Annotated in this window: 52 protein-coding genes, 2 tRNA genes, 2 pseudogenes and 1 riboswitch (2 of these 57 cut by a window edge); of the genes and pseudogenes, 19 read left to right on the top strand and 37 right to left on the bottom strand. The window is 67.5% G+C overall.

The window, feature by feature from the left end:
- The 4 genes in view from CDO81_RS12525 to CDO81_RS12510 are tightly spaced (each overlapping or abutting the next) and all read left to right on the top strand, a layout consistent with a single transcriptional unit that may run on beyond the window.
- Positions 1-131: the 3' portion of a branched-chain amino acid ABC transporter permease gene (locus tag CDO81_RS12525; RefSeq protein WP_241516982.1), read on the top strand. 829 nt of this gene lie to the left of the window's left edge; the window shows 131 of its 960 coding nt (coding positions 830-960); its start codon lies off the left edge, out of view; the stop codon is at positions 129-131.
- Positions 131-1,426 (top strand): branched-chain amino acid ABC transporter permease, encoded by a 1,296-nt coding sequence (locus tag CDO81_RS12520; RefSeq protein ID WP_088483551.1) that lies wholly within the window; start codon positions 131-133, stop codon positions 1,424-1,426. The genes CDO81_RS12525 and CDO81_RS12520 overlap by 1 nt, the downstream gene beginning before the upstream one ends.
- Complete coding sequence (locus tag CDO81_RS12515; RefSeq protein ID WP_088483550.1) at positions 1,423-2,199, top strand: ABC transporter ATP-binding protein; 777 nt, start codon at positions 1,423-1,425, stop codon at positions 2,197-2,199. The genes CDO81_RS12520 and CDO81_RS12515 overlap by 4 nt, the downstream gene beginning before the upstream one ends.
- On the top strand, positions 2,196-2,906 hold the full coding sequence (locus CDO81_RS12510; protein ID WP_088483549.1) for an ABC transporter ATP-binding protein: 711 nt from the start codon (positions 2,196-2,198) through the stop codon (positions 2,904-2,906). The genes CDO81_RS12515 and CDO81_RS12510 overlap by 4 nt, the downstream gene beginning before the upstream one ends.
- 7 nt (positions 2,907-2,913) lie before the next feature.
- On the opposite strand, the gene CDO81_RS12505 is transcribed toward CDO81_RS12510, so the two are convergent.
- Positions 2,914-3,426: a diguanylate cyclase domain-containing protein gene (locus CDO81_RS12505; protein ID WP_088483548.1), complete on the bottom strand. Its 513-nt coding sequence runs from the start codon at positions 3,424-3,426 to the stop codon at positions 2,914-2,916.
- 155 nt (positions 3,427-3,581) lie between these two features.
- Between CDO81_RS12505 and CDO81_RS12500 the strand changes: the two genes are divergently transcribed.
- The 3 genes from CDO81_RS12500 (at position 3,582) to CDO81_RS12490 (ending at position 7,249) form a co-directional block, all read left to right on the top strand.
- Positions 3,582-4,136, top strand: coding sequence for an ECF-type sigma factor (locus CDO81_RS12500; protein ID WP_088483547.1), 555 nt, complete (start codon positions 3,582-3,584; stop codon positions 4,134-4,136).
- Positions 4,133-6,805, top strand: coding sequence for a serine/threonine-protein kinase (locus CDO81_RS12495; RefSeq protein WP_088483546.1), 2,673 nt, complete (start codon positions 4,133-4,135; stop codon positions 6,803-6,805). The genes CDO81_RS12500 and CDO81_RS12495 overlap by 4 nt, the downstream gene beginning before the upstream one ends.
- 66 nt (positions 6,806-6,871) lie before the next feature.
- Positions 6,872-7,249, top strand: coding sequence for a hypothetical protein (locus CDO81_RS12490; RefSeq protein WP_088483545.1), 378 nt, complete (start codon positions 6,872-6,874; stop codon positions 7,247-7,249).
- A 15-nt stretch (positions 7,250-7,264) separates the two neighbouring features.
- Here the strand turns inward: CDO81_RS12490 and CDO81_RS12485 are convergent, their stop codons facing one another.
- Both CDO81_RS12485 and CDO81_RS12480 read right to left on the bottom strand, forming a co-directional pair.
- Positions 7,265-8,092, bottom strand: a complete 828-nt coding sequence (locus CDO81_RS12485; protein WP_158218260.1) for a J domain-containing protein — start codon at positions 8,090-8,092, stop codon at positions 7,265-7,267.
- A 109-nt stretch (positions 8,093-8,201) separates the two neighbouring features.
- Entirely contained in the window at positions 8,202-10,376 is a 2,175-nt protein-coding gene (locus CDO81_RS12480; RefSeq protein ID WP_088483543.1) for a sodium-translocating pyrophosphatase, read from the bottom strand.
- Between the two features lie 150 nt (positions 10,377-10,526).
- Between CDO81_RS12480 and ppa the strand changes: the two genes are divergently transcribed.
- Entirely contained in the window at positions 10,527-11,054 is a 528-nt protein-coding gene (gene ppa, locus CDO81_RS12475; RefSeq protein ID WP_088483542.1) for an inorganic diphosphatase, read from the top strand.
- A gap of 70 nt (positions 11,055-11,124) precedes the next feature.
- Here ppa and CDO81_RS12470 read toward each other — a convergent pair whose 3' ends face one another.
- The gene (locus CDO81_RS12470) at positions 11,125-12,249 is read right to left on the bottom strand and encodes a GNAT family N-acetyltransferase (protein ID WP_088483574.1); all 1,125 of its coding nucleotides are present in this window, start codon (positions 12,247-12,249) and stop codon (positions 11,125-11,127) included.
- A 64-nt stretch (positions 12,250-12,313) separates the two neighbouring features.
- Here CDO81_RS12470 and CDO81_RS12465 point away from each other — a divergent pair, with 64 nt between their 5' ends.
- Entirely contained in the window at positions 12,314-13,978 is a 1,665-nt protein-coding gene (locus CDO81_RS12465) for an NAD+ synthase (RefSeq protein ID WP_088483541.1), read from the top strand.
- 35 nt (positions 13,979-14,013) lie between these two features.
- Positions 14,014-14,352 (top strand): P-II family nitrogen regulator, encoded by a 339-nt coding sequence (locus CDO81_RS12460; RefSeq protein ID WP_088483540.1) that lies wholly within the window; start codon positions 14,014-14,016, stop codon positions 14,350-14,352.
- A gap of 19 nt (positions 14,353-14,371) precedes the next feature.
- Here the strand turns inward: CDO81_RS12460 and CDO81_RS12455 are convergent, their stop codons facing one another.
- The 5 genes from CDO81_RS12455 to CDO81_RS12435 are packed head-to-tail and all read right to left on the bottom strand — an operon-like array spanning position 14,372 to position 17,156.
- Positions 14,372-14,749 (bottom strand): diacylglycerol kinase, encoded by a 378-nt coding sequence (locus CDO81_RS12455; RefSeq protein ID WP_088483539.1) that lies wholly within the window; start codon positions 14,747-14,749, stop codon positions 14,372-14,374.
- Positions 14,746-15,258 (bottom strand): RDD family protein, encoded by a 513-nt coding sequence (locus CDO81_RS12450; protein WP_088483538.1) that lies wholly within the window; start codon positions 15,256-15,258, stop codon positions 14,746-14,748. Before CDO81_RS12450 ends, CDO81_RS12455 begins: the two co-directional genes overlap by 4 nt.
- Entirely contained in the window at positions 15,255-16,097 is an 843-nt protein-coding gene (locus CDO81_RS12445; RefSeq protein ID WP_088483537.1) for a DUF3106 domain-containing protein, read from the bottom strand. Before CDO81_RS12445 ends, CDO81_RS12450 begins: the two co-directional genes overlap by 4 nt.
- A gap of 10 nt (positions 16,098-16,107) precedes the next feature.
- A complete protein-coding gene (locus CDO81_RS12440; protein WP_088483536.1) occupies positions 16,108-16,593 on the bottom strand; it encodes a DUF3619 family protein in 486 nt (161 codons plus the stop codon).
- A complete protein-coding gene (locus tag CDO81_RS12435; protein ID WP_088483535.1) occupies positions 16,590-17,156 on the bottom strand; it encodes an RNA polymerase sigma factor in 567 nt (188 codons plus the stop codon). The genes CDO81_RS12440 and CDO81_RS12435 overlap by 4 nt, the downstream gene beginning before the upstream one ends.
- A gap of 227 nt (positions 17,157-17,383) precedes the next feature.
- On the opposite strand from CDO81_RS12435, the gene CDO81_RS12430 reads away from it, so the two are divergent.
- From CDO81_RS12430 to ilvC, 3 genes are all read left to right on the top strand, one after another.
- A complete protein-coding gene (locus CDO81_RS12430) occupies positions 17,384-19,168 on the top strand; it encodes an acetolactate synthase 3 catalytic subunit (protein WP_088483534.1) in 1,785 nt (594 codons plus the stop codon).
- 165 nt (positions 19,169-19,333) lie between these two features.
- Positions 19,334-19,825 (top strand): acetolactate synthase small subunit, encoded by a 492-nt coding sequence (ilvN, locus tag CDO81_RS12425; protein ID WP_088483533.1) that lies wholly within the window; start codon positions 19,334-19,336, stop codon positions 19,823-19,825.
- A 49-nt stretch (positions 19,826-19,874) separates the two neighbouring features.
- Positions 19,875-20,891, top strand: coding sequence for a ketol-acid reductoisomerase (gene ilvC / locus CDO81_RS12420; RefSeq protein WP_088483532.1), 1,017 nt, complete (start codon positions 19,875-19,877; stop codon positions 20,889-20,891).
- A gap of 104 nt (positions 20,892-20,995) precedes the next feature.
- Here the strand turns inward: ilvC and CDO81_RS12415 are convergent, their stop codons facing one another.
- From CDO81_RS12415 to CDO81_RS12325, 18 genes and pseudogenes are all read right to left on the bottom strand, one after another.
- Positions 20,996-21,337 (bottom strand): zinc ribbon domain-containing protein YjdM, encoded by a 342-nt coding sequence (locus CDO81_RS12415; protein WP_088483531.1) that lies wholly within the window; start codon positions 21,335-21,337, stop codon positions 20,996-20,998.
- Positions 21,338-21,683: 346 nt separating this feature from the next.
- Positions 21,684-23,570, bottom strand: a pseudogene (locus tag CDO81_RS12410) (UvrD-helicase domain-containing protein); the annotation flags it as partial.
- Positions 23,564-25,186: a hypothetical protein gene (locus tag CDO81_RS12405; RefSeq protein WP_088483529.1), complete on the bottom strand. Its 1,623-nt coding sequence runs from the start codon at positions 25,184-25,186 to the stop codon at positions 23,564-23,566. The pseudogene CDO81_RS12410 and the gene CDO81_RS12405, both read right to left, overlap by 7 nt.
- Positions 25,187-25,764: 578 nt before the next feature.
- The gene (locus CDO81_RS12400; RefSeq protein WP_088483528.1) at positions 25,765-26,418 is read right to left on the bottom strand and encodes a hypothetical protein; all 654 of its coding nucleotides are present in this window, start codon (positions 26,416-26,418) and stop codon (positions 25,765-25,767) included.
- Positions 26,419-27,359: 941 nt separating this feature from the next.
- A tRNA-Asn gene (locus CDO81_RS12390) sits at positions 27,360-27,435 on the bottom strand.
- A gap of 68 nt (positions 27,436-27,503) precedes the next feature.
- Positions 27,504-27,579 (bottom strand) — tRNA-Asn (locus tag CDO81_RS12385).
- Between the two features lie 36 nt (positions 27,580-27,615).
- Complete coding sequence (locus CDO81_RS12380) at positions 27,616-29,736, bottom strand: TonB-dependent siderophore receptor (protein WP_088483526.1); 2,121 nt, start codon at positions 29,734-29,736, stop codon at positions 27,616-27,618.
- 69 nt (positions 29,737-29,805) lie between these two features.
- Positions 29,806-29,910: riboswitch (TPP riboswitch) on the bottom strand.
- A gap of 86 nt (positions 29,911-29,996) precedes the next feature.
- Positions 29,997-31,067 (bottom strand): NAD(P)/FAD-dependent oxidoreductase, encoded by a 1,071-nt coding sequence (locus tag CDO81_RS12375; protein WP_088483525.1) that lies wholly within the window; start codon positions 31,065-31,067, stop codon positions 29,997-29,999.
- Positions 31,068-31,107: 40 nt separating this feature from the next.
- On the bottom strand, positions 31,108-31,431 hold the full coding sequence (gene fdxA / locus CDO81_RS12370) for a ferredoxin FdxA (protein ID WP_088483524.1): 324 nt from the start codon (positions 31,429-31,431) through the stop codon (positions 31,108-31,110).
- The gene (gene cobA, locus CDO81_RS12365; RefSeq protein WP_088483523.1) at positions 31,428-32,228 is read right to left on the bottom strand and encodes a uroporphyrinogen-III C-methyltransferase; all 801 of its coding nucleotides are present in this window, start codon (positions 32,226-32,228) and stop codon (positions 31,428-31,430) included. Before cobA ends, fdxA begins: the two co-directional genes overlap by 4 nt.
- Positions 32,228-33,514, bottom strand: a complete 1,287-nt coding sequence (locus CDO81_RS12360; RefSeq protein WP_088483522.1) for a sulfate adenylyltransferase subunit 1 — start codon at positions 33,512-33,514, stop codon at positions 32,228-32,230. Before CDO81_RS12360 ends, cobA begins: the two co-directional genes overlap by 1 nt.
- A complete protein-coding gene (gene cysD, locus CDO81_RS12355; protein ID WP_088483521.1) occupies positions 33,514-34,479 on the bottom strand; it encodes a sulfate adenylyltransferase subunit CysD in 966 nt (321 codons plus the stop codon). The genes CDO81_RS12360 and cysD overlap by 1 nt, the downstream gene beginning before the upstream one ends.
- Positions 34,480-34,568: 89 nt before the next feature.
- Positions 34,569-35,324, bottom strand: a complete 756-nt coding sequence (locus tag CDO81_RS12350) for a phosphoadenylyl-sulfate reductase (RefSeq protein ID WP_241516976.1) — start codon at positions 35,322-35,324, stop codon at positions 34,569-34,571.
- A complete protein-coding gene (locus tag CDO81_RS12345) occupies positions 35,321-35,815 on the bottom strand; it encodes a DUF934 domain-containing protein (RefSeq protein ID WP_088483520.1) in 495 nt (164 codons plus the stop codon). Before CDO81_RS12345 ends, CDO81_RS12350 begins: the two co-directional genes overlap by 4 nt.
- Positions 35,816-35,822: 7 nt before the next feature.
- The gene (locus tag CDO81_RS12340; protein ID WP_088483519.1) at positions 35,823-37,541 is read right to left on the bottom strand and encodes a nitrite/sulfite reductase; all 1,719 of its coding nucleotides are present in this window, start codon (positions 37,539-37,541) and stop codon (positions 35,823-35,825) included.
- A gap of 2 nt (positions 37,542-37,543) precedes the next feature.
- Positions 37,544-38,311, bottom strand: a complete 768-nt coding sequence (locus CDO81_RS12335; protein ID WP_241516981.1) for a sulfite exporter TauE/SafE family protein — start codon at positions 38,309-38,311, stop codon at positions 37,544-37,546.
- A gap of 118 nt (positions 38,312-38,429) precedes the next feature.
- Positions 38,430-39,356 carry a DNA-binding protein YbiB gene (ybiB, locus tag CDO81_RS12330; protein WP_088483518.1) on the bottom strand — a complete coding sequence of 309 codons (927 nt, stop codon included), beginning with the start codon at positions 39,354-39,356 and terminating at the stop codon, positions 38,430-38,432.
- Between the two features lie 63 nt (positions 39,357-39,419).
- Positions 39,420-39,977, bottom strand: coding sequence for an outer membrane beta-barrel protein (locus tag CDO81_RS12325; protein ID WP_088483517.1), 558 nt, complete (start codon positions 39,975-39,977; stop codon positions 39,420-39,422).
- Between the two features lie 264 nt (positions 39,978-40,241).
- Here CDO81_RS12325 and CDO81_RS12320 point away from each other — a divergent pair, with 264 nt between their 5' ends.
- Positions 40,242-43,166 (top strand): HD domain-containing phosphohydrolase, encoded by a 2,925-nt coding sequence (locus CDO81_RS12320; RefSeq protein WP_144397223.1) that lies wholly within the window; start codon positions 40,242-40,244, stop codon positions 43,164-43,166.
- Between the two features lie 19 nt (positions 43,167-43,185).
- Here CDO81_RS12320 and CDO81_RS12315 read toward each other — a convergent pair whose 3' ends face one another.
- The gene (locus CDO81_RS12315) at positions 43,186-44,223 is read right to left on the bottom strand and encodes an ornithine cyclodeaminase (protein WP_088483515.1); all 1,038 of its coding nucleotides are present in this window, start codon (positions 44,221-44,223) and stop codon (positions 43,186-43,188) included.
- Between the two features lie 136 nt (positions 44,224-44,359).
- On the opposite strand from CDO81_RS12315, the gene CDO81_RS12310 reads away from it, so the two are divergent.
- From CDO81_RS12310 to CDO81_RS12300, 3 genes are all read left to right on the top strand, one after another.
- Entirely contained in the window at positions 44,360-44,785 is a 426-nt protein-coding gene (locus CDO81_RS12310; RefSeq protein ID WP_088483514.1) for an Lrp/AsnC family transcriptional regulator, read from the top strand.
- Positions 44,786-44,946: 161 nt separating this feature from the next.
- Positions 44,947-45,807 carry a patatin-like phospholipase family protein gene (locus tag CDO81_RS12305; RefSeq protein WP_088483513.1) on the top strand — a complete coding sequence of 287 codons (861 nt, stop codon included), beginning with the start codon at positions 44,947-44,949 and terminating at the stop codon, positions 45,805-45,807.
- 4 nt (positions 45,808-45,811) lie between these two features.
- Positions 45,812-46,462 (top strand): LON peptidase substrate-binding domain-containing protein, encoded by a 651-nt coding sequence (locus CDO81_RS12300; RefSeq protein WP_088483512.1) that lies wholly within the window; start codon positions 45,812-45,814, stop codon positions 46,460-46,462.
- Here the strand turns inward: CDO81_RS12300 and CDO81_RS12295 are convergent.
- From CDO81_RS12295 to CDO81_RS12265, 7 genes are all read right to left on the bottom strand, one after another.
- Complete coding sequence (locus CDO81_RS12295; protein WP_088483511.1) at positions 46,431-47,264, bottom strand: alpha/beta hydrolase; 834 nt, start codon at positions 47,262-47,264, stop codon at positions 46,431-46,433. The two genes, CDO81_RS12300 and CDO81_RS12295, sit on opposite strands and share 32 nt — an antisense overlap.
- Positions 47,261-48,154 carry a YihY/virulence factor BrkB family protein gene (locus CDO81_RS12290; protein WP_088483510.1) on the bottom strand — a complete coding sequence of 298 codons (894 nt, stop codon included), beginning with the start codon at positions 48,152-48,154 and terminating at the stop codon, positions 47,261-47,263. The genes CDO81_RS12295 and CDO81_RS12290 overlap by 4 nt, the downstream gene beginning before the upstream one ends.
- 64 nt (positions 48,155-48,218) lie before the next feature.
- Positions 48,219-48,953: a LytR/AlgR family response regulator transcription factor gene (locus CDO81_RS12285; RefSeq protein ID WP_338139992.1), complete on the bottom strand. Its 735-nt coding sequence runs from the start codon at positions 48,951-48,953 to the stop codon at positions 48,219-48,221.
- Positions 48,950-50,026, bottom strand: coding sequence for a sensor histidine kinase (locus tag CDO81_RS12280; RefSeq protein ID WP_088483509.1), 1,077 nt, complete (start codon positions 50,024-50,026; stop codon positions 48,950-48,952). Before CDO81_RS12280 ends, CDO81_RS12285 begins: the two co-directional genes overlap by 4 nt.
- A 6-nt stretch (positions 50,027-50,032) precedes the next feature.
- Complete coding sequence (locus CDO81_RS12275) at positions 50,033-50,767, bottom strand: LiaI-LiaF-like domain-containing protein (protein WP_088483508.1); 735 nt, start codon at positions 50,765-50,767, stop codon at positions 50,033-50,035.
- Positions 50,768-51,598: 831 nt separating this feature from the next.
- Complete coding sequence (locus CDO81_RS12270) at positions 51,599-52,972, bottom strand: ISL3 family transposase (RefSeq protein ID WP_241516975.1); 1,374 nt, start codon at positions 52,970-52,972, stop codon at positions 51,599-51,601.
- Between the two features lie 71 nt (positions 52,973-53,043).
- Positions 53,044-53,400 (bottom strand): GIN domain-containing protein, encoded by a 357-nt coding sequence (locus tag CDO81_RS12265; RefSeq protein WP_088483506.1) that lies wholly within the window; start codon positions 53,398-53,400, stop codon positions 53,044-53,046.
- Here CDO81_RS12265 and CDO81_RS29280 point away from each other — a divergent pair.
- Positions 53,386-53,643, top strand: a pseudogene (locus CDO81_RS29280) (transposase); the annotation flags it as partial. The gene CDO81_RS12265 and the pseudogene CDO81_RS29280 sit on opposite strands and share 15 nt — an antisense overlap.
- 99 nt (positions 53,644-53,742) lie before the next feature.
- On the opposite strand, the gene CDO81_RS12255 reads toward CDO81_RS29280, so the two are convergent.
- Both CDO81_RS12255 and CDO81_RS12250 read right to left on the bottom strand, forming a co-directional pair.
- Entirely contained in the window at positions 53,743-54,306 is a 564-nt protein-coding gene (locus CDO81_RS12255) for a hypothetical protein (protein WP_144397222.1), read from the bottom strand.
- Between the two features lie 117 nt (positions 54,307-54,423).
- Entirely contained in the window at positions 54,424-54,978 is a 555-nt protein-coding gene (locus CDO81_RS12250; RefSeq protein ID WP_088483503.1) for a phasin family protein, read from the bottom strand.
- Between the two features lie 152 nt (positions 54,979-55,130).
- Between CDO81_RS12250 and CDO81_RS12245 the strand changes: the two genes are divergently transcribed.
- Positions 55,131-55,372 carry the 5' portion of a histone deacetylase family protein gene (locus CDO81_RS12245; RefSeq protein ID WP_088483502.1) on the top strand. It continues 697 nt past the right edge of the window, so 242 of the gene's 939 nt are visible here — the first part of the coding sequence; it begins with the start codon at positions 55,131-55,133; the stop codon falls past the right edge of the window.

Here is a 55,372-nt window from a genome sequence, read left to right as displayed (position 1 = left end):
CGCCCCAGACCCCCGGCTACCCGGTGCTGCGTCTGGCCCTTAAAGACGTCGCCCAGATCCTGCCGTACCTGCTCATGGTGCTCATCCTCATCTTCCGGCCCAAGGGCCTCCTCGGCACGCGGGAGGACTGATGGCTCAACGTCAAGAATTCCATTTCAAGCCGCTCAACGTCGGGCGGTGGATCATCTGGGGCCTGTTCGCGCTGGTGCTGTTCGTCGCGCCGCGCATCTGGACGAGTGGCCTGGCGCAGACCATGCTCACCCAGATGGGCATCGGCGTGATCGCCTGCCTGGCCTACAACATCCTGCTGGGGCAGGGCGGCATGTTGAGCTTCGGGCATGCGGTGTACAGCGGCGTCGGCGCCTTCCTGGCCATCCATGCGCTGAACATGGCCGGCGCCGGCACGCTGGGCATCCCGGTCAGCCTCATCCCGCTGGTGGGCGGCCTGGCGGGCCTGGTCGTGTCGGCCTTGCTGGGCTATGTGTCCACCAAGAAGGCCGGCACGCCGTTCGCGATGATCACGCTGGGCATCGGCGAGCTGGTGTTTGCGCTGGCGCTGATGCTGCCCGAGTTTTCGGGTGGCGAGGGCGGCATCTCCAGCAACCGGGTCATCGGCAAGCCGGTGCTGGGCATCAGCTTCGGGCCGCAGATCCAGGTGTACTACCTGGCGGCGGTCTACTGCTTCATCTGCACGGCCGCCATGTTCGCGCTGACCCGCACGCCGCTGGGCCGCATGCTCAACGCCGTGCGTGACAACCCCGAGCGCGTCGAGTTCGTCGGCTACGACACCCACTGGGTGCGCTTCCTGGCCTTCATGATCTCCGGCTTCTTCGCCGGCATCGCGGGCGGCCTGGGCGCGATCAACACCGAGATCGTCAACGGCGAGGTGCTGCACGCGACGCGCTCCGGGGCCTACCTGCTGTTCACCTTCCTGGGCGGCGCGACCTTCTTCTTCGGGCCCATCATCGGCGCGGTGCTGATGGTCATCTGCGGCGTGCTGCTGTCGGAGCTCACCAAGGCCTGGCTGCTCTACCTCGGCCTGATCTTCCTGTTCATGGTGATGTATGCGCCCGGGGGCTTCGCCAGCCTCATCCTGATGAACCTGCGCGTGGCGGCCTTCGGCAAGCTCAAGCAGGTCTGGGCGTCTTACCTGGCGCTGTTCGGCACCGCACTGGCGGCGCTTGTCGGTGCCGCGACCATGATCGAGATGCTCTACCACCGCCAGCTCAACGAGGCCCTCGGGCCTGAGCTGAAGTTCATGGGCGCCACCTTGAACAGCGCTGGCCTGGACGCCTGGTTTGGCGCGGGCTTCCTGATCGTGGTGGGCGCCGCACTCTTCGAGCTGGTGCGCCGCCAGTACGTTCGCGAGTGGGGCGAGATCCAGGAAGACATCGAGAAAGAAATCAAGCGGAGGGAAGCGCTATGACGTTTGCGCTTGAACTGCGCGACGTGCGCAAGAGCTTCGGCAAGAGCGAAATCATCCGCGGTGCCCATCTCGCAGTGCAGCCGGGCGAGCGGGTGGCCATCATCGGCCCCAACGGTGCGGGCAAGAGCACGCTGTTCAACCTGATCAGCGGCCGCTTTGCGCCCACGTCGGGCAGCATCCACCTGCACGGCCAGCGCATCGACGGCAAGAAGCCCTACGAGATCAACCGCCAGGGGCTGTCGCGCAGCTTCCAGGTCTCGAACCTGTTCACGCGGCTGTCGGTGTTCGAGAACATCCGCTGCGCGGTGCTGTGGAGCCTGGGGCATCGCTACGCCTTCTGGAAGTTCCTGGCCGACCTGGAAGACGCCAATGACCGCACCGAGCAGATCCTCGAAATGATCAAGCTCGACAAGCGCCGCGACGTGCTGGCCATGAACCTCACCTACGCCGAGGCGCGGGCGCTGGAGATCGGCATCACCATCGCGGGCGGGTCCAGCGTCATCCTGCTGGACGAGCCCACCGCCGGCATGAGCAAGAGCGAAACCAAGCGCTTCATCCAGCTCATCCGCGAGGTGACCGAGGGCAAGACCCTGCTGACCGTGGAGCACGACATGGGTGTGGTGTTCGGCCTGGCCGACAAGATTGCGGTGCTGGTGTATGGCGAGGTCATCGCCTTCGACACGCCCGACGCCGTGCGCGCGAATGCCCGCGTGCAGGAGGCCTACCTCGGGTCGGTGCTGGCCGAAGCGCAAGCGGCAGGAGCCGCCGCATGAGCGCCGGGCGCACGCTCAGGCTGGACAACGTCCACGCCTTCTACGGCAAGAGCCATGTGCTGCATGGCGTGAGCATGGAGGTCCGCCCCGGCGAGATTGTCAGCCTGCTCGGCCGCAACGGCGCCGGCCGCTCCACCACGGTCAAGACCATCATGGGCCAGGTGGATGCCAAAGGCTCCGTGCGCTGGGGCGACACCGAACTCGTCGGTCGCAAGGCCTACGAGATCGCCCACCTGGGCCTCGGCTATGTGCCCGAGAACCGCGACATCTTCCCCAAGCTCACGGTGCACCAGAACCTGATGCTGGGGGAGAAGTCCGGCAGCAAGAAGCCGCGCTGGGGCTTCGACGACATGTACCGCATGTTCCCGCGCCTGAAGGAGCGCCAGCACACCGAGGCCGGCGTGCTCTCGGGCGGTGAGCAGCAGATGCTCACCCTGTGCCGCACGCTGATGGGCGACCCCGACCTCATCATGATCGACGAACCGACCGAGGGCCTGGCGCCCAAGATCGTCGAGCTGGTGGCCGAGTACCTGAAGGAACTCAAGAACCGCGGCATCGCGGTGCTGCTGGTCGAGCAAAAGCTCGCCATCGCGATGGAGATCTCCGAGCGTTGCTACGTGATGGGCCACGGCCGCATCGTGTTCGAGGGCAGCCCAGCGGATTTGCGCGCCAATGCCTACATCCGCAAGGAGTGGCTGGAGGTCTGAGGTGTTCTCAGCTGCCCTGGCGCAGGGCCAGGCTGTGCTGGGCAGCGCGGGCCAGTTCGGTGCCCGAGCTGCCGCTGTCAGGGTAGATGGCCTCGCCCATGGCCACGCCCAGGTAGGCGAGCCGGCCTTCCAGTTCGTAGGCGCCGGTCAGCGTGTGGCGCAGGCGGTTGGCCACCAGTGCCGCTTCTGGAGCGCCTGCGCCCAGCAGCAGCACCGCCAGGCCTTGTTCGCCCACCTGCACGACTTCATCCGTGCCGCGCACCCGATTGCGCACTCGCAGGCTGGCGGTGCGCAGCAGGTCCTGCCGCGGGGCCGGCGCCGGCTCTGCGCGTGGCGCAGGCAGGGGCTCCAGCTCGATCCACAGCAGCGCCAGCCGCTCGCCCGCCCGGCGGCAGCGCGACAGCCGGCTCGACAGATGCGGCGCCAGCTCCGGCAGGGAGCCGACGTGCGGCATGGTGGGCATGTAGCCGCCCCGGCCGGTGGGGGCGCTGGATGCGAGAACGAGCTGGGTGACATTCATGGGCGACTCCTGGTACGGGGCGCGGCGCAAGGCGCGGCGCACAAAGGTCTTCCCTTTCCAGAACGGGGGGCTTTTGTGGAACCCGACATCGACTTGCAAAAAAATCGCGTCATCGCGGTCCAAGCCCGCCGTAACGCGCCGTTACAGTCCGCCCCGTGCAAGAAATCACCCAACTGCTGAAGGCGGCCCAGGACGGTGACCGGGGCGCTGCCGACCAGGTCGTCGCCCGGCTGTACGCCGACCTGCAGCGCCTGGCCCGCAGCAACCTGCGCCGGGCGGGTGATCTCACGCTGCTGGACACCCAGGCCCTGGTGCACGAGGCCTGGATGCGTCTGGACGCCGCCTCGGGCGCCGCCTTTCCCGACCGACGGCATTTCCTGGCCTACGCGGCCCGCGCCATGCGCAGCGTCGTCATCGACCTGGTGCGGGCTCGCCAGGCGGAGCGCCGCGGCGGCGGCGTGCAAGCCCTGACCCTGAACACCGCCATCGCCGACCTCACGCCGCAGGACGAAACCCAGGTGCTGCGGGTGCACGAGGCGCTGGATGAGCTGGCGCAGCTCGAACCCCGCCTGGCCCAGGTCGTGGAGATGCGCTACTTCGGCGGCCTGCTGGAGCACGAGATCGCCCAGGCCCTGGGCGTGACCGAACGCACGGTGCAGCGCGACTGGCAAAAGGCCAAGCTCTTTCTTGCCATGAGCCTCAGCGAATGAGCGGCCCCGCGCAGAAACGCTGGCAGGTGCTCAGCCCCCTGCTCGATGAACTGCTGGACCTGGATGCCCCTGGGCGCGATGCCCGGCTGCAGGCCCTGGCCAGCCAGGATGCCGATCTCGCCGACGAGCTTCGCGCGCTGCTCGCCAAGGACGAAGCCCTGAGCGACCAGGGCTTCCTGGAGCGCCCCGTGGCCGACACCCTGGCCCTGGACACCCAGGAGGCCATCGGCGAGGGCATGACCCTGGGACCCTACCGGCTGGAGAAGGTGCTCGGCCAGGGCGGCATGGGCAGCGTCTGGACGGCCGTGCGCGCCGACGGGCGCTTTGATGGCCGCGTGGCGGTCAAGTTCCTGCGCAGCGGCCTGCTGTCGGCCGGCGGCGCCGGGCGCTTTGCCCGCGAAGGCCAGATCCTGGCCCGCCTGGCCCACCCGCACATTGCCCGACTGCTCGACGCCGGCGTGGCCGAAGGCCAGCCCTACCTGGTGCTGGAGTTTGTCGACGGCCAGCCCATCGACGTCTACTGCCGCGAGAAGGGCCTGGGCATCGAGGCCCGGGTGCGCCTCTTTCTGGACGTGCTCGCCGCCGTGGGCCATGCGCATGCGCGGCTGATCCTGCACCGCGACCTCAAGCCCAGCAACATCCTCGTCACGCCCGAGGGCGAGGTGAAGCTGCTGGACTTCGGCATCGCCAAGCTGCTGGACGACGCGGGCGAGGCCGCGGCCAGCACCGAGCTGACCCAGCTCGCCGGCCACGCCTACACGCCGCAGTACGCGGCGCCCGAGCAGGTGCAGCAGACCGAAGTGACCACGGCCACCGACGTCTATGCCCTGGGCGTGCTGCTCTACCAGCTGCTCGGCGGTGGCCACCCGACGGCGGCGGACACGCAGACACGTCTGGACCTGCTCAAGGCCGTGGTGGAGCAGGTGCCGCGACGGCTGTCCGAGGCGGCGACGCAGAGCAGCGATGCAGCCATTGCCCGTGAAGCGCGTGCGCTGCGGGGCGATCTGGACACCATCGTCGCCAAGGCGCTCAAGAAGCTGCCGGCGGAGCGCTACGCCAATGCGCAGGCGATGGCGGATGACCTGCAGTGCTGGTTGGCGCAAGAGCCCATCAGTGCGAGGCCGGACAGCCGCTGGTATGTGCTCGGCCTCTTCGTGCGGCGCCATCGGCTGGCGGTGGCGGCGTCGAGCCTGGCGGTCGTGACGCTGCTGGTGCTGACCGGGGTGAGCGTGGTGCAGGCGCGGCGCGCCGAAGCGGCCGAGGCGCGGGCTGAGCAGCGGCGCCTGCAGTCCGATGAATTGCTTTCCTACATGCTGGGCGACTTCTCCGACAAGCTGCGCCCCATCGGCAAGCTGGATTTGCTCGACAGCATTGGCGGCCGGGCCTTGGAACACCTGGCGGCACAGGCACCGACTCAGCCCGTCGAGCGACTCAACCGAGCGAAGGCCTTGACTGTGATTGGCGAGGTGCGCGTGAACCGTCGCGAGTTGGAGTCCGCGCTGCAGCCGCTGACGGCCGCGCGCACGCTGCTGGCGGGGGATCCCCCGGGTGCCGACCTGACGGCTGCTTGGCGCAAGGCGCAAGGAGCTGCCGCGTTCTGGGTCGGACAGGTCTACCAATTGCAACGCAACCGGCCGGCAGCCAAAGCGGCGTGGGAGGACTATCGAGCCGTGAGCCGAGCCTGGCTGAGTGCGGCGCCGGAAGATAGAGAAGCCCTCCTGGAGTTGTCCTATGCGCAAACCAACCTTGGGGCCTTGGCGCTGGAGGCGGGCAGCCTGAGCGACGCTGCTCAGGCCTTCGAGGAATCTGTCCGGCTCAAGCGACGCGGCATGGAGCAATTGGCCGACGACAAGCGAGATCGGGCGCTCTCCGATCTGGCAGGCAGCCTGAGCTGGCTAGGGCAGGTCCAGCTGTGGCGCGGCGAGCTACCCGCTGCGCTGCGGACCTTCCAGGAGGCACTTGAGGTGTTGGCGCCGCTGCGACGTGCCCAGCCTGGAGATGCGCCCTCGGCCAACCGCGAAGCGATCTTGAACCGGTGGCTCGGCGAGACGCTGACCATGCTGGGGCGGTCCGCGGAGGCCGTGCGGGCGATGCAAGTGGCGCAGGCCCGTTTCTCTGAGCTGGTGGCCCGGGATGCTTCCAACCGCGCCTGGGCCAGCGAGGCGCTCATCACCCGATTGATGGCGCTGGAGGCAGCTCCTGTGGATCCTGCGGCCTGGCGAGAGGAACTGGCGGCATTGGGCCGGCAGCTCAGCGAGTTGGAAGGTGCCGGTGGCTCCGCGGCGCTGGTGCGGCGCCTGCCTGACCGCGCTCGTTGGGCGAGATTGAGCCTTGTGGCGGCAACGCATCAAGGGCGACCTGCAGCTGCCTTGCAATTGCAGCAGGTGCGGGAGCGCTTGCGTGAGGCGGTGGGGCAGCGCCCCGAGGAGCTTCGCCTCGTGCGCGCTCTGGCCCGGATCGATGAACTGGTGCTGCGCGGCGCGGCCCGCGGCACGTCGATTGATGGGCAGCGGTGCGAGTGGGCTCGAGCGGACCTGGCGCTGATGGTCCCCCTTGTCCAAGTGGACCCGTTGGTGGTCGAGATGCGACAGGCCGCAGGGGCCTGCGGTGACCTTCCTGATCAGAAGGCTGTGCCGAATTCCCGCGAAGCGGCTGCTTCCGGTGTCTAACGGTGCGATTCAGCTGGTTTCAGCTGTTAGCTTTCGTTTCGTCCTCACTCGCACCGTTTCGACCCCATGACCACGACCTACTATGTCAAGGCGCAAGCCGCCGGCCAATTTGCCAGCTGCAGCTACTTTACGGACCCGGAATGCACGCAGCCCTATGACAGCAAGTTGCTTGTGGTGCCGCCCGGCACGACAGCCTGCGACATTGCTGAAGGTGCGGGCTCCGAGTTGGCACTCTTGGGCGCGACCTACAAGACGATCGGCCATGCGCCGGTGATGACGGATCACAACTTTTGCGCCGCCACGAACGGTGTCGTCAGTGTGGGTCTTCCCAGTGACAACACGGTCAAGAAGGGCGTCGTGCTGATCTTCTCGGACCGTGGCGAGGTGTGCTGCCTGTACCCGAGCAGTGATCCGGAAGTCACGAATGGCGAGCAGTCGTGCTGAAGGCGTGAGCCGGCATCAAGCCAGGCGCTGATACCGCTTGCGCAAGAAATCCGCCGCCAGCCTCGCATCGCCGCCCACGCGCTCGCCGATGTAGAGCTCCTGGCGGCGTTCTGCAATCTGGGCGCGCAGCCGGGCGGCCATGATGTCCAGCGGGCGCATGCCGCCGGCTTCGGCGCGTTCGACGGCGATGCGCAGTTCGTGCATCTGCAGGGACTGCAGCAGCAGCATCTGCGCCTGCACGATGCGGATGCGGCCTTGCACCATGTGCTCGCACAGGCCGAGCCAGGCGCGCACCGCGTCGGCCGGGCCGCCGATGACCTTTTCGGGCAGTTCGCCCGCGGCCAGCAGCAGCTTTTCCAGTTGGCTGCGGTCGCCGTTGGCGTAGGCCTCGTTCACCACCATCATCCGTTGCTCGCAGACCTCGCGTTCGGGGCCGGAGGGGGCCAGGTCGGGGTGAAAGCGCATGGCGGCGCGCCGGTACAGCGTCTTGAGGCTGGGCGGCGGCAGGTCGGCCGTCGGCCCGGTCGGCTCGGGCGGCAGCGGGGTGGCCTCGGGCAGGGGCGGCACCTCGGGCCAGGCCTTGCAACGCGGGGCGCTGGGCACCGGCACTTCCACCCCCTGGCGCTTCAGGGTGTCGGACAGCACGGCCGTGGCCTGGTGCAATTGAGCTTCGAGCTCGTCGAGCTCACGCATCAGCGGGCCCAGAGCCTCCAGGTAGCGCTGACGAAAACCCAGCAGTTTGGCGCGGGCGCCGTCATGGTCGGCCTCCAGCACGGCGAGATAGCGCTGCAGGTCCTGCAGCTGCTCGCGTCGCCGTGTGAGGTCGTGCCTCGTGATTGCCATGCTCGCCATGAGCCGCGATTCTGCCTGCGCCAGACGCAGAAACGGCCCGGGAATTGACCGCTCCCGGGCCGTTTTGAGCGCGGATTTACCCGCGTTTACTGAGGCGCACTTACTGAGAGGCGCCGGATGCCGGCAGTTCGGCCATGCTGGCCGCGGGCGCCGGTTCGGCCGTGGTGCTGGCTTGGGTGGGCGAGGGCGCCGGCGCGTGGCTGCCCGCCGGCAACGGCAGCAGCGGCACGATCAGCAGGGCCACGATGTTGATGATCTTGATCAGCGGGTTCACGGCCGGGCCCGCGGTGTCCTTGTAGGGGTCGCCCACGGTGTCGCCGGTGACGGCGGCCTTGTGCGCCTCGCTGCCCTTCTTGTGCAGCACGCCCTTGTCGTCCTTGAAGCCTTCTTCGATGAGCTTCTTGGCGTTGTCCCAGGCGCCGCCGCCGGTGCACATGCTGATGCCGACGAACAAGCCGGTCACGATGGTGCCCATCAGCAGGCCGCCCAGCGCCGCCGGGCCGAGCACCAGGCCCACGATGATGGGCGCGGCCACCGGCAGCAGCGAGGGCACGATCATTTCCTTGATGGCGGCCGTCGTGAGCATGTCCACCGCCGCGCTGTAGTCGGGCTTGCGTTGGCCGGCCATGATGGCGCCGTCGGCGAACTGCTTGCGCACCTCCACCACCACCGCGCCGGCCGCGCGGCCCACCGCCTCCATCGCCATGGCACCGAACAGGTAGGGAATCAGGCCGCCGATGAAGAGGCCGAGGATCACCTTGTGGTCGGACAGGTCGAAGTTGATGTGCGCGCCACGGGCTTCCAGCGCATGGGTGTAGTCGGCAAACAGCACCAGGGCCGCCAGGCCCGCCGAGCCGATGGCATAGCCCTTGGTGACAGCCTTGGTGGTGTTGCCCACGGCGTCCAGCGGGTCGGTCACGTCGCGCACGGCAGCAGGCAGTTCGGCCATCTCGGCAATGCCGCCGGCGTTGTCGGTGATGGGGCCGTAGGCGTCCAGCGCGACGATGATGCCGGCCATGCTGAGCATGGACGTGGCCGCAATCGCGATGCCGTACAGGCCGGCGAGCATGTAGGCCGCATAGATGGCCGCGCAGACGAAGAGCACCGGCCAGGCGGTGGACTTCATCGATACCCCCAGGCCCGCGATCACGTTGGTGCCGTGGCCGGTGGTGGAGGCCTGGGCCACGTGCTGCACCGGGTGGTACTGAGTACCCGTGTAGTACTCGGTGATCCAGACCATGGCGGCCGTCAGCACCAGGCCCACGACGCAGGCGCCGAAGAGCGCCATCGCGGTGGTCTTGGCGCCACCGGCCAGTTCCACCTCGCCGGGGAACATCGCCTTGGTAACGAAGAAGAAGGCGATCAGGCTCAGCACGCCGGCCACGATGAGGCCCTTGTAGAGCGCGGGCATCACGTTCTTCATGCCGTCGCTGGCCTTCACGAAGAAGCAGCCGATGATGGACGCGATGATGGACACGCCGCCGAGCGCCAGCGGGTACACCACGCCGGCCTGGGCCGAGTTGCCCAGCACCATCAGCGCGCCCAGCGCCATGGCGGCGATCAGCGTGACGGCATAGGTCTCGAACAGGTCGGCCGCCATGCCGGCGCAGTCGCCGACGTTGTCGCCCACGTTGTCGGCGATGACGGCCGGGTTGCGCGGGTCGTCTTCCGGGATGCCGGCCTCGACCTTGCCCACCAGGTCGGCGCCCACGTCGGCGCCCTTGGTGAAGATGCCGCCGCCCAGGCGGGCGAAGATGGAGATGAGCGAGGAGCCGAAGGCCAGCCCGAGCATGGGCTTGAGCGCCGCGCTGTCATGCCCGCCGCCGATGGCCAGATAAAAGCCGCCCACGCCCAGCAGCCCCAGGCCCACCACCAGCATGCCGGTGATGGCGCCGCCCTTGAAGGCGACGTCCAGCGCCGGGCCGATGCCCTTGGAGGCGGCCTGCGCGGTGCGCACATTGGCGCGCACCGAGATGTTCATGCCGATGAAGCCGCAGATGCCCGAGAGCACCGCGCCGATGACGAAACCCACCGCGGTCGTCGTGCCCAGGCCCGACACCGCGATCGCGATGGCCAGCACGACGCCGACCATGCCGATGGTGCGGTACTGCCGGCCCAGGTAGGCCGCCGCGCCTTGTTGAATCGCCGTGGCGATTTCCTGCATGCGGGCATTGCCCGCGTCCTGACTCAGGATCCAGCTTCGTTGAATGAAACCATAAAGAACGGCCGCGAGGCCGCAGGCCAGCGCGAAATACAGCGCCATCTCCGTCGACATGAATAAGTCTCCTCAGGTGCTTGTGGTGTTCGGCCCCAAGCGGGCTGCCGGGGCCTGCGCGGCCGAGCTTAGTGCCGACTTCTGCGTGTAAGGGGAGCGTTTACCAGCAAACCTAGAATCGGGGTTTTCCTTAGCCCTAGAACTACGACCATGAGCCTGCACAACGTGACCCCTGGCGCCAAGGCGCCGGATGAATTCAACGTCATCATCGAGATCCCGATGAATGCCGACCCGATCAAGTACGAGGTTGACAAGGACACCGGCGCCCTGTTCGTCGACCGCTTCCTGACGACGCCGATGTACTACCCGTGCAACTACGGCTACATCCCGCGCACGCTCGCTGACGACGGGGACCCGGTGGACGTGCTGGTCATCACGCCGTTCGCGCTGCAGCCGGGCGTGGTCGTGACCTGCCGGCCCCTGGGCGTGCTGATGATGGATGACGAAGCCGGCGGCGACGCCAAGCTGCTGGCCGTGCCCACCAGCAAGATCCTGCCGATGTACGACCACTGGCAAAAGATCGAAGACGTGAACCCCGCCCGCCGCGCGGCCATCCAGCACTTCTTCGAGCACTACAAGGACCTGGAGAAGGGCAAGTGGGTCAAGGTCAAGGGCTGGGAAGGCGTGGACGCCGCCAAGCGCGAGATCACCGAAGGCATGGCCAACTACAAGGCCTGACCGCAGGCCCGGGCCGCGTGAGCGGCCTGCCGCACCTCAAGGCGCCGCAGATGTGGCGCCTTTTGCTTTTCTAGGGGGCCGGGTCCGCTGCGCCGCTGGCCTTGAAGGGCGCGTGCTCGTGCAGTTCGTCCAGATAGCCGGCCATGGCCTCGCCCTCGCGCGCCAGGAAGTCGTTGACCGCATCGGCGAACGATGGATGCGCCAGCCAGTGGCTCGAAGCGGTGGGCGTGGGCATCAGGCCGCGGGCCATCTTGTGCTCGCCCTGCGCGCCGCCCTCGAAGCGCTGGTAGCCGTGCTCGATGCACCAGGCCAGCGGCTGGTAGTAGCAGGCGTCGAAGTGCAGATTGGGGATGTGCTCCACCGCTCCCCAGTAGCGCCCGAAGGCCGCGCGGCGCTGCGGGTCCAGCGCGATGAGTGACGCCGCCACGCGCTCGTCACCCCGCGAGGCGTTGAACAGCAGCCAGTGCTCGGGCATGTCGCGGGCCATGCGGGTGAAGAAGTCCCGGGTCAGATAGGGCTTGCTGTGATGAGCGCGGTAGGTGAGCTGGTAGCAGCGGTAGAAAAAGTTCCAGTCGTCGTCGGTCAGTTCGGCACCCGTACGGGCCTCGAAACGGATGCCGGCCTCGCGCACCCGGCGCTGTTCCTGCTGGATCTTCTTGCGCTTCTCGCGCTGCAGCCGCGCCAGGAAACCCGCAAAGTCGGTATCGCCCTCGGCCGTCCAGTGGAACTGCACCCCGGTGCGTGCTGAGCAGCCAGCCGCGGCAAGCGCGGATTGATCGGCGTCGTCGCCGAACAGCACATGCAGCGACGATGCCCCGGTCTCGCGTGCCAGCGCGCGCAGGGCCTGGGCCAGCAGGGCGCGCGCGTCATCGTCCACCGCCAGCAGGCGGCTGCCCGGCACTGGCGTGAAGGGCACGGCGACCAGCAGCTTGGGGTAGTAGCGCAGGCCGTGGCGGTGGTAGGCCTCGGCCCAGGCCCAGTCGAAGACGTATTCGCCGTAGCTGTGCGACTTCAGGTAGGCCGGGCAGGCCGCCAGCAGTTCGTTGCCGCGCCACAGCGACACGAACTGCGGCTGCCAGCCCGTGGCGCCGGTGGCCGAGCCGCTGGCATGCAGCGCGCGCAGGTAGGCCAGGCGCATGAAGGGGGTCGGGCGCGCCTGGCGCGCCAGCAGCGCGTCCCAGGCCTCGTCCGGCATCGCGGAAGGGTCATCGTCGACCCGAATGACAATGCTGGTTTCCGGTTCTGATTTGCTCTCGCCCATGCCCTCGCCCTTGAAGATTGCCCTGGCCCAGATCAACGTCGTCGTCGGTGATCTGGGTGGCAACGCAGACCGCATCATTGCCCAAGCGCGCGCCGCGCATGTGGCTGGGGTTGATCTGCTCGTCACGCCCGAGCTGGCGCTGTGCGGCTACCCGCCGGAAGACCTGCTGCTGCGGCCGGCCTTCCTCGCCGCCTGTGAGGAGCAACTCGCTCGCATCGCCGCCGCCCTGGCGGCGCTGCCGGGCTTGCATGTGGTGGTGGGCCATCCGCGCGAGCGCGCGGGCGGCGTGGCGCGGGAGCGCAGCTGGTCGCTGCCGCCCTGCCTGAACATGGCCTCGGTGCTGGCCGATGGCCAAGTGAAGGCCAGCTACGCCAAGCGCGAGCTGCCCAACTACCAGGTGTTCGACGAGCGCCGCTACTTCTACTCAGGGCGCGACGCGGGCCTGGGCGCCGTGGTGGTGGACGTGAAGGGCACGCGCGTGGGCCTGCTGATCTGCGAGGACGCCTGGTTCGACGAACCCGCCGCGGCCGCTCAGGCGGCGGGTGCCGAGCTGCTGTGCGTGATCAACGCCTCGCCGTTTCACATCGGCAAGGTCGAGGAGCGCGAGGCCCGCATGGCCGAACGAGCCCGCGCGGCGGGCTTGCCGCTGGTCTACGCCCATCTAGTCGGCGGGCAGGACGAGATGGTCTTCGACGGTGCCTCGTTCGCGGTGCAGGCTGATGGCAGCCTGGCAGCGCGTGCGCCGATGTTCGAGGAGGCACTCGCCCTGTTGACGCTGGACGCCGGCCGCCTGCAGGGCGAGATTGCGCCCGTGCCGGAGATGGAAGCGCAGGTCTGGCAGGCGCTGGTCTGCGGTGTGCGCGACTATCTCGGCAAGAACGGCTTCCCCGGTGCGCTGATCGGCCTGAGCGGCGGCATCGACTCCGCCCTGGTGCTGGCCGTGGCCGTGGACGCGCTGGGTGTCGACAAGGTGCGCGCCGTGATGATGCCGTCGCCTTACACGGCCGACATCTCGTGGATCGACGCCCGCGACATGGCCGAGCGCCTCTCCGTGCGTTACGACGAAATGAGCATCGTGCCGATGTTCGACGCTTTCAATGCCACGCTGGCGGGCGAATTCAAAGGCCTGCCGCTGGACGCGACCGAAGAGAACATCCAGGCGCGCATCCGTGGCACGCTGCTGATGGCCCTGTCCAACAAGTTCGGCAGCATCGTGCTGACCACCGGCAACAAGAGCGAGATGGCCACCGGCTACTGCACGCTCTACGGCGACATGGCCGGCGGCTTTGCGGTCATCAAGGACGTGGCCAAGACGCTCGTGTTCCGCCTCGCACGCTGGCGCAATGCCCAGGGCGCGGAGATCATTCCCGAGCGCATCATCACCCGCCCGCCTTCGGCTGAACTGCGCCCCGACCAGAAGGACGAGGACAGCCTGCCGCCGTACCCGGTGCTGGACGCCATCCTGGCCCGCTACATGGAGCAGGACGAATCCATCGCCGAGATCATCGCGGCCGGCTTCAAGCCCGAGGACGTGGAGCGGGTGACGCGGCTCATCAAGATCAACGAGTACAAGCGCCGCCAGGCGCCGGTGGGCATCCGCATCACCCACCGCGGCTTCGGGCGTGATTGGCGTTATCCGATCACGTCGAAGTTCCGTGCGTAAACTCAGGCCCAACCAGCCAACCCGGAGTGCCCGTCATGAAGCAGATCACCGCCATCATCAAACCCTTCAAGCTGGACGAAGTGCGTGAAGCCCTGGCGGAAGTCGGTGCTTCCGGGCTGACCGTCACCGAGGTCAAGGGTTTCGGCCGCCAGAAGGGCCACACCGAGCTTTACCGCGGCGCGGAGTACGTGGTCGACTTCCTGCCCAAGGTCAAGGTGGAAGTGGTGGTGAAGGACGACGACGTGGAACGTTGCATCGACGCCATCCTGAAGGCCGCCAAGACCGGCAAGATCGGCGACGGCAAGATCTTTGTGCTGCCGGTGGAGCAGGTGGTGCGCATCCGCACCGGCGAGACGGACGAAGCGGCCGTCTGAGCCCAGGCCCGCCGCGCGTTCAGCGCAGGTGCTGCCAGGCGGCAGCACCCCAAATGCCGCCGGCCAGCAGCAGCGACATCAACACGGCGGCGCTGGCGATGTCCTTGGCGCGCTTGGAGAGTTCGTGCCGCTCGAACGACACCCGGTCGACGACGGCCTCCACGGCTGAGTTGAGCAGCTCCACGATCAGCACCAGCACCAGCGAGCCGAGCAGCAGCGCAGCCTGCTCCCAGCTCTTGGCCAGCCAGTAGCTCAACGGCGCGGCGATGACGCACAGCCAGGTTTCCTGGCGGAAGGCGCTTTCACCGGTGTAGGCCGCCTTGAGGCCAGCCCAGGAGTAGCCGGCGGCGTGGATGATGCGGTCCAGGCCAGTGCGGCCCTTGTGGGGGTTGCTCATGAAGGCTGCGGGAGCTGGGTGATGACACGCGAGCCGCAGATCGCGTCGTGCAGGAATTGTCGCTGAGGGTGCAGGCGTGCCACGAGCAGATAGGCCAGCACGCCTGCGATCAGGCAGCCCACGATCGCGCCGCCGCTGTGCAGCCCGAGCAGCCGCGCGCTCAGCAGGGCGGGCAGGAACCACAGCCAGCTCAGCAGGTAGCGCATGACGCCGCGCACCAGGCCCAGCGGGCGGCCCTGGCTGTCGACCACCCGCAAGTGCCAGGTCTTCATGGCGAGCGTCTGGCCGGTACGCGTCCAGAAGCCGACGAAGTACAGACCAACCACCAGGAAAATGACCACGCCCATGCCGGTGCGACCCTGCAGCGCGTGCTGCTGGCGGGTCAGGATCGAGTAGAGCAGCCCGGCAAAGAACACCACGCCGAACAGCAGCACGCCTTCGTACAGGAAGGCTGCGAAGCGCCGCCCCAGGCCTGGCGGCGGGGCAGCCGGATCTGCCGCCGTCGTCATGAACGCGGGGTGGACGCGGCGGGCGCCTTGAGCGATTTGGGCAGCAGCGTCTTGGGGTCGACCAGGGACGGATCGGCCACGACCTTGGATTCGCCCGCCGCATGGTGACTGGGCTGCGCCAGGCCGCGTGTGATGAGCACGGTGGTGGCGCCCGGTTTGGCCTGCACGAGGCTGCCGGTGACCGGAATGGGTGCGACGAGCTTGGGTGCCGCCGGCACGATGTTGGACTTTGGCGTGGCGCCGAGCGGCTTGGGATTGGGGCCGGTCGCCTTGGTCTGGGCCTTGCGGCGGGCTTCGGCCTTCTCGGCCAGCTCCTGGCGCTTCTCGGGCGGCAGGGCCTGGTAGGCCTCCCACTTGGCCTGGCGCTGTTCGGCGTCCACCTGCTTGGCGACCTGGAAGCTGACCCGCGCATTGGCGCGCTCGCTGGGCGTCAGGTGGGCCCAATCACGCATGCGCTCGTGCAGGCGGGCGAGTTCGGCCGGCGGCAGTGTGGCCAGACGCGGCGTGGCATTGAGCCATTTGCTGCGCTGGGTCGGGCCGAGCTTGTCCCAGTCGTTGGCCAGCGGAGCCAGCAGGTCGCGCTGGGCGGGCGTGAGGCCCTGCCAGTTGGGCGCGGCGGCGAGCGCCGACACGGGCGGCAGCACCGGCGCGGGCGGTCGCACCACGGGCGCGGGCGGCGGGGCTGCAGGTGCAGTCACCGGCGTGGCGCCGGTATCGGGAGCGGAGGCTGCGGTGGCTTCGGGCGCCTGCGCAAAAGCAGAAAACCCCGCGGCGCCGAGCAGCAGGGTCGTCAGGAGACGGGTGAGGGAGACGGCTGGCGCCAGCGCGGCTCGGGTCATGCGTGTCCGTTCATTCTTGGCTGTCCCGCAGGTACTCGGCAAAGCCGGGGTCGCTGAAGGCGGCGGGAGGCAGGTTGTCGCTGAGCAGGGCGGTATCGACCTCGGCGGCGGCCACGATCTGCTCGTGGAGCTGACCCTGGTGCATCAGCAGCAGGCCGGCCAGCAAGGCCAGCAGCGGCAGCATGGAGATCAGCTTGGCCCACAAACCGTTGCCACCCTGGCCGCCAACGCCGGGTAGACCCGGGCCGCCCGACGTGGCCAACACGGCGCCCATCTGCACCACGCTGGGGCTGGCCGTGGCCGCCACCGTGCGGGCGGCGCGGGCTTCAGCCGCTCGGGCAAGGGCCTGCTCTCGCGCGAAGCGCAGGCGCTCGGTCACGTCGTGGGGCAGGTCGGCGCTGCGCTCATTGAGGCTGGCGGCCACGCGTTGCCCGAACCGCGCCAGGCGGGCGTCCAGGTCAGAGGAGGGGGCGGAAACGTTCGACGGCGACTTCATAGCGTGATCCCTTTGGCCTTGAGCGACTTGGCCAGCGCATGCACGGCCCGCGAGCAATGTGTTTTCACACTGCCTTCGGAGCAGCCCATGACGGCGGCGGTCTCTGCAACATCCAGTTCCTCCCAGTAACGCAGGAGGAAGGCCTCTCGTTGACGCGCCGGCAGCTGTTCGACTTCCGATTCGATCCTTTGCAAGATTTGCGCCCGGCTGACCTCGTCGGCCGCGCTTGACGCGCCCAAGGCGCCTTCGTGGCTCTCGAGGATTTCCAGCAGGTCGAAGTCACCGTCCGGGTCGCCGCCCTCGAAGTCAGACATGTTCGTCATGACGGCATTACGCGTCTTCTGGCGACGGAAATAGTCCATCGTCGCGTTCGACAGGATGCGCTGGAACAGCAACGGCAGTTCGGCCGCCGGGCGGTCGAAGTAGTTTTCGGCCAGCTTGATCATGGCGTCCTGCACGATGTCCAGGGCGGCATCGTCGTCGCGAACGAGGTAGGCCGTGCGTTTGAACGCGCGGCGGTCCACGGTGCGCAGGAAATCGTTGAGTTCTTTGTCGGTGGCCAAGGCGGAGAGCGGGTCCGGACAGCAGCGCAGATTATGGCATTCGTCTGATACGAAGGCTCAACCATTTTTGATCGGCATAATGCTGCTTCGCACAAAGAGTCATTGCTCTCTCCATGGTCGCCCGACACGGGCCCACTGGCTGACTGCGCAGGTTCCGAATCCGCCTCACGAGGGCGCGAAGAGGAGCACCAATGGTTTTTCGTTAGAGAAATTCACAGAGGTTCGAAATGGACATGTCTGCCGCTGAAATGAAGCGCGCCGCCCAGGCGTCATCTGCTTCCCCCTCCCATTCCTCCACCGCGGAGCTCAACGGCTCCGAGATCCTCGTTCGCTGCCTGCAGGCCGAAGGGGTGCGCCATCTCTGGGGTTACCCCGGCGGCGCGGTGCTCTACATCTACGACGCGCTCTACAAGCAGGACAGCATCCAGCACGTGCTGGTGCGCCATGAGCAAGCCGCCGTGCACGCGGCTGACGGCTTCGCCCGCGCCAGCGGCGAGGTTGGCGTGGCACTGGTCACCTCGGGCCCCGGGGTCACGAATGCCATCACCGGCATTGCCACCGCCTACATGGACTCGATCCCGATGGTCATCATCACGGGTCAGGTCCCGACGCCCGCCATCGGCCTGGATGCCTTCCAGGAGTGCGATACCGTCGGCATCACGCGCCCCATCGTCAAGCACAACTTCCTGGTCAAGGACGTGCGCGATCTGGCGCTGACGATGAAGAAGGCGTTCCACATCGCCCGCACCGGCCGCCCCGGCCCGGTCGTCGTGGACATCCCGAAGGATGTGTCGCTGGCCAAGGCCACGTTCAGCTACCCGGACCGCATCGAGATGCGCTCCTACAACCCGGTGAAGAAGGGCCACAGCGGCCAGATCCGCAAGGCCGTGCAGCTGCTGCTGCAGGCCAAGCGACCCTATATCTATACCGGCGGCGGCGTCATCCTGGGTGAAGCCACGGCGGAGTTGCGCCAGCTGGTCGACCTGCTCGGCTTCCCCTGCACCAACACGCTGATGGGCCTGGGCGCCATGCCCGGCACCGACCCGCGCTTCCTGGGCATGCTCGGCATGCACGGCACCTACGAAGCCAACATGACCATGCAGCACTGTGACGTGCTGCTGGCCGTGGGCGCGCGCTTCGACGACCGCGTGATCGGCAACCCCAAGCACTTCGCGCAGGTGGAGCGCAAGATCATCCACGTCGACATCGACCCCTCGTCGATCTCCAAGCGCGTGCGCGTGGACATCCCCATCGTGGGCGACGTGAAGGACGTGCTGCAGGAACTGATCGCGCAGATCAAGGAAGCCCAGGCCAAGCCTGACGCCAACGCCGTCAACGCCTGGTGGAACCAGATCAACGAATGGCGCCGCAAGGACTGCCTCGTCTACAAGAACTCCGACGAGGTCATCAAGCCGCAGATGGTGGTGGACACCCTCTGGCGCCTGACCCGCGATCGTGACACCTACATCACGTCCGACGTCGGCCAGCACCAGATGTGGGCCGCGCAGTACTACAAGTTCGACGAGCCGCGCCGCTGGATCAACTCCGGCGGCCTGGGCACCATGGGCGTGGGCCTGCCCTACGCGATGGGCATCAAGCTGGCCAAGCCGGAGGCGGATGTGTTCTGCATCACCGGCGAGGGCAGCATCCAGATGTGCATCCAGGAGCTGTCGACCTGCTTCCAGTACAAGACGCCGGTGAAGATCGTCTCGCTGAACAACCGCTACCTCGGCATGGTGCGCCAGTGGCAGCAGCTCGATTACGAGGGTCGCTACTCGCACAGCTACATGGACGCGCTGCCCAACTTCGTGAAGCTTGCCGAGGCCTATGGCCACGTGGGCATCCTGGTCGAGAAGCCCTCGGACGTGGAAGGCGCGCTCAAGGAAGCCATGCGCCTGACCGACCGCACTGTGTTCCTCGACATCCGCACCGATCCGACCGAGAACGTCTGGCCCATGGTCAAGGCGGGCAAGGGCATTTCGGAAATGCTGCTGGGCTCGGAAGACCTGTGAACGGCTGAAGCCGCGGGCCTTGCTGCGCGTTACCGCGTGCAGCGAGGTCGGCGGTGGATGGCGAGCACAGCCGACGAAGGCAGACCTCCCTCAACGATTCGAACCCGCCGCCAAGGTGCCGTGGTTACCGCCCCGGCTACTGAAGAGCGCGAAGGACGACATCCCATGAAACACATCATCGCTTTGCTCATCGAGAACGAGCCGGGTGCGCTGTCGCGCGTCGTGGCCCTGTTCTCGGCCCGCGGCTACAACATCGAGAGCCTCACCGTCGCCCCGACGGAAGATCCCTCGCTGTCGCGCATGACCATCGTGACCACCGGCAGCGACGAGGTCATCGAGCAGATCACCAAGCACCTGAACCGCCTCATCGAGGTGGTCAAGGTGGTCGACCTGACCGAGGGCAACTACACCGAACGCGAGCTCATGCTCATCAAGGTGCGCGCCGTCGGCAAGGAGCGTGAAGAGATCAAGCGCACTGCCGACATCTTCCGCGGCCGCGTCATCGACGTCACCGAGAAAACCTACACCATCGAGCTGACCGGCGACGCCGGCAAGCTCGACGCCTTCATCGACGCGATCGACCGCGCGTCCATCCTCGAGACCGTCCGCACGGGTGCTTCCGGCATCGGCCGCGGCGAGCGCATCCTGCGCGTCTGATCCGTCTTCATCCCACCCCATTCAAAGTTTTTTCCTGGAGCGACCCATCATGAACGTCTACTACGACAAGGACGCCGATCTCAGCCTCATCAAGGGCAAGAACGTCACCATCATCGGCTACGGCTCACAAGGCCATGCCCACGCGCAGAACCTGAACGACAGCGGCTGCAAGGTCACCGTCGCGCTGCGTCGCGGTGGCGCCTCCTGGGCCAAGGCCGAAGGCGCGGGCCTGAAGGTCGCCGAGATCGCCGAAGCCGTGAAGACGGCCGACGTGGTCATGATCCTGCTGCCCGACGAGCAGATCGCCGACGTCTACAAGAAGGAAGTCGAGCCCAACATCAAGCAAGGCGCGTCGCTGGCGTTTGCCCACGGCTTCAACGTGCACTACGGCCAGGTGCAGCCGCGTGACGACCTGGACGTCTGGATGGTCGCCCCCAAGGCCCCCGGCCACACCGTGCGTAACACGTACCGCCAAGGCGGCGGCGTGCCCCACCTGATCGCCGTCTACGCCGACAAGACCGGCAAGGCGCGTGACCTCGCCCTGAGCTATGCCGCGGCCAACGGCGGCGGCAAGGCCGGCATCATCCAGACCAGCTTCCGCGAAGAGACCGAGACCGACCTCTTCGGCGAGCAGGCTGTGCTGTGCGGCGGCGCTGTCGAGCTGATCAAGGCGGGCTTCGAGACCCTGACCGAAGCCGGCTACGCCCCCGAGATGGCCTACTTCGAGTGCCTGCACGAGCTCAAGCTCATCGTGGACCTGATCTACGAAGGCGGCATCGCCAACATGAACTACTCGATCTCGAACAACGCCGAGTACGGCGAGTACGTGACGGGTCCGAAGGTCGTGACCGAGGCCACCAAGAACGCGATGCGTCAGTGCCTGAAGGACATCCAGACGGGCGAGTACGCCAAGAGCTTCATCCTCGAGAACAAGGCCGGCGCCCCGACCCTGATCAGCCGCCGCCGCCTGACCGCCGAGCACCCGATCGAACAGGTCGGCGAGAAGCTGCGCGAGATGATGCCCTGGATCAAGGCCAACAAGCTGGTCGACAAGGCCAAGAACTAAGTTCGGCGCAGGCCGCCTCCAGTGGGGCCGGCCAGGGTTTCGCCCAAACGAGAAGGCCGGCACCGCGAGGTGTCGGCCTTTTCCTTTTGGGCGCCGGCGCGGGGTCAGGCCTTCTTCACGAACTCCGACTTCAGCCCCATCGCGCCGATGCCGTCGATCTTGCAGTCGATGTCGTGGTCGCCGTCGGTCAGGCGGATGTTCTTGACTTTGGTGCCCACTTTCACGACCAGGGATGAGCCCTTGATCTTGAGGTCCTTGATGACCGTGACGCTGTCGCCGTCCTGCAGCACGTTGCCAACCGCATCCTTGATGACGCGGGCTTCTTCGACAACGGCCTCACCCGATGACACCGACCACTCATGGCCGCATTCCGGGCAGACGAGCTGCGTGCCGTCCTCATAGGTGTAGACGGACTGGCACTTGGGGCAGGCGGGCAGGGTGCTCATGGCGGTTCTCGGCAGGCGGCTAAAGAAAAAGCCCCGCTGCTTGCGCAACGAGGCTTTGATTTGGCTCCCCGACCTGGGCTCGAACCAGGGACCTACGGATTAACAGTTCGTGTGAGAACCGGCCGAGAAAGCCTACAAGATGGGCTCCATCCTAGCAGTGACAACCACTTAGACCAGCCACGCGAGTAGATCGGCGGTCTCGCGTCCCGGTCCGTCTTGACCAGATCGGGACCAGATCGCTGCCAGAAGGACCAGAACGGTCCTCCATTCCATCAGCTTTGCACGGAGCCGATGAGCGACCGCTGCCGAGGCGATGCTGCTTCACCTTCCGTGCTCCTGCGCGCCTTCAAGCCAGAAGATCGCCCAAGAACTCTGACCCCGGGTGTACCGCGGTCACCAACAGTTGATCCCGCGCCCGCGTGCAGGCGACGTATAGGAGGTGGCGCTCAGTGTGATAAACCTCTTCCAGATCTGCTTCGTCAACCACGCTCTCGATGCGTTCTTGCAGCGGGATGACCTCGTCATCGCAAGCCATGACCACCACGTAGCGGAACTCCAAACCCTTGGCGAGGTGCATGGTGCTGATGGAAGCCTGGCCGCTTGCGGTGTCTACCTTGTCGTCAAGCACGCGCCAGCGTAAGCCCGCCGCTTGGATTGCAGCTTCCGCCCGCGGGATTTGTTCAGCAGACCGTACAAAAACTCCCAGCTCGTGCGGCAGCATGCCGTCTGCGGTTCGCGCGGCGATCCATTTGCTGACATGCGTCTCTTCAGATTGATCATCATCGAACGTGAGCACTTCGGGGGTGGGGCCGTTGAAAACCGACACCGTGCCGCGTCGATCTTCTACGTTGCCGTCGACATCGCTCACTTCAGGGCCCAGAAGCTTGTCCGCTTGGGCGCGGATTTGGTGCGACGTTCGATAGTTCACGTGAAGCGTGCGTGACCGACCTCGTACGTCCACGCCCAGCGCCTTCCACGAGAACGGTGTCTGGAAAATGCGCTGACCCAGATCGCCCGCGAACATCAGCCCGTTTGGCCGCCCGCCGGCGATGGCCGCCAGCAGACGTAGCTGGCTGACGTTCACGTCCTGAGCTTCGTCGATCACGACATGGTCATACGGCGCGTGCTTCATGCCGCCCACGGCGGCAGCGACACGCGTGCATATCGCCGCGCGCGTCGTCACGCCCTGTGCTGACAGGTCAGCAGCTACCGCCTCGAAGATCTGCCAAAGCAGCGCACGTTGTGCCTCGGACAGTCGCGTCTTACGACCCAGGCGCTTGAAGTCGCGGTAGCTCTCCCAAGAGCTGAGCTGCCACGTATCCACCACGTCCATCCATTCGGCGTATACGAACGGCGCGGTGAATCGATGGCCTTCAGCACGTCGGGTCGCGTCAGCCACAGCCTCACGCAACTGCTCCTCGGTTGCCACATGCACCTTGCCTACATGGCGCTCATGCAGGCGCAAAGCGACGGTACTCAGGGCCTCAACTTCCAGGCGTTCGCCGAGCTTGGGCTCGTTACTGATCAGGCGTCGCAACTTGCCCTGCAACGCCCGCGCAAGCGTGTCCGAGAAGGTGGTCAGCAGCACGCGAGATTCCGGGTACTTGCGCGCCAGGTGAACGGCTCGGTGCAAGGCCACGATGGTCTTGCCAGTTCCGGCGGAGCCGGCCACACGCGCGGGGCCGTTGTAGTCCTTCTCGACCCACTGACGCTGCGCCGGGTGCAGGAAGATGGTCCACTTTTCCCAGGGGTAGTCCAGCGCACGGGCGAGCTCTTCCACGTCGCGCATGACGCGGAATCGCCGCTGCGCGTCGGGGTGGGCAAACGGGTCCGCGTTGGGGGCGGGGGCAGGGGCCGGCTTCGGCTTGCCGCCGGTGGCCAGTTCTAGGAGTGCCTCTGCGGCTTCGCCAGGCAGGTGATTGGCCAGTTCCAGCAGGCTGTCTTCATCGGCTTGCAGGACGGTGGGTACCAGATCCTCCGGCACACCGTAGCTCAACAACTCCAGTGGTGTTAAGTGGGCGAAGAGCGCAGGCTTTCGGGCCTCAGGTTCGGGCGCCTCGACCTTGCGGCGCACCAGCACCTCCTCCACTCGCTCACGCACCTCAACCCATTGGGCGGCACCGGTCGTCGGGTGGGTTTCCAGGCGCCTGCGCTCGGCCCACTGATAGGCCTTGTCGTGGTGATCGACGTAGCAGAGCATGAAGCTGCTGGCCGTCTTGTGAACGATCAGTCGTCCATGGTCTTGAGGTTGTGCTCACGTTTCCAGCGGCTGAAAACCTCGCGCGCAAGCATCGCGTCTTCGACGGAGTCCCAGGGCACCGTATCGAAGGCGAGATGCTCGGTGTCGTAGGGCTCCATGCGCACCATGCGCGGGTTTGTCGGCTTGCGCTTGAGATCGAACTCCAACGCCACCGCCACTTCGCGGGTTTGCTTCTGCAGGTCCCAGCCGTTGAGCAGTTGATCGCGCAGCGAGAAGAACGATTCCTGTGGCAGCTTCTGTCCGGGGGCGCGGCTCAGCGCCAGGCGGATCATCCAGTCCGATTCACCCTCAGGGGTGCGCAGACGGGCCTGCTCGGCCTCGCTGGCGTCGTCAGGAATGACGACCTTGTGCCCGGCCTTCGCGCAGATCGCCTGATGGTCGCCGTCGCGCTCGATCGTGAAGCAGCCCCGGGTGCGCGGGATGAAGACCTGCCGGACCTGGTGCTTGGCCTCCATCATCGAGGTGCCCGGTGCGACGCGGTCGACCAACGCCTGGTAGCGGCGCGAGATCGTGCCGGTCAGGTTGAGCTGATTGGTAGGCACGCTCATGAGCGCACCATCCGTCGTAAGCGACAACACCTTGGCGCCGGGCGGCAGCTTCCAGACGACTTCGCCCATGGTGGCGCGGACGAAACCGCACACGAGGGCGGCGATTGCGGGCTCGGACACGCGGGAGGGACCGATCACGACAGTGCCCATCTGCTTGGGCCCGAACGCGCCCTTGCCCTTGAAGCCCTGGCCGGTTTTGCCATACAGCCCGTTTCCGACGAGTTTGGCGAACTCGAAGGGCAGGCTCTTGCGCTTGAACTTCAAGCGGAGTTGCCTGACGAAGATCGCGAAGCTCTCCATCGGTCGGTAGCCTCGATCGCCGTGGTCCGGCGGAGGAAAGGTCATTGCCGCGGGCGGGACCAACACGTCGTCGTCGCCCGGCTCACCGTCCACAGCTAGCTTGGCTCGCTGCAGCATGGGCGTCGCGCGCTTGGCTGCGCGCTTTGCCTTGGCGGCCTTCCAGCGCCTGAGCCGCGGTTCGCTTTCAGCGAAGACCTGGGCGCGGGACTTGAACGGAATGACGAGTCCGATCACGATCTCCAGCGTCGCGCCCATGGCCAGCGCCAGTTCGATCTCCGGCGCCGTGCACAGCGACACGCCCGACAGTGGGAAGCACAAGCCGGTGTCCAAGGGAACGGGCAGGCAGGGATACAGCGTGCCAGGCGGGAACCGAAAGCGTACCTGCGCGAAGCCTGCGACCGTCCCGATGAAGTCCTCGACGTCTTTGGTCCAGGTGACGCGCTCGTAGTCCAGCGTCATGAAGACCGCAAGCCCGGTCAGATACGCCCCCGAAAGATCGCCGTCGAACCAGGGGCGCACCTCGCTCGGGCCGTAGACATAGCCGCCACCCTCGTTGCCGGCGATGCGCAGGAAGAGCGCCTGGCGCTCGGTGTCGGTGAGCACCTGGAAGAGGATGCCGCCAACCGAGCGAGGTCCCAGCTTGGGCGAATGCGCTTCGCGCAGGAGCAGGTAGGTCTGAGGGCCGGCCGGCATCTGGACATGGACATCGGCCGCGGTGGCGGGCTTGGATTTGCGGGACATGAATGGACTCCGAATGCAAAAGCGCCGCCTGGCTCCGAAGAACCAGGCGGCGCGAAGGGGTGGAAATGGATGTGCGGCTATGGCCGCAGCGGGGTCAGGACAGACTCACTTGCACGTTGAGCTTGCGGCGCATGACGACGTACACCGCGAGGGGAAGCAGCAGGGCGGTTGCTGGGCCAGTGACAGCCGGAAGCGCGAAGCGGGCGCCCTGAGACAGGATCGTAGAAAACACACTGGATCTCCTTGGTAGGGGGTAGGGGGCCGCACGGGGATCGAGCGGACCAAGGAGATGAAATTGCGTCGACAACGAGCTTTGACGCGGGCAGGGAGAGGGCGCCTTCGGCGCACCACCATCTGATTCAAGCGCTGGGGACCAGATGGTCGGGAGCTAGCTTTCCGTTGCCCGTGATCCGGCTGAGAAGTCAGTCGTCATCGTCGTCGCCTTGCTGCTGTCGCTGCCTCTCGCAGTCCCAGCAGAGCCCGCTGAAAAGGTAGATGTATTCCTCACCTTCTGGCAGCCGGTCAATGTAGGTAGTGCAGCAGCATCCCGGGCATTGGTAGTGATACGCGGGCATGTTTCAGTCCTCAGACATGCCGTAAATCTCGGCCTCGAAATCCGGTTCGTATTCGCGCGGAGCGCCACGCCGTACGACATCGAGCAGCTCGCCGGCGGCGTACATCCTGCGACCGATCCGTTTGAACGCTAACTCTGCGGCGACTGGCACTGAGAGCGATACGTCGTTTCCGTAGGCCTGGACATCGCCCAGCACTTCGAATCGCAGCAACTCGGGCATGGCGTCGATATCGTCAAGGCAGCGAGCCGAGTTGGCCCAGTGGCCGTCGCCCATTCCGATGGATTGCTTGATCGTCTGAATTTCGGGGTGACTGGCATCCTCGAAGGTCACGCGAGCGGCCAGTTCCATTGCCTGTGCCTCGATGATCCATGTGCCACCAGATACGCCACTAGGCTTGAGCGACATCCAAGCTTCCCGCCACTGCGCCTCTGTAATGAGAATTCCTAAGCAGCGAGCGCGACGCAAGCCTGCAGCTTCATCGAAGCAGACGTAGCGGGCCCCTTGATTCAGGACCTGAAGGTCGGAATCACGAAACGAGGCGTATGAGGCGTGGCCGAAGCATGCGGCCAAGAGCTGATGCACTTGGCCGAGCTTCACGCGGTGAACTTTGGGGAGCGCGGTGTAGACCACACCGCTCCAGCGAGCGAACTTATCCATGGCTGTCCAGTTTCTACAGCGAACGAAGAGCGTTTAACGTCCGCCGCGACTGACACCATGCGACGTGTTCGTGCTGAACCTCAGGAAGTCCGTTTAAGTCGCTCAAAACTTGGGCCGGATGCCCGGGCGAGTCATCGCCTGCGGTAATTCTGACAGCAATTCATCACCGATGGCAACTCACTCACCGGAAGGCGATCGATCAACTGGGCTGGCCTTGCCGCACGCGACGCTGGCCGAGTTGCAATCCACGCGCGCTCCCAGGGGCGGAGCCCGGCTCCAGCAGCACGATTTGCGGAGATCGGCCCGGCAGTCGGCGGACTGAGATCAAGCGTGCCTGCTCCAGTCTGCGTAGGCCGTCGTAGCTGGCGTCCCGGCTGAGGTGACCAAAAGCCAGCATGCGGCGCGTCAAGTTGATGACGGGGCTGGTGCGCTGCGTGCACAACTTCTGCAAGAGCAGCGCCAAGTGCAGAGTCTTGCCGCCTGGCAGCGCTGCGGCGGCGCCAAGCCAATCCAGCCGGGCATGTTCGGTGTGGGGGCTTGGGGAAACAGTAGAGGCTGGCAGCATCTGGTGGCTCCGGTCGTGAGTGGCACATCGGGCTGTTGCTGTTCGGTGTCAAACCAGCAGTGGATCTGCCCCCATTGGAGAAATGACACCGACGTGCGCCTGCTGGGAGGGCCGCGAACGAAGTTGGCGTTGAGTGCGGGACGGAGATGGACCGCGGCTCGAACTGGACGAACCTCGAACCCGAAGTGATCGAGGCTGCATGCCCAGGTTCGTCGATGGCGCGGTGCGTCGGAAGCTTGGCCAGCTGCCGACCGCGATCCTGCCTGTCTCGCTGTCGCCACGACCGGTGGCGTAGGAACCTGGCGGGGCCAGGACCAGAAGTGGACCAGACAAAAAAGAACGCCTTAGCGAGAAACTCGCTAAGGCGTTGCGTATGTGGCTCCCCGACCTGGGCTCGAACCAGGGACCTACGGATTAACAGTCCGGCGCTCTACCGACTGAGCTATCGAGGAATTGGCTTGTATGTCGGCACGCCAAGCGGTTGCGGCGTGCGTCTTGTCGTCTTTCGACGAGAGTTCTGTGGCTCCCCGACCTGGGCTCGAACCAGGGACCTACGGATTAACAGTCCGGCGCTCTACCGACTGAGCTATCGAGGAACAGAGCCCATGACTATAGCAGGTTTTTTCGGCGCGTCAGAGGCGAACTTCAAGACTCGTGCGGAAAGTCCGCGGAGCCAGCGGGTAGAGATAGCTGTGCTCGAACTGCCACGGCGACTCGCGCCAGGCGCGGCGGTTGGTGAGGTTGTCGATGCCCGCGCGCCAGACCCAGGTCTGGTTGCCCAGGGTCTGCAGATAGCGCAGGCCGGCATCGACCACGGTCCACGCCGGCACGCGGATGCTGTTGTCGGGCGTGGCGTAGCGGTGCCCTTCGAACTGAAGGCCCACATGGGCTTGCAGGCCCGGCAGCAGGTCTTGGCGGACCTGCGCCTTGACCGTGGTCTGGGGCACGTTGGGGGGCGTCAGGCCGTTGAGGGTGCTGTCTGCGCTGCCTTCGCGCCGCGCCTTCAGGCGCATGGCGCTGGCACTCAGCCCGCCGCCGCTCCATTTCAGGTCGGCGCTGGCTTCGATGCCGCGGTGGTGGGCATTGCCGTCGATGCGCCGCTCACAGCTCTCCGCCACGTCGCAGCTGCCGATGTCACGCCAAGTCGGTCGGCGGATGTCGAAGGCGGTGAGCGAGCCTTCCACACGCTGCGTGCCGGTCTTCAGACCGATCTCGGTCTGGCGGCTCTTCAGCGCGGGCAGGGCCTGGCCGGCGTTGACGTAGCGGCTGCGATTGGGCGCCACTTCGCTCTCCACGCCCTGACCCCAGCTTGCGTAGACCAGCCAGTCGGCGGCAATCGCATGGCTCAGCGCCACCCACGGCGTGGTCACGCCTTGCGAGTAGTCGGTGGCGCGGGAGCCGTCGGTGCGCACGCTCTCGCGATGCAGGCGGGTGTAGCGCAGGCCCAGCCAGGCGGTGGTGTCGGCGCTCAGGGTCACGCGGTCGCGCAGGTAGAGCTCGCGGCTGCGTTCGTCGCGGTTGGTGTTCTCGTCGGTCAGATCGGGCTGAGGCGCGGTGACGGCCGAGCCATCGACCTTGCCAGTGCCCGCGTAGTTGTAGGCCTGCCGCTGGAATCGGCTCTTGAACTGGCTCACCAGGCCGCCGACGGTCAGGTCGTGGCGCTGCCCGGCGATCTGGACCGGACCGCTGGCAAAGACGTCCAGCGCGGTCGTGTCGCGATGCTCGTTCTCGCTGCGGAAGTCGTAGAGGTCGTAGGTGCCGTCAGGGCAGAAGCGGTCGGCGTAATAGGTGCCGTCCGCCGCGGTGCAACCGTAGGCATAGGCCAGGCGGTCATCGGTGCGCAGTCGCTGGATGCCCAGTGTGGCTTGGGCCCGCCAGTCACTGCCGAGTTGCTGCTGCACTCGCAGGGAAGCGTGCGTGTTGTCAAAGACGACAGGCAGGCTCCACGGCTGGTTGTTGAGGTTCAACCGCGGATCCACCTGCCGCGCGTCCGGCAGCCGGTTGCCGAGCAGGCTGAAGCCCTGCTGGCTCGGCTGGCTCTGCCGATTGAACTCCACCTCGGCCTCCAGCAGCGTGCCCGGCTGCACGCGCCAATCGGTGGCCACGGCCAGCGTATGGGCATGGCCTTCGGTGTTGCGCAGCTGCGGGTCCAGCCGCGCGGTGTCGGCGTTGATGCGCAAGCCAAACTCGCGCGAGGTGCCGAAGCGCTGCGAGTGGTCGATGCTGGCTTGCACCGTGCCGCCCTGGATGGCGCCGACGGTCAGTGTGGTGGCGTCGTCAGCGAGCGGGCGCTTCACGACGAAGTTGACGAGGCCGGCGGGCGCGCTGGTGCCGGCCTGCATGCCGGAGCTGCCTTTGAGCACTTCGACCGCCGCCTTGTTGGCCAGCGACAGCGAGGTCTCGCCGCTGATGGGCAGGCCGTCGCGGCGCAGGTTGAAGCGGTTGTCGAGCTCGAAGCCGCGGACCTTCAGCGTGCTCCAGTAGCCGGTGGCGTTGTAGCTGTCGGACACCGAGGCATCCAGCCGCGTGATGCCGGCGAGTTGGGTGATACCCAGGTCGCTCAGGCGCTCGGCGGACAGGTTCACGGCCTGCATCGGCAACTTGGCCGGCGGGTCGCTGAAGCCGGCGAGGCCCGGTGCGGTTTCGGTGGCCTTGCCGGTCACGCTGACGGCGGGCAGCGTCTGGGCCGCGGCGAATTGGGCGATGCACAGCGCTGCAGCAGCGCTCAGGAGAGAACGGTTCAGGATAGCCATCGAGAAAACGAAGCGATGGCAGGTCGGCAAACGAGAACGCGACGGACCCGGAGACGAAGCGAGTGGAGCCCGGCTGATCGGCTGCTTCCCTGCGCGAGGATTACCTCAATCAGGTTCAAAGGGACTGTCTCAGTCGCGCCGGCCGTGGCGGGCGCAACACCCCTAGCGAGTGGCTGGCGACCGGAGTCGTCAGCGCGGGCGGATTCTAGCGGTGCCCGTCATGGTGGCCTGCGGCAGGGCCTTGAAGGGACGATGGCCGGTCAATCGTGCCCGGGCGTGGGCACGCCCAGCCGCTCATGCAGCTTGGGGCTGGTCGTCGTGTATTGCAGGTGGATGGGCTGGCCGGGGAAGACGCGCTCGGCCGCGGCGAAGGCGGCCAGCGTGGCTTCATGGAAGCCGCTCACCAGCAGCTTGCGCTTGCCCGGGTAGTGGTTGATGTCGCCCACGGCGTAGACGCCGGGCAGCGAGGTCTCGAAGCGGGCGGTATCCACCGTGACCAGCTTGCGCTCCAGCGCCAGGCCCCAATCGGCGATCGCGCCCAGGCGCGGGCTCAGGCCCAGGCGCACGAGGAGGTGGTCGGCGGGCAGGGGCTGGGTCTGCGCGGTGGCATCGAGGATGTCGAGCCCCTGCAGGCGATCGCCCGCCATGCGCAGCGCCATCGGCTGGCCGACCGCGACCTGCACCCGCCCTGCGTCACGCAGGGCCTGCAGCCGGGCCAGTCGGTCGGCCGGTGCCTTGAAGGCATCTTTGCGGTGCACCAGCGTCACCTGGGCGGCTTGCCCGGCCTCAGCGAGTTGTACCGCCGCCTCCACGGCCGGCGCCTCGCCGCCCAGCACCAGCACGCGCTGGCCGGCGGCGTCCAGGCTGTCGAGATGATGATGGACCTGCCGGCCTTCAAGCGCCTCGGCGCCCTCCAGGCGCAGCCGCTTGGGGCTGAAGGCGCCCACCCCGGCGGCGATGAAGACGGTGCGCGCCAGCCAGCGTGTGCCAGCACTCGATTCGACCTGGAATCGCCCGTCGGGCAGGGCCGTCAGCGCGGTCACTTCCTGGCTCAGGTGCAGCGTTGGCGCGAACGGGCGGATCTGCTGCTGCAGTCGCTCGATCAGCTCGCGCCCGCTGCACACCGGCAGGCCGGGCACGTCGTAGATGGGCTTGTCGGCGTAGAGCTCGGCGCACTGGCCGCCTGCATGCGGCAGAGCGTCGACCATGTCGGCGCGGATGCCGAGCAGGCCAAGCTCGAACACCTGGAAGAGGCCCACCGGGCCCGCGCCGATGACGAGGGCGTCGGTCTCACGCAGGGCGGCGGTCGGCGCGGAGGCGGGGGAGGTCATGCAGGGCAGGCCGGCGGCGTGCCGGCCTCGGGGCGCAAGGTCAGCGGATCAACTCGTCCAGCTTGCCGGTCTTGTCCTTCCACTCGTCGGCGTCGGGCAGGGCAGGCTTGCGCTTGGTGATGCTGGGCCATTTCTTGGCCAGGTCCGCGTTGATCTTGATCATGTGGACCTGATCGCCGGGGACGTCCTCCTCCGGCATGATGGCGTTGACCGGGCACTCGGGGATGCACACGGCGCAGTCGATGCACTCGTCCGGGTCGATCGTCAGGAAGTTCGGGCCTTCGCGGAAGCAGTCGACCGGACAGACGTCGACGCAGTCGGTGTACTTGCAGCGGATGCAGGATTCGGTGACGACGTGGGTCATGAGGTGCTCTTGGAGGTAAGGGGCGCCTTCAATGGGGCGATTTCAGGCGAAACGGCGATTTTATGGGGCGCGGCGCGGCCTCGATCCTGATGTCCGACAAACCCGGCGCCTGTCCCCACGGTGACGACGGTCGGGCGGCCCCGGTGCAGCAGGGCGGCGCGGGCCAGGTCGGCCAGGGCGTGCTCGCTGGTGATGGCATCGGCGCAGCCCGCGCGGCTGACGACGAGCGTGGGCGTGTCGGCAGCCCAGCCCGCGGCCAGCAACTGGCGGCCCAGGGCGGCGAGCTGGCGGCCGGCCATGTAGAAGACTTCGGTGTCGGCGGTGCGGGCGGCCTGCAGTTCACCGCGCTCCGTCATCGCGGTGGTCAGGCTCACGGAGCGGCCGCGCCCGCGGCGGGTGAGAGGCCGCTGGGCTTGGGCGGCGGCCGCCAGGGCCGCGGTGACGCCGGGCACCACCTCGCTGTCAATGCCGGCTTCTGCCAGCGCGATCAGCTCTTCTTCCAGGCGGCCGAAGACGCTGGCGTCCCCGCCCTTCAGGCGCACGACCAGCGCATGCTCGCGCGCGGCCTTGACCAGCAGCGCGTTGATCTCGGTCTGCTTGGCCGAATGCTCGAAGCCGCGCTTGCCCACGTCGAGCCAGCGCGCCTGGGGCGCCAGGTCGCGCAGGGCGGGGTCGGCCAGCGCGTCGGCCAGCACGATGTCAGCCAGCGCCAGCCAGCGGGCGCCGCGCAGGGTGATCAGGTCCGCCGCGCCGGGGCCGGCACTGACGAAGACGACGCGGCCCGGGCCGGCAGTCATCACCAGGCCTCGTCGGAAGTGGCGGGCTGCACGTCCACCAGCAGCGCGCCGCTGGTGCGGTGGCTGGCCGGGTCGACGACGATCAGCGCGCCGCCGACGCGGTTGTCGGCGAAGGGCTCTACCGGCAGCTCGTGCTGCACTTCCATCTGCACGCGGCCTATTGCGTTGACCGGCAGCTCATGCGCATCCTGCGGCTGCAGCGTGTGGATGTCCAGTACCGAGTCGATGGCCGAGATGCGCGCCTGCACCCAGCGGTTGCCGTGGCGCACCCAGTATTTGCGGCCCGGCTTGGCGGCTTCGGTGTCCAGCCAGGCCAGCGTGGCGGGGAAGTGCTTGGTCTGCGAGGCCGAGCCGGGGGTGACGATCCAGTCACCGCGGCTCACGTCGAGCTGGCGGTCGAGCACCAGGCCGGCGGAATCACCCGCCTGAGCGCTGCCGACGACTTCACCGGCCAGGCGCACCTCGGCGACGACGGCGGTCTGCCTGGACGGCAGCACCTCAATGGTGTCGCCGGCCTTGACGGCACCGTGGGCGATGCGGCCCCACAGCACGCGCGGCTGGAAGCCGGTGCCGGCGCTCTGGTAGGCGTCTTTCTGCACGTACTGCACGGGCAGGGACAGCGGTGCGTCGGTGCGCTCGGTGCTGGTCGGCAGGCGCTCCAGCACCTGCAGCAGGCTCTCGCCCGTCCACCAGGCGGCATCCAGCGGCTGTGTGACGTTGTCGCCCCGCAAGGCGCTCACCGGCACCGTGGCCGCGACGTTCAGGCCGGCAGCGGCGGCGAACTTGTCGAGCGCAGCCTTCACCTTCGCGAAACCGGCGCCGGGGTCGGCCAGCGCATCGATCTTGTTGACGGCGAACACCAGGCTCGGCACGCGCAGCAGTTGGGCCAGCAGCGAGTGGCGGCGTGTCTGCGGCAGCAGCACGACCTCGTCCTGCGTCAGGTCGAGCTTGGTGATGTCCACCAGCACCACGGCGGCATCGCTGCCCGCGGCGGCCGTCACCATGTTGCGGGTGTACTGCTCATGGCCGGGGGCGTCGGCAATGATGAACTTGCGCGTCTTGGTGGCGAAGTAGCGGTAGGCCACGTCGATGGTGATGCCCTGCTCGCGCTCGGCCTCCAGGCCGTCGGTCAGCAGGGAGAGGTCGATGGGGCGGCCGGCCGCGCGGCGCTCCAGTGTGTCGAGCTGGTCGGCGAGGATGGCCTGGCCGTCGAACAGCAGGCGGCCGATCAGCGTGGACTTGCCGTCGTCCACCGAACCAGCGGTGAGGAACCGAAGCGCCTTCATTAGAAATACCCTTCCTTCTTGCGCTTCTCCATGGAAGCTTCGGATGTGCGGTCGTCCATGCGCGTGGCGCCGCGCTCGCTGACGGTCACGGTCAGCGTCTCGGCCACGACTTCGGTCGCATTGGCCGCCGGGCTCTCCACCGGGCAGGTGCAGGTCATGTCGCCGACGGTGCGAAAGCGCACGGTGGCTGTCTCGACCGTCTCGCCGGCCTCGGGCGGCGTGACGTCGGTCAGCGGCACCAGCAGGCCCTTGCGGCGTATCACCTGGCGCTCGTGGGCGTAGTACATGTTGGGAAGCGGAATGTTCTCGCGGGCGATGTAGAGCCACACGTCCAGCTCCGTCCAGTTGCTGATGGGGAAGCAGCGGAAGTGCTCGCCCGGGCGGATGCGGGTGTTGAACAGGGTCCACAGCTCGGGCCGCTGCTCCTTGGGCTGCCATTGGCCGAAGCTGTCGCGGTGGCTGAAGATGCGCTCCTTGGCGCGTGCCTTCTCTTCGTCGCGGCGGGCGCCGCCGATCAGCGCGTCGAACTTGTGTTCCTCGATGGTCTCCAGCAGCGTCACCGTCTGGTGGCCGTTGCGGCTTTCCAGTGGGTGGGCCAGGCGGATGGTGCCGCGGGCGATGCTGTCTTCCAGGTGGCCCACCACCAGGCGCTCGCCCATCTCGGCCACGCGCTGGTCGCGGAAGGTGATGACCTCCGGGAAGTTGTGACCGGTGTCGATGTGCACCAACGGGAAGGGCAGCGCGCCCGAGTAGCCGCTCGGGTGGGCGGCATTCTTCATCTTGAAGGCCTTCTCGGCCAGGCGCAGCACGACGCAGCTGTCCTTGCCGCCCGAGAAGAGCAGGGCGGGGCGCTCGAAGCTCGCGGCCACCTCGCGCAGGATGAAGATGGCCTCCTCTTCCAGCGCGTCCAGATGAGCGTGGTCGACGTCGGCAATGAGTTGTTCGGGTTTCACGGCGGCGTTCATGTCAATTCAGATCCATTCGTGGCGCTTCGTGGCGCCGGCGGCGGGCATTGAGCTTCTCGGTGTCTCTGTGCCTCTGTGGCTGTGCTTCTTCAGCCTTTCGCGTGCAGACCGCACTCCTTTGAAGAGTCCTCCCACCACCACCGGCCGGCGCGGAAGTCCTCGCCCACCGCGATCGCGCGGGTGCAGGGCGCGCAGCCGATGCTGGGCATGAACTGGTCGTGCAGCGGGTTGTAGGGCACGGCGTACTTCTCGACGTAGGCCCAGACCTCGGCCCAGGTCCAGTCGGCGATCGGGCTGATCTTGCGGCGGCCCTGGCCGTCGTTCTCGTCAAAGCCCACGTCACCGCGGGCGCCGCTCTGCTCGCGGCGCAGGCCGGTGATCCAGGCCGTGCGGCCGGCGAGCATGCGGCCCAGCGGCTCCATCTTGCGCACGCCGCAGCAGGCCTTGCGCAGGTCGATGCTCTTGTACATCGCGTCTTCGCCCTCGCGCTTGACGAAGGTGATGACGGCCTCGGCCACGGGTTTGAACACGGCGACCGTGCGGCCATAGCGCTCGCCGATGGCCGGGATCAGCGCCAGGGTCTCGGCGTGCAGCTTGCCGGTGTCCAGCGTCGCGATGTCCACGGGCAACTGCGCTCGCGCGATCAGATCGGTGATGACCATGTCTTCCACGCCCAGGCTGCTGCTCTGCACCAAGCCGGCGCCGTGCTCCGCATGCGCGTCGCGCAGGCGCTGCAGGGCGGCCTCGACCTTGCCGTCGAGCGCCGGCGACCATTTGGCGTACAGGCCGATGGCGTTGCCCGCTGCAGGCGCGGCCGCCCAGGGGAGGCTGCTCACATCGCTCACGCGGCGCTCCTGAGGAACCACGGCCGGGTCTCGGCCACGTCGCCCTGGTAGAAGCCGACGGGGGCGAACAGCTCCAGGGCCTTCTGGGCGGCTGCCTGCGATTGGTCGCCGCGCAGCACGACTTCGTCGAAGCCGGTGCGGGCCAGCAACTGCATCATGTCCACGAGCACTTCGCCGCGCGCGCGGATGGCGCCGGTGTACTTGTGGCGGATGCGCAGCAGGTGAGCCTGGCTGTAGGCGCGGCCGTCGGTCCATTTCGGGAAGTCAAGCACGATCAGCGCGATGCGATGCAGGTCGGGTGCGAGCTGATGAATGTCGGCGTCGTTCGGGAACTCGATGGCGACCTTCACGTCAGCCCCCCAGTGCGCGCGCACGGCGTGCCATTGCTCCAGCGTGAGCAGGCGGTAGGGCGCCGGATCGGGGTCGGGCTTGGGGCCGTCTTCACCGATGGCGTGCTTCCAGGGGCAGGTGGTGGCGTTGATGAACTTCATGGAAACCTCAGGCCTTGGCAGTCGACACACGCACGGCGTTGGCGGCCGTCTTGAAGGGGTCCAGCCCCAGGCGCTTCACGGCGTCGATGAAGCGCTCGCCCGCCCGGCGCTCGCGTTTGAAGGTCTCGATGACGGCCTCGATGGCGTCCGCGATCTCGTCGGCGGCAAAGCTCGGCCCGATGACCTTGCCCGGCGTCGTGGCGCCCGAGAGCGTGGAGCCGTCGCTGCCGCCGAGCGTGAGCTGGTACCACTCGGCGCCGTCCTTGTCGACGCCGAGGATGCCGATGTGGCCGCTGTGGTGGTGGCCGCAGGAGTTGATGCAGCCGCTGATGTGCAGGTCGATCTCGCCGAGGTCTTCCAGCTCGTCGGCGTCTTGATAGCGCTCGGCGATCTCGGCAGCCAGGGGCAGCGAGCGGGCGTTGGCCAGCGCGCAGTAGTCGCCGCCGGGGCAGGCGATCTGGTCGGTCAGCAGGCCGGCGTTGGCCGTGGCGAAGCCGGCAGCGCGGGCCGCCTGGAAGAGCTCGGGCAGGTCGCTGGCCTTCACCCAGGGCAGCACGAGGTTCTGGCGGTGGCTCACGCGCAGCTCGCCGTGGCTGAACTGGTCGGCCAGGGCCGCTGCGGTGTCCATCACATCTGCGGTGGTGTCGCCCGGCGGGATGCCCACGCGCTTAAGGCTCAGCGTGACGGCGCGGTAGCCGGCCACACGGTGGCCATGCACATTGCGCTGCAGCCAGCGCCCGTAGGCCGGGTCGCTGGAGCCGGTGATCGCCAGCTCGCCCGTGGCCTGCACACCCTCGGGGTCGACAAAGCTCGCCTTCACGCGGTCCAGCTCCGCCTGCGGAATGATCTGCTCGTGGCCGGCCGGGTCGTCGGCCAGGATGCGGGCGAACTCGGCGTTGACCGCGTCGAAGAACTTCTGCCCTTCGGCCTTCACGAGGATCTTGATGCGGGCCTTGTAGAGGTTGTCGCGTCGGCCGGCGAGGTTGTAGCAGCGCACGATGGCCTCGATGTAGACGAGGATCTGCTGCCAGGGCACGAAGCCGTTGATCTCCACACCTGGGATGGGCGTGCGGCCCATGCCGCCACCGACGAACACCTGGAAGCCGACCTCGCCGGCGGCGTTCTTCTTCAGCTGCAGGCCGATGTCATGCCAGCCGATGGCCGCGCGGTCCTCCGCCGCGCCGCTGACGGCGATCTTGAACTTGCGCGGCAGGTGGGCGAACTCGGGGTGCAGCGTGCTCCACTGGCGCAGGATCTCGCAGTAGGGGCGCGGGTCGATGAGCTCGTCGGGCGCGATGCCGGCGAAGGCATCGCTCGTGATGTTGCGGATGCAGTTGCCGCTGGTCTGGATGCCGTGCATGTCGACCTCGGCCAGCAGGTCCATCACGTCGGCGCTCTTGTCCAGCGGAATCCAGTTGTATTGCAGGTTCTGCCGCGTCGTGAAGTGGCCGTAGCCGCCCTGGCCTTTGAACGGGCCCTCGGTCACCACGTCGTAGTCGCGGGCGATGCGCGCGAGCTGGCGCAGTTGGCGGCTGGAGAGCTCGCCGTAGGGGATGGCCACGCGCAGCATCGGCGCGTGGCGCTGGATGTACCAGCCGTTCTGCAGGCGCAGGGCGCGGAACTCGTCGGTGCCCAGTTCGCCACGCAGATGGCGTTCCAGCTGGTCGCGGTACTGCGCAGCGCGGGCGCGGACGAAGCGGCGGTCGAAGTCGGTGTACTGATACATGGTTAGTGGATGACCTTCCAGCCGGCCATCAGGAGAGAGACGCAAAGCAGGCTGCGGACGATGCCGTCCGGCAGACGGCGAGTCAGCTGGGCGCCCAGCCAGATACCGGGCAGCGAGCCGATGAGCAGCGACACCAGCAGCTCCCAGTTCACGTTGCCCAGGCTGGCATGGCCGAGGCCGGCCACCAGCGTGAGGGGCACTGCGTGAGCAATATCGGTGCCGACGATATCGCGCGCTTTCAGCCGCGGGTAGAGCAGCAGGATAAGCGTAGCGCCGATGGCACCAGCGCCAATGGAAGACAGCGACACCAGGACCCCGAGGACGAGCCCGCTCAGCACGGTCAACCCCGGCTTGCGGGTGTCGGGAATCCAGCGTTCCAGCCGCAGGCCCAGGGCCTGCCAGCTCTGCTTGAAGGCCACCACGACCGCCGTCAGCAGCAGCGCAATGCCCAGCGCGACGGTCAGGGCCGAGGCCCAGCCCTTGGTGATGCCCGTGAAGTGCATCAGGGCGATGGTGGCGAGGGACGCCGGCACCGAGCCCGCCAGCAGGCGGCGCACGATGAGCCAGTTCACATGGCCGTGCCGGGCATGGGCGACTGAACCGCTGACCTTGGTCAGGCAGGCGAACCACAGGTCCGTGCCAATGGCGACGGCCGGGCTCAGTTTGAAGACGGACAGCAGCAGTGGCGTCATCAGGGAACCGCCGCCCACGCCGGTGATCCCGACGATGAGGCCGACGCCCAAGCCACTCGCAATTGCAATTCCGTCCAGCACCCAGCGCACTCCAGGGGTGACCCCATGTCACCCGAGGCCGCGACTCTAGGCAATGTTGCGCTGCGGCAGAACTATTTAATTCTTGGGCCTATATGCCTAGGCCGAATAAGCAACTTCAGTTTGTGGCCAAAAGCCGCAGGACGGCCACCTGTTCCGCGATGCGCGGCGGCACCAGCGCCTGGCCGGCCAGGATGGCGCGGATGAACGAGGCGTTCTCCTGCGGGGTGCAAGCGGGCGATAGCGGCCAGTCGAGGTCGCCGGTGTCGGCCGGGTGCAGAGGCGCCGTCTGGCCGTCCTGGAACCCGATCAGGTGAGCCTTGCGGCGCAGATGGGCGTAGGCCTCGCCCTCGCTGGCACGCATCAGCAGCGCACGGCCGCCAGGTGCGGCGGTCAGGTCAGGCAGGGCGGCGCCCATGCTGTCCAGATACTCCGGATGGGTCACGGCCACCACGCGCACCGCCCGGCCGGCGGGGAAGGGGTCGAGCAGCTTGGCCAGGCTGTGACTGCTGTTGCGCAGGCCCAGGCGCGGGCGCAAGGCCATCAGGTTGTTCAAGCCTGGGTTCAGCAGCGACAAAGGCAGCACTGCCAGGCGGTCGCCCGCCAGCCGGGCCTCGGCGTCGGGCAGCGAGGCGCTGGTCGGCAGGCCGAGGGCGTCCAGCAGTTCGAAGGGACTGTGGCGGCTGTCGAAGTCATGCCGGCCGAAGATCAGCACCGGCACGCCCTCCCGGGCAAGCAGCAGCGCCACCAGCGGCATCAGGTTGGCTTGCTTGCGGGCCCCGTTGAAGCTGGGCAGCAGCACGGTGCGCGCGCCCGGCGGCGCGGTCAGTGGCGCGGTGCGGGCCTGCATCGCCGCAAGAAAGCCCGCCACTTCGTCTGCGCTCTCGCCCTTGACCCGAAGCGCGATCAGGATGGCGCCCAGTTCCAGGTCCGGCACCTGGCCGTCGAGCATCGCGCCGAATAGGGCCTCGGCCTGCGGCTGGGTCAGGTCACGCGCGCCTCGGGCACCGCGGCCGAGTTCCTTGATGAGAGCGGGGAAATCCATGCCCGCGAGTGTAGGAACGACAAAGGCCGCCCGTGGGCGGCCTGTGGATCGAGTGAAGTTCGATCAGAACGCGAAGGTGGCGCCCACGCTGATCAGGCGAAGCGTGCCCTTCTGGCCCGCAACTTCTCCCTCGGTTGAATCCACGCCGAGTTCCAGCTTGACGGCCGGGCTGATGGCGTAGGTGAGGCCGACACCGGCGTAGACCTTGGTCTTGGTTTCGGATGTCGAGACGGCGATGGCGCCGGAGCGAACATCGGCCTTGGTCTTTACCTGAGCAGCACCCAGGCGCAAGTTCATTCCCCATTCGTTGCTCAGAGGCAGCGCATAGGCGCCGCCGATGGTGAAGGCCGAGGACTTGAGCGTGCCCGAGGAGGCGCTGTCCGACCCGCTGGCCTTCCCCAGACCCCAGTAGCCTGCTTCGAGGCTGAAGCCGTTGCCGAAGCTGTAGCCGCCGACGATCTTGCCGCCGGTGTCGGTCTTGTCGCAAGACGTGGCACCGGTGCAGTCCAGGTTCACATGGGTCGAGCCGCCGGCCAGAGTCAGGTAGGCGCGGGCGGGTTCATCGGCGTGAGCGGCGCCGGCGGCCAGTGCCGCGGCGATCACGAGTGCGTACTTCTTCATGTCTTCCTTGCGAGGTTGTGTGGCTTGCCGCGCGAGGCAGTGACCGCGGCGGCGCCTTTCGAGGCGGAGCGGATGCTAGGTGCACACCATGACCCATGCTGGAAGTCTTGTCGTCAGGAGACGACGTTAGCCCCGGTGAATCTTTCCCTCCAAACTTGGGGCAGCGCCACCCGGCGCTGGACCGCGCCAACCGCGAAGGAATGCACAGCCGGAGCGGTGGCACGCGGGGATACTGCCGCGCATCTCGGTCCCCGCCTGGTTTCCATGCCTCAGTTGAAGCCGAAGACCCTCTACGTCACGTTGAGCCTGTTGATGATCGGCCTCGTGATCTTGGTCTATGGCGCGCTGATGCTGCACGAGCGGTCACGCAGCGACGCGTTGATGCTGCAGCAGGCCGGAGCGGCTGCCAAACGCATTGGGCGCGAGGCGGCGGCCACGGTGGAGTCGGAGCTGCGGCCGGCGCGCGTCAGTGTGGCGCTGCTGGCCGCCAGTGGCTTGGCCGGTGCCCGCAGCGAGGCCGAACGCCTGGCCGCGCTCCCGCAGTTGGCGGCGGCTCTGCGCAGCAACCACTCGGTGTCGGCGGTCTACGTCGGCACGGCGAAAGGCTCCTTCTTGCTGCTGCGCAGCCTGACGAGCGCCGCCGCCCGCAGCCGCATGGGCGCGCCTGGCGACGCGCACTACGGCTTGCAGAGCGTGGACCGCGACACCGGCACCGCCCGCGGCAGCTACCGCTTCCTGGACGCCGACCTGCGCGAGCTGCAGCGCGTGGACCGCCCGGACTACGACTTCGACCCGCGCACCCGCCCCTGGTACGAGCTGGCACGCCGGGCGGGGGACGGCAAGTCGGTGCAGTCCGAGCCCTATGTCTTCTTCACGACGGGAGAGCCCGGCGTGACTCTGGCGGAGGCCCGCGGCGACGTGGTGGTCGGCGCCGACGTGAGCCTGCAAGCGCTCGGCGTGATGCTGTCGCGCCCGCAGATCAGCGCTTCAGCCGAATTGATGATCGCCACCGCACAGGGGGAGCTGGTGGCCCAGGCGCGGCGCAGAGAAGTCGCCTCGGCCGGCGCCCGCAGCCTGCCCAAGGTGACGGAGGCCGCCACGCCGGTGATGCGCGACCTCTGGAGCCGGCTGGACGCTGAGCGCCGGCTGGCGCCGGTGCAGGACGTGGCGGGCCGGGAGTGGGTGGCGCATGCGCTGCCGCTGGCCACCGGCGAGGCCAGCCCGCCGCTGACCCTGCTGATGGCGGCGCCGCGCGAGGAGCTGCAGGCCTTCCAGATCGAGAGCCGGCGACACGGCTTCTACATCTCGCTGGGCCTGATGCTGCTGCTGTTGCCGGTGGTGCATCTGCTGGCCGACCGGGTGTCGCGCCCGTTGCGGCACCTGGCACGGCAGGCCGAGGCCATCCGGCATTTCGAGTTCGACTGGCCGGACCCCAAGCGCAGCTTGATCCGCGAGGTGGACCGCCTGGCGTTGGCCATGACGGCGATGAAACATTCGCTGCGCCGCTTCCTGGACATCAGCGGCGCGCTGAGCGCGGAGCGCGATTTCGACACCCTGCTGGACCGCATCCTCAGCGAGACGATCGCGGTGGCCGGCGCCAGCGGCGGCGCCGTGCACCTGCTGACCCCGGATGGCGGGGAGCTGCGGCCGGTGGCCACGCGGCTGCTCGGGGAGGCCACGCCCGGCGCCGGGCGCACCTGGGACCTGCGTGACACCGACAGCGTGGCCGCGCCCGTGCGCGCCGTGCAGGCCGACGCCACCATCGAGACCGATCTGCGCTGGGACGACCCCCGCCATCTGCAGGCCTACGAGACCCTGTTCGTGCGCCTGAGTGCCGCGCGCATGCGGCTGCTGTCGCTGCCACTGAAGAACCGGCAGGACGAAACCATCGGCACCCTCACGCTGAGCTTCCCGCTGCCCGCCTCCGGGCCGACCGAGCCGCTCGGTGCGGCCCGGGTGGCCTTCGTGCGGGCGCTGTCGGGCACGGCCGCGCTGGCCATCGACAACCACCTGCTGCTCAATGCCCGCAAGGCGCTGCTGGAAAGCTTCATCCAGCTGGTGGCCGGCGCGATTGATGCCAAGAGCCCCTACACCGGTGGCCACTGCCAGCGCGTCCCGGAGCTGGCGCGGTTGCTGGCGCAGGCCGCCTGCGATGCGACCGAGGGCCCTTTCGCCGGCTTCACGATGACGCCGGACGAATGGGAGGCCCTGCACATCGCGGCCTGGCTGCACGACTGCGGCAAGGTCACGACGCCGGAGTTCGTGGTCGACAAGGCCACGAAACTGGAGACGCTCTACAACCGCGTGCACGAGATCCGCACCCGCTTCGAGGTGCTCAAGCGCGATGTGCTGATCGAGCGCCTGCAGGCCCGGCTCGGCGCTGACGGTGCCGCCCACGCGCAGGCCGAGGCCCAGCCGGCGCTGGCGGGGCTGGATGCCGACTTCGCCTTCGTGGCCCGCTGCAACCAGGGCGGCGAGTACCTCAGCCCCGAGGATCAGGCGCGGCTGCGCCAGATCGGCGCCCGCACCTGGCGGCGCACGCTGGACGACAGCCTGGGCCTTTCTGCCGACGAGGCCCGGCGATTGCAGCGCCCGCGCCCCGCGCTGCCGGCCCTGGAGCGCTTGCTGAGTGACCGGCCGGAGCACCTGATCCCGCGGCCCGCCGAAGACCGGCTGCCCCGGGACAACCGCTGGGGCATCCGCCTGCCGCAGCCCGAGCATCTCTATCACCGCGGTGAACTGCACAACCTCCTGGTGTCACGCGGCACGCTGAGCGACGAGGAGCGCTACAAGATCAACGAGCACATCGTGCAGACCTTGAAGATGCTCAGCGAGCTGCCCTTCCCGCGGCATCTGCGCCAGGTGCCGGAGATCGCGGCAGGCCACCACGAGCGCATGGATGGGCGCGGCTATCCGCGGGGCCTCACCGGCGAGCAAATGAGCGTGCAGGCCCGCATGATGGCGATTGCGGATGTCTTCGAGGCCCTCACGGCTGACGACCGTCCCTACAAGCCCGGCAAGCCGCTGTCGGAGGCCTTGACCATCCTGCAACGCATGGCGGCCGAAGGCCATCTCGACCCCGATCTTCATGCGCTGTTCCTGCGCTCCGGCGCCTGCCTGGCCTACGCGCGGCGCTTCATGCCCGCGGCACAGATCGATGTGCAGGACGTGACGGCCTATCTGTCCTGAGCCGCCGGCGGGTGCTGCTTCAGGCCGCCTGGCGCTGCTGGCTGAGCTGGAGTTCGCCGAACAGATCCTTGGGATCGGCCATCTGCGGGATCAGGTCCAGCGGGGCGCCGAGACCAAGCTGCTGGCTCAGGTCACGCAGCAGGCGCAGCGCGGAGAAGTCCTCCAGCGCGAAGCCGACCGAGTCGAACACGGTGATCTGTTCGGCGGTCTCGCGGCCTGAGGCCTGGCCTGCGAGCACGCGCCAGAACTCGGTGACCGGGAAGTCAGCCGGCATCTGCTGCACGTCGCCCTCGATGCGCGACTGCGGTTCGTACTCGACGATCACCCGCGCGGCCTGCAGCACGCCCGGGTGCAGCTCGGTCTTGCCGGGGCAGTCGCCGCCCACGCCGTTGATGTGCTGACCCGGGCGGATCATGTCGGGCGTGAGGATGGTGGCGTTGGCCTTGTCGGCGGTGACGGTGGTGATGATGTCGGCGCCCTGCACGGCTTCGGCCGTGCTGCTGCAGACCGTGAGCGTCAGGCCGGGAGTGCCTTCGAGATGGCGCACGAGCTTTTGCGTGGCGGCGGGGTCGATGTCGAACAGGCGCAGCTCGCGGATGCCCAGCAGGTGATGGAAAGCCAACGCCTGGAACTCGCTCTGGGCGCCGTTGCCGATCAGCGCCATCACGCGGCTGTCGGGGCGGGCCAGGCGCTTGGCCACCATCACGGAGGTGGCCGCGGTGCGCATGGCGGTGGTCAGGGTCAACTCGGACAGCAGCACCGGCGCGCCGGTGTCGACATCGGCGAGCACGCCAAAGGCCATCACGGTCGGCAGGCCGAAGCGGTGGTTTTTGGGGTGCCCGTTGACGTACTTGAAACTGTACAGGCTCGCGTCGGCAATGGGCATCAACTCGATCACGCCGTCGGGCGAATGGGCCGCCACGCGAGGTGTCTTGTCGAACTCGGCCCAGCGCAGATAGTCCTCTTCCAAGGCGCCGACCAGGCGGCGGAATAAATCGGGCAGGCCCACGCGCTGCACGAGGTGGGCGACGTCCTGGGTGGTGAGCAAGCGGGTCATGAGAGTCTCCTGGCGGGGTTTGAAGTAAGGGTTGGAGCGATTCTTCAGAGCCAGGCTGCCAAACAGAAGCGCAATTCCTGCCAAGTAATGCAAGGTGTTTTGGCAAAATGACAGTCTCAACTGACGATTTGCGCAAATGGACGCCCTCGACCAGCAACTGCTCGCGCTGCTGCGCACCAACGCCCGGGCCCCGGTGGCCACCCTCGCGGCCAAGCTGAAGGTGTCGCGGGGCACGGTCACCAACCGCATCGCCCGGCTGGAGGACAGCGGCGTCATCACCGGCTACACGGTGCGCCTGCGGCCCGACTCGGTGCCGGACGAAATCACCGCCTGGATGAGCATCACCGTGGAAGGCAACCGCACCCGCGAGGTGGTGTCGATGCTGCTCGGTGAGCCGGGCATCACCGGGCTGTTCGACACCAACGGCCGCTGGGACCTGCTGGCCGAGATCCGCAGCGCGACGCTGCAGGAGCTGGCGGACGTGCTGGAGCGGGTGCGGCTGATCAAGGGCATCGCGAGCACCGAGACCTCCATCCACCTGCAAAGCTACAAGCTGGCCTGAGCGGCTGACAGTTCCTGCCGCTTCAGCTGCCCCGCAGGCCGGCTGACGGCGCCGCGCCTCGGTTATCGTGCGCGCGCTTCCCTGCGCTTGAAATGACTTCATCCCTGTTCCGTCGCGCCTGGCTCCTTGCCAGTGCTCTCGTCCTCGCTGGCTGCTCCGTCATGACCAGCCCGCCGCCCCAGACGCCGGTCGTCACCCCGCCCGTGCAGCCGGTCGATCCGCCGCCCTATGTGAAGCCCGTGCCCAAGCCACCGCGCCTGGGCCTGGCCCTCGGTGGCGGGGCTGCGCGCGGCTTTGCGCACATCGGCGTCATCCAGGTGCTGGAGGAGAACGGCATCAAGGTGGACCTGGTCGCCGGCACGTCCGCCGGCAGCCTGGTCGCGTCGCTGTATGCCTCGGGCAAGACGGGCAAGGAGCTGCAGACGCTGGCCGAGACCATGGACGAGGGCGCCATCACCGACTGGTCCTTCCCGCTGCGCGGCCTCATCCGCGGGGAGGCGCTGGCGCGGTTCATCCGTGACAAGACGGGTGGCCGTGCGATCGAGCAGATGGCGCTGCCGCTGGGCATCGTGGCGACTGACCTGTCGGACGGCTCCTCGGTGCTCTTCCGCAGCGGCGACACCGGTACGGCGGTGCGCGCGTCCAGCGCCGTGCCCGCGGTGTTCCAGCCGGTGCGCATCGGGCAGCGCGAGTACGTGGACGGTGGCCTGGTGTCGCCGGTGCCGGTGCGCTTTGCGAAGGAAATGGGCGCGCAGCTCGTCATCGCCGTGGACATCACCTCGCCGCCTGAAAAAGACCCGCCCGGTGACGCCTTCCGCATGCTGATGCAGACTTTCTCCATCATGGGTCGCAGCATCAATTTCTTCGAACTGCGTGATGCAGACGTCGTCATCCGCCCGCGGCTGGATGGCGTCGGCAGTGCTGACTTCACCGCGCGCCGCCGTGCCGTGCAGGCCGGCCGCGAGGCCGCGCAGGCGCTGCTGCCCCTGATCCGCCAGCGCATCGCCGAGAAGACCCGCTGACACGATGAACTCGCCTGACACCGAAACGCCGCTGTTCCCGTTGCGCTCGGTACTGTTCCCGGGCGACCCGCTGCCGCTGCGCATCTTTGAGCCACGCTACCTGGACATGGTGCAGCGCTGCCATGCGCGGGGCGAGCCCTTCGGCGTGGTGGCGCTGACCGAAGGCGACGAGGTGAGACGCCGCGACGGCGCGGGCTTTCAGCGCGAGGAGTTCCATGACGTGGGCACGCTGGCCCACATCGAGCGCTTTGATGCCAGCCAGCCGGGCCTCATCCACATCCGCACTGTCGGCCGCCAGCGCTTCCGGTTGCTGAGCCGCCGCTGCCTCAGTCACGGCCTGTGGGTGGGCCAGATCGAGCGCCTGCCGGACGATGCCGAGGTGCCCGTGCCGGATGACCTGCGCCTGGCCGTGCGCCAGTTGCAGGACGTGCTGGCCAGCCTGGGCGGGCGCGCGGCGCCGGAGGACCTGCCGGTGCAGCCGCCCTACCGCTGGGACGACGCGGGCTGGCTGGCCAACCGCTGGGCGGGCCTGCTGCCCATGACGCTGCAAGAGCGCCATCGCCTGATGGCGCTGGAGAACCCGCTGCTGCGGCTGGAGCTGGTGGTGGACCGGCTCGATGCGCTTACCGCGCCCGGCCGTCCAGCCAGTTCGTGAGGGTCGCGAGCACCGCCGCTTTCTCGGGCTCGTTGAAGATTTCATGGGCACATCCAGCCCAGGGCCGCGTGGCCACCACCTGCGCCGGGGCGGCCGCGGCAAACGCTTCGCTGCCGCGCGGGGCCACGCAGCGGTCAGCTTCGGCCCACATCAGCAGCGTCGGCACGGCCCAGTGCGAGGCCTGGGTGATGACGTGGGCGCCGGCGTCGACGATGAAGCGGGTGAGCCGGGCCGTGATGCGGTCGTGCACCAGCGGGTCGGCCACATAGGCGGCCACCACGGCCGGGTCGCGGCAGATCCATTCCGGCTTGAGCCCGTTGCCAACGGCTAGGCCGGGCGTGAGCTTCTCGGCAATTGCCAGCGCCAGCTTCTGGGCGCCGCTCAGGCCGGGGTCAAGCGCGGGTGAGGACAGCACCAGCCCATCCAGCGGCCGTCGCCAGGCAGCCGGCTGCGCAGCCAGGGCATCAGCTGCGAAGCGCGCGGCCACCGCACCGCCCATGCTGTGCCCCAGCAGCACGAAGGGCCGCCCGGGTTGGCGCACTGCGTCGATGACGAGCGCGGTGTCGCGTAGCAGCGCATCCGGACCAGGCACGTCGCCGCGCGGGCCGCCGCTGTGGCCGTGGCCGCGGTGGTCCCAGCCGTGCACGTCCCAGCCGTGGGCATTCAGTGCGGCCGCGACATGGGCGTAACGGCCCATGTGCTCGCCCAGGCCGTGGCAGATCAGCACCTGGCCGCGAGGCGCCGCCGCAGCGGGCCAATGGTGGGTGTGCAGGGCGAGGCCGTCGTGGGTTGTGAGCGTCATGGTGGCGCGGAGTTTGCCGCAGACGCGGCGAGTTCGCGTCGCGAACCCAGCACGCGGGCGTAGGCCCAGGTGAACTCCGCGCCGATGAGCAGGATCTGCGCCGAAAAGTACACCCACACCAGCAGCGCCACCACCGAGGCCGCCGCGCCGAAACCCGACACCACGCCGCTGCGCTGCAGATAGACGCTGATGCCGTAGCGTCCCAGGGCAAACAGGCCCGCCGTGACGAGGGCGCCCAGCAGCACGTCTCGCCAGGCCACCCGCACCCGCGGCATCCACTTGAAGATGAGGGCGAACACCGCCACGATGAGCGCCTGGCTGACCACCGTGTTGACCACCGCAGCCACGCGCAGGCCGTCGCCGAACCAGGGCTGCCAGAGCACCTGCGCAGCCGACATGACGGCATCCAGCAGCAACGACACCAGCATCAGAAAGCTCAGGCCCAGGATCACGCCGAAGCTCAGCAGCCGCGCCCGCAGCCAGGCCAGCCAGCCCTGCAGGGGCTGGGCCGGCGCACGCCAGATGGTGTCCAGCGCGTCCTGCAGCTCGGCGAACATCGTGGTCGCGCCCACCAGCATGAGGCCGAGCCCCAGCACGGTGTTCAGCCAGCCACCCGCCGGCCAGGAGACCGACTTCAACAGCGATTCGATGGTGGACGCCGCGTTGGGACCGAGCAGGCCGGCCAGTTCATCGAACAACTCCCCCCGGACCGCCTCGCCGCCCCACACCAGGCCCGCGACCGACACCACGATCAGCAACAGCGGGGCCAGCGAGAACAGCGTGTAGTAGGCCAGTGCCGCGCCCATGCGCGGGCCGCGGTCGGCCAGGAAGCCTTCGAAGGTCAGCATCAGCACCCGCCCGAGCGGGCGCAGCAGGGGGCGCCAGTGCATGCGGCGCAGTGTGCGGCCAGACGAGGCGAGGCCTTGTAGGACGAAGCCCCTCAGCGCCGCGACGTCACAGCACCGACCGCAGGCGGTCGTAGCCACTGCGGCTGACCGGGATGCGCTTGCCGTTCTTCATGCGCGCGATGTAGGCATCGCTGTCGGTCTTCTCCAGCCCCTGCAAGGCGGCGAGGTGAATGATGAACGAGCGGTGCACGCGCACGAAGCGGGTGGGGTCGAGCTGGGCTTCAAGCTCCGAGATGCGCTGCGCCTTCAGGTGTTCCCGGCCGTGGGCGTGGAAGGCGACGTTGTCGGCCTGGGACTCGATGTAGGCGATGTCGTCAACCGCGAGCACCTGCAGGCCGCCCGGGGTGTCCGGGTCGCGCACCAGCACGCGGGCGATGTGAGGCGCGGCCGGCGACAGGAGGCGGTCCAGCCCGGGCGTCGGCTGCCCGATCAGGCGGCGTGCGCGGGCCAGCGCGGCGTCGAAACGGTCCTGCGCGAAGGGCTTGAGCAGGTAGTCCACCGCATGCAGCTCGAAGGCGCGCAGCGCATGCGCATCATGGGCCGTGGTGAAGATGACGCCGTCGCGCCGGCCCGTCAGCTCCAGCACTTCCAGGCCGGTGAGCTTGGGCATCTGGATGTCGAGCAACACCAGCTCAGGCTGGTGCTCGGTGATGGCCTTGGCCGCTTCCAGGCCGTTGCCGGCCTCAGCCACGAGGCGGATGTCGGCATGTGGCCGCAGGTACTCGGCCAGCAGGCGGCGGGCCAGGGGTTCGTCGTCGGCGATCAGGGCGCGCAGCGTCATGGCAAGGTCTCGCAAGGGACGGTGAGTTCAACCGCGAAGCCCTCGGGCGTCGGGCCCCAGTGCACGTGGGCGCGGCCGGCGTACTGGGCCGCGAGGCGTTCGCGCAGGTTGCGCAAGCCCAGGCCCAGGCCGGCGTCGGTCGGGGTGCCCGACGGCAGGTGGGCAACGGGCACCGGGTTGCGCACGGCGACATGCAGCCAACCGTCACGCACCAGGGCCTGGATCTGCAGCAGTCCGCCGTCGTCGCGCGGACGCAGGCCGTGCTTGAGCGCGTTCTCCACCAGGGGTTGCAAGGTCAGCGGCGGCAGCAGTGCGGGCAGGGCGTCGTCGCTGGCCTCGATGGCCGTGGCCAGCTTGTCGCCCAGCCGTTGCCGCTCGATGGCGAGGTAGTGCTGCACCAGGGCGAGTTCGTCCTGCAGGCGGATGCGCTCGCGCCCGGCGAGGTCCAGGGTCTGGCGGAAGAACTGCGCCAGATCGATGGCCATCGCGCGGGCGCCAGCCGGGTCGAACTGGGTCAGGGCGCTGATGGAGTTCAGGCTGTTGAACAGGAAATGCGGGTCGATCTGAAGGCGCAGCAGTTGCAGTTCCATGTCGCGGGCCAGCAATCGCGCCTGGCTTTCGCGCATGGCGGCGTTCTGGCTGGCCTGGAACGCGATCAGCAGGTCATGCGCGAGCACCGCGAGCGTCAAAAGGCCGAGCAGCGTGACGGCCAGCAGCGTGATGCCGCCAGCACTCAGGCCCACCCAACCCCGGGCATGGCCGAACAGCGTGCCGGCGGCGTCCCAGGCCAGGGCCAGACCCAGCATGGTGGCCGCAAGCGTGCCCACCAAAGCGCCGCGGTGGGCGAGGGCAGTCGTCCAGGGGCCGGCGCCGAACGGGCGGCTGCGGCAGGGGTAGTAGGTGGCCAGCAGCATGAAGGCGAACACCGCGCACAGTGGCATCGTCCAGGGCATGGCGGCGCCCACCGGTGCGATGCGCAGTGCGTGCAGCAGCAGCGCCAGGGCCGGTCCCGCGAGGGCCCAGGCCAGCAGGTAGACCGCCAGCCCGCGCCAGTGCGTCAGCAGCGGATGCAAGGCGCGTCAGTGCTTGATCTCGACACCGCCGAACATCACCTCGCCGCACAGCAGCAGGCGAGGGCCCGGCGTCATCGGCGGGACGGTCTTGTCGTCCACGCCGCCAAAGGTGGAGGCCACCTCCAGCACCACCTGCCAGTCGCGCGGCACGCGCAGGTCGATGCCACTGAAGTGGGCCGAGATGTCCAGGCGAGCCTCGGGTCCGGCGAGCTTGGCCTGGGTCAGGTCCAGCTCCACGCCGCCGAAGGTGCTGGTGATGCGGCCGCCCTTGAAGCTGGGCGAGTCGTTGCGCTGGCTGACCGCGCTGAAGCTGGCCTGGATGTCCACCGAGTCGCCATGCTCCAGCGTCACGTCGCCCGGCTCCAGGTCGCCGCCGGGGCGCGGCACCAGCCCGCGGGTGACGATGGACAGGCCCACCAGGATGATCACCACCGGCCACCAGTCGCGCCAATTGACGTGCATCAGGCCGAGGTTCTGCGCCGTGAGCAGCACCCCCACGCCGACCAGCAGCGCGCCGAACACGCCGCTGCCGCGGTGTTGGGGCCAGATCAGCCGGGCCACGCCCCACAGCACGATGGCCAGCGGCCAGAAGGTGCGCAGCAGGGGCATGTCGAACAGCCGCAGGTTGTCCAGCAAGGCCAGCAGCCCGATGCCGATGACGGCAAGGCCGAAGAACACACGCTGCCCGGCGTGGCGGACACGCGGGGTGCGGCGAAAGGCGGGATGACGGGTGCGGCGCATGGGCGGGGTCACAGACAGCAAGGGCTGCTAGTAGACCCCGAAGCTACCCGGCTCGCGCGGCCGCGGCGGTGAATCGACGTGCCGGGGCGACGAATCGACGGCGCAAGCGCTTTTGAGTAGCAAGCGCCAAAAGTAAGCTGGATCAACGACTTATGTGCTCATCCGTACTTCGGCGGGCCTGGAGCTGACGCGTCCAGACCTGCTTCGATACACACCAATGTTGGCGATATCTCCACGGACGCGCCTGAGTAAGCCTCGAGGCTAGCTGTCGGGACGGGCGGGCGATTGGCTCGGAATAGCTGACCGATCAGCCCGGTCGCCTGTGAACTGACGGGCGGCCTGGGGCAGTCGCGATAATTCTTGGTAAATCTCGATAATTGGTCTTGGTCAGCTGCACCTGGGAAGTGCCGCACCACCTCCACTAGTTAGCTACGGTCCTGGTGCCCCGTGTCGGCCAGCCATCACTATGCTTCGTGCCGTGGGAGCGGCTTGCGACATGGAGAACTGTTGCGCTGTGCGGAGGGCCGCGCGCGCGTGAGACTCTTCACATGGGTGATCGAGGCCGTAAGGTGACAGCAATCGGGCCGCGACGCGTTGCTGCCCGCCCATCACGCTGTGCTCGCCCAGGCCAGTGCCCCTCGACGAGTTCAGGGCGAACGCATATAACAATGCCGCTTCCAGAAGCGCTAGCCGCGGCAGAGAAGCCGGCTGGAAATGGGTTGCGCGTGGGGGTCGAGCATCTCGCCCGACCAGGCTGCAGGCGCTGGCCAGCACTGACCGTCGGTGCTGGCTTTCATTGACGGGTATCCGGATTTGGCTGTGTTTGAGGCGTCAGAGCCGGCCTGACTGCAGCAGCTCGATCAGTGTGTTTATGTCGGGGCCGAAGTTCTTCGGCTGCTCGTACTGCCGCTGTGGTTCCTCGGCACGCCACCTGGTGTTCATCGGGATTGCGAACGACCTGGCAAGGCGGCCGGGCGGAAGGTCGTAAGACGTGAGCGTCTCGACCTCGCGGCGACGCTCGAACTTGGGCTTGGCCAGCGTTTTCTTGTGGGCGCCCTCGGTGAAGAGGATCTTCGCCCGCAGCGCTTCGAAGGAGTAGCCACGGCCGAGCCGGTTCATGACCCGGATCAGGCTGTTCAAGCTCTCCGTGTAGGCGTTGGTGACCGGATGCTCGAAGTAGTTCAGGATGAAGGGCTGCCAGTTGTTGAACGCACGGATAAGGTCGGTGAAGGCCTCGCGTACCTCAGGGACCACAGCCTTGCTCCAGGCCTCGTAGGCGGCCAGCGCCGCCCTGGGGCTGGATGAGCCCTCGTAGACAGCGTAGAAGCTCTCCTTGAGCCTGTAGGCCGCGCCCAGCTCCGGGTAATTAGCTGTCCAGCCATCCAGCAGCAGCAGCTCCTGGTCGTTGAGGTCCCGCTCGCGCTTCAGGAGCACGAATCGGTCGTGCATAAGCCCGCGGCGCTGCTTGGACGTGAGCTGCTCGCGCAAGCTCTTCCTGACCTTCTCCACAGCGTCATTGGCCATCCGAACGACGTGGAACTTGTCGATGACGATTCGTGCGTCGGGCAGGACCGCCTGGACGGCATCGCGGTACGGCGTCCACATGTCCATGGCCACGTACTGAACCTCGCTCTTGCCTTCGAGCTGGTACAGGTAGTTCGTCACCGTCTTCTTGTCCCGGTTGGGGAGCATGTTGACGATGGTGTTGTTGCCGATGTTGCTGATGACGCAGCGTGGCCGGATCAGGTGGATCTCGTCGATGCCCATCCACTTCGGCGTCTCGAAGCGGAACTGGGCCTCCAGCTCGTTCACGTAGTCCCTGAAGATGTTCCTGATGGTCTTCTCGTCCAGCCCGGTGTCATCGGCGATGCTGGCGAACGTCCGCCGCAGGCTTTGCTGGCCGATCCACTTCACCAGCCGGTCGGTCATCTCGCGCTTGGCGTTGACCGCTGGCAGCGTCTCCATGAACGTCTTGCCGCAGTCCTGGCAACGCCAGCGGCGCGTGTCGACGTAGATGGCCAGGCGCTTGCCGTGGGTCGGCAGGTCACGGATCACCTGCTCATTGCGGCCGTGTCCGATGACGCGGACCGAGCCGCACGCATTGCAGCCACCTGGCGGGTTCGACGCTTCGGCGTAGACGTGATAGTCGTGATCGGATTCCTCAACCCTTTGCACCTTGAAGTCGGGAAGGTTGAGCAGGTTCATGGTCATCGCTATAGGGCCGGTCGACGCGTTCATCCGCCGGCATTCGTTGTTCTAGTTCGCGATGCCCAAGGCTAGTCGTCGAAATCGATGTCGCCAGAGCCTGCGACCTTGGCATCTCGAATCTTGGGACTGCCCTTGACCGTCACGTCGCCCGAGCCGTGCAGGCGGACCTTCGCTTCCTCACTGGCAAACGCACGAACGTCGCCTGATCCATGGAGCTTGATCGTGGCCTTGCGCGCCCTCAGTCGCCGGGTGTCGATGTCGCCGGAGCCTTGCAGGGTAAGCGAGACGACCGATGCATGGCCGTCGGCGACGACATCTCCAGAACCACGCAGCTCGACACGCAACTCGTCCTGGTCCAGTCCAGCGAGCCGAACATCCCCTGACCCTGAGAGGTCAGCAGCGCTGCGGGCGTCAACGAGAACCAGGCCGAATCTTTCTTTTCAAGGCTGAGGCGCTACGTCCTAGGTATCGGTCACAAGTTTGAGCCGCAATACATCCTCGACTACGCCGTCGAGATGGCTTGGCGAGAAGACTGCCGACGTCAGACGGAGGGCACCAAGACGGATGCACTGACGCGAGGTCTTCTTAGCTCCCACACGTCGAAGTGGCGCGGGTACTTTCAAGGACGCATCCCCAGTTCAAGAACCGACAGCGTCGCCCAGGGCTAGCACGCTCAGTCAAGTAGTTTGGCCCACCTGGCGCTGACGGGCGCGATACCATCGCACACCCGTCACTTGACGTGCCGTCCGTGCCTCACGGCCACCGCGCTAGCGCTCCAGTGGCGCTTGCGTCCAGCGGCTCTCGACGGTGTGGCCGCCGACGGCCGCCCGCCGCAGCAAGCCTGCAGCGTGCATCGCTCGCATTCGCTTCCGAACGGCGAGCTTGAATTCGTAGAACTCGCCTCCGGGGATCTGAAGCTTTGACTCCGTCATGACGAACACCGCAATCTCGTTGGTGGTCAGCTCTTCACCGTTGGCTTCGCGTAGGGCCTTTAGGATCAGCCTGGTCATCTGGCCCGGCTGCAAGTAGTAGGCCCGCTCTTGCGATTTGATGGCTGATATTGAATCGGCATCAACCATGATGCGGTGCTGGCTGATCGCACGGTCGATCGCTGCCATATCGCTCTCAATCCCCTGGATCAACAAGGGCGTGCGCGACCTGATGATGCTCAGCCGCTTCTCGAGCGTTTGCCTGCGCTTGTCGATAGCACTGATGGCCGCTTCGATCTGCGCCTCACGCGCGGCCTGACGTTTCTTGACTTTCTTGATCTCGCCGAGCAACCGACCTCGGTGAGTAATCAGCCATTTGAGCGCAGCAGGAATTCTGACCATGCCCTGATTAAATCCACAGGGCCACTCTTCATCAAGGGCATCTGCTACTCGATAGCGGGCGCAAGAAAAAAGGCCCGGTGCGTGAGCACCGGGCCTTCAGGCAGGAAGCCCGTTCGATCAGGCGGCGCGCTTGCTGGCGCGGGTGGCCGTCTGCGTGGCCTTCACGGCCTGGGAGGTGGCGGCCTGGAAGTTGGCTTCGGCAACCTCGACAGCCTGCTTGGTGGCCTTCTGGACCGACTCGAAGGCGTTGTTGGCGGCGGCGACGGCCGACTTCACCAGGGCAACGGCGTTCTCGGTGCCGGCCGGGGCGTTCTTGGCGGCCGTGTCGACCATGGCGGTGAACTTCTTCTGCGCGTCGGCGAACTGGGCTTCAGCGGCCTTGGCGACTTCGGAGCCGGTGGCGGAGGCGATGTCGTACAGGTGGCGGCTGTAGGAGGCGGCCTTCTCGGCAGTCGGCTGCAGCAGCGATGCCTGCAGAGACAGCAGCTCTTGGGCGTCCTTCACGGACAGCGCGGCGGAGGTGGTGTCGGCGGCTTCGGTCAGCGCGGTCTTGGCGACCTGCAGGTTCAGCTCGACGAGCTTCTCGACGCCTTCGAAAGCCTTGTTGGTCAGGCCGAAGAGGGTTTCGACGTTGGCCTTGTGGGCGGCCAGGACTTGTTCAGCGGTCAGCATGGTGGACTCCGTTTCAGTGAGGTTGAACCGTTTGCCGTGCTTTGCTGCACTGCAACATGAACCGAATGATAGGGGCCCGCGGCCGGATTGCAAGTACTTTTTGTGCGCTGCAACAATTTAGGGGTGTCCGGATGTGACTATCGTGGCGGCCCATGCTGGCCTTTCACTACGACGCCCACCCGCTGGAGTTGCCGCCGGGGCACCGCTTCCCTCAGTCCAAATACCGCTTGCTGCGGGAACATTTCGAGCGGCACCCCGGGCTGCTGCGCATGCAGCCCGGGCCGGTGGCGACCGAAGGCGAGCTGGCGCTGGTGCACACGCCTGACTACGTGGACGCGGTGCTGATGGGGCGGCTCAGCGCGGCGGAGCAACGGGAGATCGGCTTCCCGTGGAC

The sequence above is a fragment of the Roseateles puraquae genome (genome assembly GCF_002205845.1).
Lineage (GTDB): Bacteria > Pseudomonadota > Gammaproteobacteria > Burkholderiales > Burkholderiaceae_C > Pelomonas > Pelomonas puraquae.
The sequence above is the reverse complement of the archived record's forward strand: the minus strand, read 5'-3'. Positions and strand labels throughout refer to the sequence as shown.

What these genes read in the sequence shown, in the direction of transcription:
- CDO81_RS12430 (WP_088483534.1), top strand. Translation starts at nt 17,384, where the DNA reads ATGGACATGTCTGCCGCTGAAATGAAGCGCGCCGCCCAGGCGTCATCT.
- CDO81_RS12415 (WP_088483531.1), bottom strand. Translation starts at nt 21,337, where the DNA reads ATGAGCACCCTGCCCGCCTGCCCCAAGTGCCAGTCCGTCTACACCTAT.
- ilvN (WP_088483533.1), top strand. Translation starts at nt 19,334, where the DNA reads ATGAAACACATCATCGCTTTGCTCATCGAGAACGAGCCGGGTGCGCTG.
- CDO81_RS12285 (WP_338139992.1), bottom strand. Translation starts at nt 48,953, where the DNA reads ATGACGCTGCGCGCCCTGATCGCCGACGACGAACCCCTGGCCCGCCGC.
- CDO81_RS12305 (WP_088483513.1), top strand. Translation starts at nt 44,947, where the DNA reads ATGACCAGCCCGCCGCCCCAGACGCCGGTCGTCACCCCGCCCGTGCAG.
- CDO81_RS12440 (WP_088483536.1), bottom strand. Translation starts at nt 16,593, where the DNA reads ATGAAGTCGCCGTCGAACGTTTCCGCCCCCTCCTCTGACCTGGACGCC.
- CDO81_RS12405 (WP_088483529.1), bottom strand. Translation starts at nt 25,186, where the DNA reads ATGTCCCGCAAATCCAAGCCCGCCACCGCGGCCGATGTCCATGTCCAG.
- fdxA (WP_088483524.1), bottom strand. Translation starts at nt 31,431, where the DNA reads ATGACCCACGTCGTCACCGAATCCTGCATCCGCTGCAAGTACACCGAC.
- CDO81_RS12315 (WP_088483515.1), bottom strand. Translation starts at nt 44,223, where the DNA reads ATGACCCGCTTGCTCACCACCCAGGACGTCGCCCACCTCGTGCAGCGC.
- cobA (WP_088483523.1), bottom strand. Translation starts at nt 32,228, where the DNA reads ATGACTGCCGGCCCGGGCCGCGTCGTCTTCGTCAGTGCCGGCCCCGGC.
- CDO81_RS12290 (WP_088483510.1), bottom strand. Translation starts at nt 48,154, where the DNA reads ATGCACTGGCGCCCCCTGCTGCGCCCGCTCGGGCGGGTGCTGATGCTG.
- ybiB (WP_088483518.1), bottom strand. Translation starts at nt 39,356, where the DNA reads ATGGATTTCCCCGCTCTCATCAAGGAACTCGGCCGCGGTGCCCGAGGC.
- CDO81_RS12300 (WP_088483512.1), top strand. Translation starts at nt 45,812, where the DNA reads ATGAACTCGCCTGACACCGAAACGCCGCTGTTCCCGTTGCGCTCGGTA.
- CDO81_RS12480 (WP_088483543.1), bottom strand. Translation starts at nt 10,376, where the DNA reads ATGTCGACGGAGATGGCGCTGTATTTCGCGCTGGCCTGCGGCCTCGCG.
- CDO81_RS12325 (WP_088483517.1), bottom strand. Translation starts at nt 39,977, where the DNA reads ATGAAGAAGTACGCACTCGTGATCGCCGCGGCACTGGCCGCCGGCGCC.
- CDO81_RS12490 (WP_088483545.1), top strand. Translation starts at nt 6,872, where the DNA reads ATGACCACGACCTACTATGTCAAGGCGCAAGCCGCCGGCCAATTTGCC.
- CDO81_RS12495 (WP_088483546.1), top strand. Translation starts at nt 4,133, where the DNA reads ATGAGCGGCCCCGCGCAGAAACGCTGGCAGGTGCTCAGCCCCCTGCTC.
- CDO81_RS12470 (WP_088483574.1), bottom strand. Translation starts at nt 12,249, where the DNA reads ATGCCGGACGAGGCCTGGGACGCGCTGCTGGCGCGCCAGGCGCGCCCG.
- cysD (WP_088483521.1), bottom strand. Translation starts at nt 34,479, where the DNA reads ATGAACGCCGCCGTGAAACCCGAACAACTCATTGCCGACGTCGACCAC.
- CDO81_RS12375 (WP_088483525.1), bottom strand. Translation starts at nt 31,067, where the DNA reads ATGACCTCCCCCGCCTCCGCGCCGACCGCCGCCCTGCGTGAGACCGAC.
- CDO81_RS12250 (WP_088483503.1), bottom strand. Translation starts at nt 54,978, where the DNA reads ATGCTGACCGCTGAACAAGTCCTGGCCGCCCACAAGGCCAACGTCGAA.
- CDO81_RS12380 (WP_088483526.1), bottom strand. Translation starts at nt 29,736, where the DNA reads ATGGCTATCCTGAACCGTTCTCTCCTGAGCGCTGCTGCAGCGCTGTGC.
- CDO81_RS12465 (WP_088483541.1), top strand. Translation starts at nt 12,314, where the DNA reads ATGCCCTCGCCCTTGAAGATTGCCCTGGCCCAGATCAACGTCGTCGTC.
- CDO81_RS12460 (WP_088483540.1), top strand. Translation starts at nt 14,014, where the DNA reads ATGAAGCAGATCACCGCCATCATCAAACCCTTCAAGCTGGACGAAGTG.
- CDO81_RS12345 (WP_088483520.1), bottom strand. Translation starts at nt 35,815, where the DNA reads ATGAAGTTCATCAACGCCACCACCTGCCCCTGGAAGCACGCCATCGGT.
- CDO81_RS12255 (WP_144397222.1), bottom strand. Translation starts at nt 54,306, where the DNA reads ATGGTCAGAATTCCTGCTGCGCTCAAATGGCTGATTACTCACCGAGGT.
- CDO81_RS12455 (WP_088483539.1), bottom strand. Translation starts at nt 14,749, where the DNA reads ATGAGCAACCCCCACAAGGGCCGCACTGGCCTGGACCGCATCATCCAC.
- CDO81_RS12505 (WP_088483548.1), bottom strand. Translation starts at nt 3,426, where the DNA reads ATGAATGTCACCCAGCTCGTTCTCGCATCCAGCGCCCCCACCGGCCGG.
- CDO81_RS12275 (WP_088483508.1), bottom strand. Translation starts at nt 50,767, where the DNA reads ATGCGCCGCACCCGTCATCCCGCCTTTCGCCGCACCCCGCGTGTCCGC.
- CDO81_RS12520 (WP_088483551.1), top strand. Translation starts at nt 131, where the DNA reads ATGGCTCAACGTCAAGAATTCCATTTCAAGCCGCTCAACGTCGGGCGG.
- ilvC (WP_088483532.1), top strand. Translation starts at nt 19,875, where the DNA reads ATGAACGTCTACTACGACAAGGACGCCGATCTCAGCCTCATCAAGGGC.
- CDO81_RS12360 (WP_088483522.1), bottom strand. Translation starts at nt 33,514, where the DNA reads ATGAAGGCGCTTCGGTTCCTCACCGCTGGTTCGGTGGACGACGGCAAG.
- CDO81_RS12400 (WP_088483528.1), bottom strand. Translation starts at nt 26,418, where the DNA reads ATGGATAAGTTCGCTCGCTGGAGCGGTGTGGTCTACACCGCGCTCCCC.
- CDO81_RS12485 (WP_158218260.1), bottom strand. Translation starts at nt 8,092, where the DNA reads ATGGCAATCACGAGGCACGACCTCACACGGCGACGCGAGCAGCTGCAG.
- CDO81_RS12310 (WP_088483514.1), top strand. Translation starts at nt 44,360, where the DNA reads ATGGACGCCCTCGACCAGCAACTGCTCGCGCTGCTGCGCACCAACGCC.
- CDO81_RS12320 (WP_144397223.1), top strand. Translation starts at nt 40,242, where the DNA reads ATGCCTCAGTTGAAGCCGAAGACCCTCTACGTCACGTTGAGCCTGTTG.
- CDO81_RS12445 (WP_088483537.1), bottom strand. Translation starts at nt 16,097, where the DNA reads ATGACCCGAGCCGCGCTGGCGCCAGCCGTCTCCCTCACCCGTCTCCTG.
- CDO81_RS12510 (WP_088483549.1), top strand. Translation starts at nt 2,196, where the DNA reads ATGAGCGCCGGGCGCACGCTCAGGCTGGACAACGTCCACGCCTTCTAC.
- CDO81_RS12340 (WP_088483519.1), bottom strand. Translation starts at nt 37,541, where the DNA reads ATGTATCAGTACACCGACTTCGACCGCCGCTTCGTCCGCGCCCGCGCT.
- CDO81_RS12295 (WP_088483511.1), bottom strand. Translation starts at nt 47,264, where the DNA reads ATGACGCTCACAACCCACGACGGCCTCGCCCTGCACACCCACCATTGG.
- CDO81_RS12270 (WP_241516975.1), bottom strand. Translation starts at nt 52,972, where the DNA reads ATGAACCTGCTCAACCTTCCCGACTTCAAGGTGCAAAGGGTTGAGGAA.
- CDO81_RS12450 (WP_088483538.1), bottom strand. Translation starts at nt 15,258, where the DNA reads ATGACGACGGCGGCAGATCCGGCTGCCCCGCCGCCAGGCCTGGGGCGG.
- ppa (WP_088483542.1), top strand. Translation starts at nt 10,527, where the DNA reads ATGAGCCTGCACAACGTGACCCCTGGCGCCAAGGCGCCGGATGAATTC.
- CDO81_RS12515 (WP_088483550.1), top strand. Translation starts at nt 1,423, where the DNA reads ATGACGTTTGCGCTTGAACTGCGCGACGTGCGCAAGAGCTTCGGCAAG.